The organism is Pseudomonas sp. P1_F1_2, from assembly GCF_056405815.1.
This window is the reverse complement of the sequence record NZ_JBFUBK010000027.1, coordinates 1-56,916: the sequence shown is the minus strand read 5'-3', so window position 1 is coordinate 56,916 and position 56,916 is coordinate 1. Positions and strand designations below refer to the sequence as shown.

Annotated in this window: 54 protein-coding genes and 1 pseudogene (1 of these 55 only partly in view); 26 read left to right on the top strand and 29 right to left on the bottom strand. The window is 59.4% G+C overall.

The genetic code is table 11. From position 1 onward, the window contains the following. The 4 genes in view from AC1D2P_RS10645 to AC1D2P_RS10630 are tightly spaced (at most 55 nt apart) and all read right to left on the bottom strand, a layout consistent with a single transcriptional unit that may run on beyond the window. On the bottom strand, positions 1–177 hold the beginning of the coding sequence (locus AC1D2P_RS10645) for a DeoR/GlpR family DNA-binding transcription regulator (protein WP_046031267.1). 597 nt of this gene lie to the left of the window's left edge; only the first 177 of its 774 coding nucleotides appear in the window; it begins with the start codon at positions 175–177; its stop codon lies beyond the left edge, outside the window. A 55-nt stretch (positions 178–232) separates the two neighbouring features. After that, positions 233–1,234: a 4-hydroxythreonine-4-phosphate dehydrogenase PdxA gene (pdxA, locus tag AC1D2P_RS10640; protein ID WP_046031370.1), complete on the bottom strand. Its 1,002-nt coding sequence runs from the start codon at positions 1,232–1,234 to the stop codon at positions 233–235. Positions 1,235–1,239: 5 nt separating this feature from the next. Beyond that, positions 1,240–2,520: a four-carbon acid sugar kinase family protein gene (locus AC1D2P_RS10635; protein WP_109785318.1), complete on the bottom strand. Its 1,281-nt coding sequence runs from the start codon at positions 2,518–2,520 to the stop codon at positions 1,240–1,242. Beyond that, the gene (locus tag AC1D2P_RS10630; protein WP_077432267.1) at positions 2,517–3,530 is read right to left on the bottom strand and encodes a 2-keto-3-deoxygluconate permease; all 1,014 of its coding nucleotides are present in this window, start codon (positions 3,528–3,530) and stop codon (positions 2,517–2,519) included. Before AC1D2P_RS10630 ends, AC1D2P_RS10635 begins: the two co-directional genes overlap by 4 nt. 1,274 nt (positions 3,531–4,804) lie before the next feature. Between AC1D2P_RS10630 and AC1D2P_RS10625 the strand changes: the two genes are divergently transcribed. Then, positions 4,805–5,731, top strand: coding sequence for a LysR family transcriptional regulator (locus AC1D2P_RS10625; protein ID WP_109785316.1), 927 nt, complete (start codon positions 4,805–4,807; stop codon positions 5,729–5,731). Here AC1D2P_RS10625 and AC1D2P_RS10620 read toward each other — a convergent pair. From AC1D2P_RS10620 to AC1D2P_RS10595, 6 genes are all read right to left on the bottom strand, one after another. After that, positions 5,648–5,965 carry an AzlD domain-containing protein gene (locus tag AC1D2P_RS10620; RefSeq protein ID WP_109785315.1) on the bottom strand — a complete coding sequence of 106 codons (318 nt, stop codon included), beginning with the start codon at positions 5,963–5,965 and terminating at the stop codon, positions 5,648–5,650. The two genes, AC1D2P_RS10625 and AC1D2P_RS10620, sit on opposite strands and share 84 nt — an antisense overlap. After that, positions 5,944–6,663, bottom strand: a complete 720-nt coding sequence (locus tag AC1D2P_RS10615; RefSeq protein WP_046031272.1) for an AzlC family ABC transporter permease — start codon at positions 6,661–6,663, stop codon at positions 5,944–5,946. Before AC1D2P_RS10615 ends, AC1D2P_RS10620 begins: the two co-directional genes overlap by 22 nt. Then, on the bottom strand, positions 6,660–7,073 hold the full coding sequence (locus AC1D2P_RS10610; protein WP_175649052.1) for a GNAT family N-acetyltransferase: 414 nt from the start codon (positions 7,071–7,073) through the stop codon (positions 6,660–6,662). The genes AC1D2P_RS10615 and AC1D2P_RS10610 overlap by 4 nt, the downstream gene beginning before the upstream one ends. Positions 7,074–7,119: 46 nt before the next feature. Next, on the bottom strand, positions 7,120–7,869 hold the full coding sequence (locus tag AC1D2P_RS10605; RefSeq protein WP_046031273.1) for a 2OG-Fe dioxygenase family protein: 750 nt from the start codon (positions 7,867–7,869) through the stop codon (positions 7,120–7,122). A gap of 229 nt (positions 7,870–8,098) precedes the next feature. After that, the gene (locus AC1D2P_RS10600) at positions 8,099–9,385 is read right to left on the bottom strand and encodes an OprD family porin (protein ID WP_109785314.1); all 1,287 of its coding nucleotides are present in this window, start codon (positions 9,383–9,385) and stop codon (positions 8,099–8,101) included. 229 nt (positions 9,386–9,614) lie between these two features. Then, positions 9,615–10,229 carry a DsbA family protein gene (locus tag AC1D2P_RS10595; protein WP_109785313.1) on the bottom strand — a complete coding sequence of 205 codons (615 nt, stop codon included), beginning with the start codon at positions 10,227–10,229 and terminating at the stop codon, positions 9,615–9,617. 256 nt (positions 10,230–10,485) lie between these two features. Between AC1D2P_RS10595 and AC1D2P_RS10590 the strand changes: the two genes are divergently transcribed. Then, positions 10,486–12,579, top strand: a complete 2,094-nt coding sequence (locus AC1D2P_RS10590; RefSeq protein WP_109785526.1) for a TonB-dependent receptor — start codon at positions 10,486–10,488, stop codon at positions 12,577–12,579. Between the two features lie 231 nt (positions 12,580–12,810). Here AC1D2P_RS10590 and AC1D2P_RS10585 read toward each other — a convergent pair whose 3' ends face one another. The 4 genes from AC1D2P_RS10585 to AC1D2P_RS10570 all read right to left on the bottom strand — a co-directional run bounded on the left by AC1D2P_RS10585 (position 12,811) and on the right by AC1D2P_RS10570 (position 18,383). Continuing rightward, positions 12,811–13,023, bottom strand: a complete 213-nt coding sequence (locus AC1D2P_RS10585) for a hypothetical protein (protein WP_046031276.1) — start codon at positions 13,021–13,023, stop codon at positions 12,811–12,813. A gap of 245 nt (positions 13,024–13,268) precedes the next feature. Then, a complete protein-coding gene (aguA, locus tag AC1D2P_RS10580; protein WP_109785312.1) occupies positions 13,269–14,375 on the bottom strand; it encodes an agmatine deiminase in 1,107 nt (368 codons plus the stop codon). Between the two features lie 5 nt (positions 14,376–14,380). Beyond that, positions 14,381–15,259: an N-carbamoylputrescine amidase gene (gene aguB / locus AC1D2P_RS10575; RefSeq protein ID WP_046031278.1), complete on the bottom strand. Its 879-nt coding sequence runs from the start codon at positions 15,257–15,259 to the stop codon at positions 14,381–14,383. 211 nt (positions 15,260–15,470) lie between these two features. After that, positions 15,471–18,383: an aminotransferase gene (locus tag AC1D2P_RS10570; protein WP_477811421.1), complete on the bottom strand. Its 2,913-nt coding sequence runs from the start codon at positions 18,381–18,383 to the stop codon at positions 15,471–15,473. Positions 18,384–18,581: 198 nt separating this feature from the next. Between AC1D2P_RS10570 and rfbC the strand changes: the two genes are divergently transcribed. The 4 genes from rfbC (at position 18,582) to AC1D2P_RS10550 (ending at position 22,908) form a co-directional block, all read left to right on the top strand. Further along, the gene (rfbC, locus tag AC1D2P_RS10565) at positions 18,582–19,127 is read left to right on the top strand and encodes a dTDP-4-dehydrorhamnose 3,5-epimerase (protein ID WP_109785310.1); all 546 of its coding nucleotides are present in this window, start codon (positions 18,582–18,584) and stop codon (positions 19,125–19,127) included. Between the two features lie 98 nt (positions 19,128–19,225). Continuing rightward, positions 19,226–21,034, top strand: coding sequence for a sensor histidine kinase (locus AC1D2P_RS10560; protein WP_109785525.1), 1,809 nt, complete (start codon positions 19,226–19,228; stop codon positions 21,032–21,034). Further along, positions 21,031–22,413, top strand: coding sequence for a sigma-54-dependent transcriptional regulator (locus AC1D2P_RS10555; protein WP_109785309.1), 1,383 nt, complete (start codon positions 21,031–21,033; stop codon positions 22,411–22,413). The genes AC1D2P_RS10560 and AC1D2P_RS10555 overlap by 4 nt, the downstream gene beginning before the upstream one ends. Before the next feature lie 39 nt (positions 22,414–22,452). Then, entirely contained in the window at positions 22,453–22,908 is a 456-nt protein-coding gene (locus AC1D2P_RS10550) for a thioesterase domain-containing protein (RefSeq protein ID WP_046031285.1), read from the top strand. Positions 22,909–23,003: 95 nt separating this feature from the next. On the opposite strand, the gene cysQ is transcribed toward AC1D2P_RS10550, so the two are convergent. Together cysQ and nudE are read right to left on the bottom strand one after the other, a co-directional pair. Continuing rightward, positions 23,004–23,837, bottom strand: a complete 834-nt coding sequence (gene cysQ, locus AC1D2P_RS10545) for a 3'(2'),5'-bisphosphate nucleotidase CysQ (protein ID WP_109785308.1) — start codon at positions 23,835–23,837, stop codon at positions 23,004–23,006. Continuing rightward, positions 23,834–24,400 (bottom strand): ADP compounds hydrolase NudE, encoded by a 567-nt coding sequence (nudE, locus tag AC1D2P_RS10540; protein ID WP_477811420.1) that lies wholly within the window; start codon positions 24,398–24,400, stop codon positions 23,834–23,836. The genes cysQ and nudE overlap by 4 nt, the downstream gene beginning before the upstream one ends. A gap of 89 nt (positions 24,401–24,489) precedes the next feature. On the opposite strand from nudE, the gene yrfG reads away from it, so the two are divergent. Then, the gene (gene yrfG, locus AC1D2P_RS10535; RefSeq protein WP_109785307.1) at positions 24,490–25,152 is read left to right on the top strand and encodes a GMP/IMP nucleotidase; all 663 of its coding nucleotides are present in this window, start codon (positions 24,490–24,492) and stop codon (positions 25,150–25,152) included. 95 nt (positions 25,153–25,247) lie between these two features. Here the strand turns inward: yrfG and lysM are convergent, their stop codons facing one another. Beyond that, complete coding sequence (lysM, locus tag AC1D2P_RS10530; RefSeq protein ID WP_109785306.1) at positions 25,248–25,688, bottom strand: peptidoglycan-binding protein LysM; 441 nt, start codon at positions 25,686–25,688, stop codon at positions 25,248–25,250. Between the two features lie 136 nt (positions 25,689–25,824). On the opposite strand from lysM, the gene AC1D2P_RS10525 reads away from it, so the two are divergent. The 4 genes from AC1D2P_RS10525 to AC1D2P_RS10510 all read left to right on the top strand — a co-directional run bounded on the left by AC1D2P_RS10525 (position 25,825) and on the right by AC1D2P_RS10510 (position 30,820). Next, positions 25,825–26,712 carry a LysR family transcriptional regulator gene (locus tag AC1D2P_RS10525; RefSeq protein WP_046031290.1) on the top strand — a complete coding sequence of 296 codons (888 nt, stop codon included), beginning with the start codon at positions 25,825–25,827 and terminating at the stop codon, positions 26,710–26,712. A 94-nt stretch (positions 26,713–26,806) separates the two neighbouring features. Then, the gene (fdhD, locus tag AC1D2P_RS10520; protein WP_046031291.1) at positions 26,807–27,646 is read left to right on the top strand and encodes a formate dehydrogenase accessory sulfurtransferase FdhD; all 840 of its coding nucleotides are present in this window, start codon (positions 26,807–26,809) and stop codon (positions 27,644–27,646) included. After that, complete coding sequence (locus AC1D2P_RS10515) at positions 27,643–29,991, top strand: FdhF/YdeP family oxidoreductase (RefSeq protein WP_109785305.1); 2,349 nt, start codon at positions 27,643–27,645, stop codon at positions 29,989–29,991. The genes fdhD and AC1D2P_RS10515 overlap by 4 nt, the downstream gene beginning before the upstream one ends. 340 nt (positions 29,992–30,331) lie before the next feature. Continuing rightward, positions 30,332–30,820: a glycine zipper domain-containing protein gene (locus AC1D2P_RS10510; protein ID WP_046031293.1), complete on the top strand. Its 489-nt coding sequence runs from the start codon at positions 30,332–30,334 to the stop codon at positions 30,818–30,820. A 71-nt stretch (positions 30,821–30,891) separates the two neighbouring features. Here AC1D2P_RS10510 and AC1D2P_RS10505 read toward each other — a convergent pair whose 3' ends face one another. From AC1D2P_RS10505 to AC1D2P_RS10495, 3 genes are all read right to left on the bottom strand, one after another. Beyond that, positions 30,892–31,311 (bottom strand): acyl-CoA thioesterase, encoded by a 420-nt coding sequence (locus AC1D2P_RS10505; protein ID WP_077432254.1) that lies wholly within the window; start codon positions 31,309–31,311, stop codon positions 30,892–30,894. A gap of 138 nt (positions 31,312–31,449) precedes the next feature. Then, positions 31,450–32,676, bottom strand: a complete 1,227-nt coding sequence (locus AC1D2P_RS10500) for a 3-hydroxyacyl-CoA dehydrogenase (RefSeq protein ID WP_109785304.1) — start codon at positions 32,674–32,676, stop codon at positions 31,450–31,452. A gap of 103 nt (positions 32,677–32,779) precedes the next feature. Continuing rightward, positions 32,780–34,714, bottom strand: coding sequence for a RecQ family ATP-dependent DNA helicase (locus tag AC1D2P_RS10495; protein ID WP_109785303.1), 1,935 nt, complete (start codon positions 34,712–34,714; stop codon positions 32,780–32,782). A gap of 326 nt (positions 34,715–35,040) precedes the next feature. Between AC1D2P_RS10495 and AC1D2P_RS10490 the strand changes: the two genes are divergently transcribed. From AC1D2P_RS10490 to AC1D2P_RS10470, 5 genes are all read left to right on the top strand, one after another. Further along, positions 35,041–35,316, top strand: a complete 276-nt coding sequence (locus AC1D2P_RS10490) for a hypothetical protein (protein WP_109785302.1) — start codon at positions 35,041–35,043, stop codon at positions 35,314–35,316. A gap of 281 nt (positions 35,317–35,597) precedes the next feature. Then, a complete protein-coding gene (locus AC1D2P_RS10485; RefSeq protein ID WP_109785301.1) occupies positions 35,598–35,894 on the top strand; it encodes a hypothetical protein in 297 nt (98 codons plus the stop codon). Positions 35,895–35,986: 92 nt separating this feature from the next. Continuing rightward, complete coding sequence (locus AC1D2P_RS10480) at positions 35,987–36,490, top strand: antitoxin PaaA2 family protein (protein ID WP_335739948.1); 504 nt, start codon at positions 35,987–35,989, stop codon at positions 36,488–36,490. Then, positions 36,490–36,762, top strand: coding sequence for a type II toxin-antitoxin system RelE/ParE family toxin (locus tag AC1D2P_RS10475; protein WP_109785300.1), 273 nt, complete (start codon positions 36,490–36,492; stop codon positions 36,760–36,762). Before AC1D2P_RS10480 ends, AC1D2P_RS10475 begins: the two co-directional genes overlap by 1 nt. Positions 36,763–36,881: 119 nt before the next feature. Next, entirely contained in the window at positions 36,882–37,247 is a 366-nt protein-coding gene (locus AC1D2P_RS10470) for a DUF1493 family protein (protein WP_109785523.1), read from the top strand. A gap of 129 nt (positions 37,248–37,376) precedes the next feature. Here the strand turns inward: AC1D2P_RS10470 and AC1D2P_RS10465 are convergent, their stop codons facing one another. The 3 genes from AC1D2P_RS10465 to AC1D2P_RS10455 form a co-directional block, all read right to left on the bottom strand. Next, positions 37,377–38,918, bottom strand: coding sequence for a phosphoenolpyruvate carboxykinase (locus AC1D2P_RS10465; RefSeq protein WP_046031304.1), 1,542 nt, complete (start codon positions 38,916–38,918; stop codon positions 37,377–37,379). Between the two features lie 180 nt (positions 38,919–39,098). Continuing rightward, positions 39,099–40,001: an Hsp33 family molecular chaperone HslO gene (gene hslO, locus AC1D2P_RS10460; protein WP_046031305.1), complete on the bottom strand. Its 903-nt coding sequence runs from the start codon at positions 39,999–40,001 to the stop codon at positions 39,099–39,101. A 204-nt stretch (positions 40,002–40,205) separates the two neighbouring features. Next, positions 40,206–40,613 (bottom strand): RNA-binding S4 domain-containing protein, encoded by a 408-nt coding sequence (locus AC1D2P_RS10455; protein WP_046031306.1) that lies wholly within the window; start codon positions 40,611–40,613, stop codon positions 40,206–40,208. A 216-nt stretch (positions 40,614–40,829) separates the two neighbouring features. Here AC1D2P_RS10455 and rimB point away from each other — a divergent pair, with 216 nt between their 5' ends. Both rimB and rimK read left to right on the top strand, forming a co-directional pair. Beyond that, positions 40,830–41,309 (top strand): retropepsin-like aspartic endopeptidase RimB, encoded by a 480-nt coding sequence (gene rimB / locus AC1D2P_RS10450; protein WP_477757242.1) that lies wholly within the window; start codon positions 40,830–40,832, stop codon positions 41,307–41,309. After that, a complete protein-coding gene (rimK, locus tag AC1D2P_RS10445; RefSeq protein ID WP_007949201.1) occupies positions 41,306–42,211 on the top strand; it encodes a 30S ribosomal protein S6--L-glutamate ligase in 906 nt (301 codons plus the stop codon). The genes rimB and rimK overlap by 4 nt, the downstream gene beginning before the upstream one ends. 38 nt (positions 42,212–42,249) lie before the next feature. On the opposite strand, the gene AC1D2P_RS10440 is transcribed toward rimK, so the two are convergent. Both AC1D2P_RS10440 and ompR read right to left on the bottom strand, forming a co-directional pair. After that, positions 42,250–43,563 (bottom strand): ATP-binding protein, encoded by a 1,314-nt coding sequence (locus AC1D2P_RS10440; protein WP_046031307.1) that lies wholly within the window; start codon positions 43,561–43,563, stop codon positions 42,250–42,252. 103 nt (positions 43,564–43,666) lie between these two features. Continuing rightward, positions 43,667–44,407 carry an osmolarity response regulator transcription factor OmpR gene (ompR, locus tag AC1D2P_RS10435; RefSeq protein WP_477811419.1) on the bottom strand — a complete coding sequence of 247 codons (741 nt, stop codon included), beginning with the start codon at positions 44,405–44,407 and terminating at the stop codon, positions 43,667–43,669. 361 nt (positions 44,408–44,768) lie between these two features. Between ompR and AC1D2P_RS10430 the strand changes: the two genes are divergently transcribed. From AC1D2P_RS10430 to tauD, 7 genes and pseudogenes are all read left to right on the top strand, one after another. Next, positions 44,769–47,093: a Tex family protein gene (locus tag AC1D2P_RS10430; RefSeq protein ID WP_109785298.1), complete on the top strand. Its 2,325-nt coding sequence runs from the start codon at positions 44,769–44,771 to the stop codon at positions 47,091–47,093. Continuing rightward, positions 47,093–47,476: a PaaI family thioesterase gene (locus tag AC1D2P_RS10425; RefSeq protein ID WP_046031310.1), complete on the top strand. Its 384-nt coding sequence runs from the start codon at positions 47,093–47,095 to the stop codon at positions 47,474–47,476. The genes AC1D2P_RS10430 and AC1D2P_RS10425 overlap by 1 nt, the downstream gene beginning before the upstream one ends. Positions 47,477–47,794: 318 nt before the next feature. After that, positions 47,795–49,378 (top strand): glutamate--cysteine ligase, encoded by a 1,584-nt coding sequence (gshA, locus tag AC1D2P_RS10420; protein ID WP_109785297.1) that lies wholly within the window; start codon positions 47,795–47,797, stop codon positions 49,376–49,378. Positions 49,379–49,559: 181 nt separating this feature from the next. After that, the gene (gene tauA, locus AC1D2P_RS10415) at positions 49,560–50,537 is read left to right on the top strand and encodes a taurine ABC transporter substrate-binding protein (RefSeq protein WP_109785296.1); all 978 of its coding nucleotides are present in this window, start codon (positions 49,560–49,562) and stop codon (positions 50,535–50,537) included. Between the two features lie 16 nt (positions 50,538–50,553). Continuing rightward, complete coding sequence (gene tauB / locus AC1D2P_RS10410) at positions 50,554–51,348, top strand: taurine ABC transporter ATP-binding subunit (protein WP_109785295.1); 795 nt, start codon at positions 50,554–50,556, stop codon at positions 51,346–51,348. After that, positions 51,345–52,100: pseudogene (locus AC1D2P_RS10405) on the top strand (ABC transporter permease subunit); the annotation flags it as partial. The gene tauB and the pseudogene AC1D2P_RS10405, both read left to right, overlap by 4 nt. 92 nt (positions 52,101–52,192) lie before the next feature. Then, positions 52,193–53,035: a taurine dioxygenase gene (gene tauD / locus AC1D2P_RS10400; protein WP_109785294.1), complete on the top strand. Its 843-nt coding sequence runs from the start codon at positions 52,193–52,195 to the stop codon at positions 53,033–53,035. Positions 53,036–53,167: 132 nt separating this feature from the next. Here the strand turns inward: tauD and mgrA are convergent, their stop codons facing one another. From mgrA to AC1D2P_RS10380, 4 genes are all read right to left on the bottom strand, one after another. Next, positions 53,168–54,205, bottom strand: coding sequence for an L-glyceraldehyde 3-phosphate reductase (gene mgrA / locus AC1D2P_RS10395; protein WP_109785293.1), 1,038 nt, complete (start codon positions 54,203–54,205; stop codon positions 53,168–53,170). Positions 54,206–54,340: 135 nt separating this feature from the next. After that, positions 54,341–54,805, bottom strand: a complete 465-nt coding sequence (locus AC1D2P_RS10390) for a type II toxin-antitoxin system HicB family antitoxin (protein ID WP_177412223.1) — start codon at positions 54,803–54,805, stop codon at positions 54,341–54,343. Continuing rightward, positions 54,802–54,984 (bottom strand): type II toxin-antitoxin system HicA family toxin, encoded by a 183-nt coding sequence (locus tag AC1D2P_RS10385; protein ID WP_046031318.1) that lies wholly within the window; start codon positions 54,982–54,984, stop codon positions 54,802–54,804. The genes AC1D2P_RS10390 and AC1D2P_RS10385 overlap by 4 nt, the downstream gene beginning before the upstream one ends. A 128-nt stretch (positions 54,985–55,112) precedes the next feature. Next, positions 55,113–56,003 carry a LysR family transcriptional regulator gene (locus tag AC1D2P_RS10380; protein ID WP_109785292.1) on the bottom strand — a complete coding sequence of 297 codons (891 nt, stop codon included), beginning with the start codon at positions 56,001–56,003 and terminating at the stop codon, positions 55,113–55,115. A 122-nt stretch (positions 56,004–56,125) separates the two neighbouring features. Here AC1D2P_RS10380 and AC1D2P_RS10375 point away from each other — a divergent pair, with 122 nt between their 5' ends. Next, entirely contained in the window at positions 56,126–56,860 is a 735-nt protein-coding gene (locus tag AC1D2P_RS10375; RefSeq protein ID WP_046031320.1) for an SDR family oxidoreductase, read from the top strand. The last annotated feature ends 56 nt before the right edge of the window (positions 56,861–56,916 follow it).

Genomic DNA, 56,916 nt, shown 5'->3' with positions numbered 1-56,916 from the left:
AACCACCGAAGTCGCGCCGCCGTAGGTGCGCACCAGATGCCGCTGTTTGGCGAGCATGGTCAGGTCACGTCGCACGGTCGCTTCCGAGACCCCGAGCGCCGCGCTCAATTGCTCGACGTTGGCATCGCCAATGCGTACGAGATCGAGGATGGCGCGGTGGCGTTCGGAGGCTTTCATGGCGGGTCTCGTTGTGTGGACGGTGGTCGATCTTACACGACAGCGCCCGTGCGCCTCATCCCCGTCGCGTGGCAAGCTCCGCACCCTGGCGCAGCGCTTCGAGCAGGCTGCGTTCATCGGCGATGCCCTTGCCGGCGATATCGAAAGCAGTGCCGTGGTCGACCGAAGTGCGGATCACGTCCAGGCCCACGGTCACGTTCACACCGGCTTCAAGCCCCAGCACTTTGACCGGGCCGTGGCCCTGGTCGTGATACATCGCCACCACCAGGTCGAAGTCGCCGCGTCCGGCGCGGAAGAACAGCGTATCGGCGGGCAGCGGGCCGGTCACGTCGAGGCCGCGTTCCTGCAACAGCTTCACCGCAGGGATGATCTTTTCTTCCTCTTCGCCATAACCGAACAGACCGTTTTCACCGGCATGCGGGTTGATCCCGCACACGCCGATTCGTGGCTTGGCAATGCCGGCCTTGATCAGCGTCGCGTTGCCGCGCTCGATGGTGCGCTGGACCAGGCCCGGTTCGATCTTGCGGATCGCGTCGATGATCCCGATGTGGGTGGTGACGTGAATCACCCGCAGCTGCGGCGCCACCAGCATCATCGATACTTCGTCGACGTTGGTCAGGTGCGCGAGCATTTCGGTGTGGCCCGGGTATTTGTGGCCGCCGGCGTGCAGCGCTTCCTTGTTCAATGGCGCGGTGCAAATGGCATCAATCTGGCTGGCCTCGGCGAGTTGCACAGCGCGGGCGATGTATTGATAAGCGGCGTCACCGGCGATGGGCGACAGTTCACCGAACGGCAGGTCGTCGGGGATCAGGTCGAGGTCGATGCAGTCAATGGTGCCGGCCTCGTACAACGCTTGGGAGGCATCTTCGATGCGGCGCACTTTGGCGCTGCCGCCGACGATGACGTTGGCCTGCTCCAGGCGACGGGCATCGCCGATCACCAGTGGTCGGCATTGCTGGTAGACGATGTCATGAGTCAGGCTCTTGACGATGATTTCCGGGCCGACGCCCGTGGCGTCGCCCATGGTGATGCCGATGATGGGGAGGTAGTTGTTCATAGTGTTCATTGGAGTCCTTGGATTCGTGTGCGTTTGGACGGGGAGCGATCGGCGTTGTCGCTCAAGTGTTGCCATGCCGCATACAAGGCGTGATCGGTGCCGAACGCGCCTGCCTTGGTAACGATGCCGGGACGATGGCCCTGCCGGGAATCGGTCGGGCGGGCGAAGGCGACGCCGGCTTCGATTTCCGTCAGCAGTTGCAGGCTGTCGATGCCGACGGTGGTCAATATGGCCCGCGCCGTCTCGCCACCCGTGGCGATCAAGCCGCCAACCTTGGCGAAGTGGGGTTCTACCAGCACGGCCAGCAGGTTCGAGAGTTGCGCGCCCTCCTGGGGATCGAACGCTTCATCGCGGCCGATGCGCAGCAGCAGGTCACTCCAGCCGTCCAGTTGCTCGCCGATGCGCGCCTGCCACGTCGCCCAATCGACATGCGTTGTGCCCTGGCGAAGGACCTCGGGCGGTACGACCAATTCGCTGACGCCGCCACGCTCCTTGAGCCGTGCGCATTGCCGGTCGCAGACTCCGGAAAGGCTACCGACGAGTATCAGGATAGGCGCCTGACTTTTTTCGACTGCATCCGGTTCGATGGCCGTGAAACCTGTTTCGCTGAAGTCAGGAAGACCGGCTATTTCCCGAGCGAGACCACCCGAACCGATCCAGAACAGCGGCTGTTCCATCGACGCGGTCAGGCGAGCGAGGGTCAGCAGGTCATCTTCGGTTTGTGCGTCGACGATCAACGCCTGCGTGCCGCTGCGGGCGACTTCGATAATGTGCTGTGCGAGCGCATTTTCGTTGCCGCGCAAGGTGTCGAGGTCCAGCTTCGCGGTGCTCAGGCCCGCGGCGATGAGCATCACTTCGACGTCAGCCGGGCGGTCGGCGTTTTCGAGTTTCCAGGTGTCGGTGGTTTCCAGTGGCTGGCCGTTCACGAACACCCGACCGCCACGCAACGTACGCCCGGTGGCGGGAAACGCCGGGGCGACGATGGCCAGGCCTGCCAACGGTTGCAGGGCAGCGACTTCGGCCGCCCAGTTGCCGCGCAAGGTTGAATCGATTTTTTTATACAGTCGCTGCCCGGGTTGATGCAGCGCTTTAAATGCAGCGACGGTGCGCTCGGCGGCCCGCTCCGGAGAGAGGCGTCGAGTGTCCGTATCGGCCGCAATCACCTGAGCGTCAGCCTTGTCATTCAAAGGGTCGAGCGTGACCACCGTTTGTAGCCCCGCGCTCGCAAAACCGATGGCGCAATCTGCCGCGCCCGACAAATCGTCCGCGATGATCAGAATCCTCATCGCAAGGCCTCCTGCTTTTGAGGCTCTATCTCCGGTTCAGGGATAACGACGGGATTGCGCTGTTGCACGCGCTTGGCAACGGCTGCGGTGAGCAACGGCGCGAGAATCGCTGTGACCACGACACAAGCGGCGACCAATATGGTCGCACTCTTGGCCGCTTCTGCGTACACCGGATTGGCCGCCGCGATCAGTGCTGGCACGGCGGCGGCGTTCCCGGCGGTGGTGGCCGCAGCGACGCCGGCGACGCCAGTGCCACCGGTCAAACGGTCAGCGAAGAACAGCGGGATACCGGTCAACACGACAACCGCAACACCCATTCCCAGACCGAGCAAACCGGCCTGCCAGACGTTATGCAAATCCAGGCTGGCGCCGAGTGCCAGGGCGAAGAACGGGATCATCACCGGAACGGCTTTGGCCAGAAAATCGCGCATGTCACGGTCAAGATTGCCCAACAACATGCCCAGGGCCAGCGGCAGAATGCTGCCCACCAGCGTCGGCCACGGGAAGGCCGACAGGCCGGCGATACCCAAGGTGACCATCGTCAGAAAAGGCCCGGACTCCAGGGACATGACCGAGTAGGCACCGACGTCTTCGGATCGACCGTATTGCCCCATCAGCGCCATGTACAACCCGCCGTTGGTGTCGTTCATCGCAGCAACGATCGCCAGCGTGGAAATACCGGCGAACAGCCCTGACGAAACCGGCTGCTCACCCAGGAAGTGCCCAAGCACAATGCCGATCAGGACAGCGATGCCGACTTTGGTGATGAGCAGCGTGCCGCCCTTCTTCAGCAGGTAAGGCGTGGCCTTGATGTTGATGCTCGCGCCCATGCAAACGTAGAACACCGCGAGGATGGGTAATGCCCCGGTGAACAGCGCATTGGTGAAAGAGCCGAAAAACTTCGGTGTATCGGGAAGAAAGGTAGCCACCAGCGAACCGATCAGCAGCGGGACAATCATCATGCCGCCAGGGATGCGTTCTATGGTGCGCTTGATAGGAATTTGGGCCACGAGGGTCTCCTTTTATAATTGTTTGGCAAGACGTTTATCACCTCGAAACTGACTGAATCGATCACGCAGTGATTAATTCAGTCAAATTTATCTTAGGCTTTCGTCATGAACTGCGCAAATCAATCATTCAAATGATCGTTTTGATCATTTGTGGTGGAGGAGCCTGCTGTAACAGGTGAATTTATGCCCTCGTTGAAAAGAGGTAACAAGGTGTAAACCTTAATCGGGACGAGCCACCGCGCACTTAAAAGCCCCGAATTACTCGAGGCTTTTAAGCTTGAGGACATCGTTAGTAATTTCGGCCCTCTGCATAAAAATGAGTTTTCGTGCATAAAAACGATCATAAAACTGCCTGTTTGCATAAAAACGTTTCGAAATCGTCAAATGTATCCGGATGGTCGACTCAAGATCCTCAAATTGACACCGACGTCGCAAGTTGCAGAGAATCGGTCCAAGAGCGCGAAACCGACTGCCATCAGGTGGCGATAGTCGGCGTTAGGAACCCCGTTGATGACCTGGAGATTAGCGCTCGGGTGAGACCTCTTCTCCCCTGCTTGAGGGAGCACAATATCAAGCAACCTCTTCAAGAAAAGCAGCCTAATCAGGCTGCTTTTTTTGTTTGTGGGGAAGACATCGTTGATAAACCAACATCCCATGCCGATGCTTGTTTAGTACCTGGTCCAAGGCGTGATTGAGATCGACTGCACTTGGTTGTTCCCGAGCGTCGCTCGCCAGTATCGATAGCGGTATATCCCGGATATCTGGCAAACCAATGTCTTTCCAGTTTTGTTGACCGAGAACTTCCTTTATCCCTGGTACATCCATCGGTATCTACTCGCTCGCGTCGTGGATGCTGGCAAATGCCTTGATATCCAATGGGCTCAAATTCGGAGAAAAATCTCGAATTGATGAGTCGATATTTCAGCGAAACAAGTCAGGGATGGAAATCAGGCGGGTCCTCTTTTTGACTGGGAGACGTCMGATAGCCGTGCAGGTAGCGGCTTTCTTATACGTACGAAATGGCGCGCCCATATGAAAACAAACGACAAAAAAATGCCCAAACCTCCCGGTCCGAGCATTCTTTGACCCCCATCACCCACCCTCCCCCAGAAACCCTCGATCCTGCGCAACCCTCCAACCATCGGACGCCAGCATCAATTCGCTACTAAACTCGGGACAAGCGGGTTCAGGTGCAGGATTATAGCCAGCACGTATCGCCCAACCGACGGCCAGGTACACAACAATAGCCAGCCCACTTCAGAGGGCATTACCCAATGGATAGCAGAACCCTACGCAACCTGATGCGCATTGTGCAGACTGGCTCATTGTCAGCGGCGGCAGAGCATTCCTGTTTGACCGTGCAGGCATTGGCTGCACAGTTGAACAAAGTCGAAGAGCAGTTTGGTTTTCGGTTGTTTCGTCGCTCCAACAAGGGGTTGACCCTGACCACGCAGGGCTCGGAACTCACGCCTTTCATGGACAAGGTGTTGGTGGCCACGCGGCAACTGGAAGAAAAAGTGGCTGCGCTGAAAGAGCCTGGGCAGCGCACGCTCAAAGTGGCGCTGAACACAACGCTTTCGGCTGACTTCAATCGACGAATGATCGGACGCCTGATTGAGGTGTTTCCCGACTATCAGCTGGAATTCAGCTACGCCGAGTCGATGGAAAACCTCAGCAAGCTCAAAAACGAAGACTTTGACCTGGCCGTGTTGATCGGCCCGCAGCTGCCAGGGATGCCCAGCATTATCCTGCCCGAGGTTCAGGTGCAGGTGGTCGGTGCCCATTGCGGTCAGGAACATGATCCGCTGGTGATGCTTGGCAACAAATTTCAGGTGCGTCCGGCCGACGATTGTCCGTATTCCCACAGTTTCTTGCGCTTTCTCGACGCCGGCCTTGGCAATTACGAGTCGAACAAACGGATGGTTTACTCCTGCAGTGAGACGCTGACGCTCTCCTTGATCACGCAAATGGACGGCCTGGGCATGGTGTCCCGTGACGCCGCCCAACGTAACGGCTTGACCATTTTCCCTGGCTTCGAGGATGCCCTCGAAGTTCGGTTGGCGGTCAATAACCCAGAGTTGTCGGGCCAGGCTTTGCACGATGTGGTCGACCTGGCGCTACATGAACGAACTGAGCGCAATATACGCAGCCGTTCCCACCGCAACGGAGAGAAAGAGGTTTTTGCTGAAGTACGCACATAACAACGTCGGAATCGCGGCATAAAATTCCGGGCGATCGAGCTGCACGTGTTGATCCTTGATCAACAGCGGTGTGACGCTGATGGCAGCGACGATCGCCACCGGCAGGAATTCCAGCGCCCGGGCGACGAAGGGCGGCCAATGGTCGGTGTTCACTTGCAGCGGCAGCGCACGCGGCAAGAACGTCACAGCCATCATCAGGACGACGACCAGAATCAGGAACGTTTGGTCAGGCATACACCCACCCCGCAGCCCACAAAGGTGGCGATGAATACGTTGAACGGCGAGCTGCCGACCAGGCTCAGTGCGCCCATACAGGCGACGGCGGCCAGTGCAGCGATGAGTTTGTTACGCGTATTGCACAGCGAAACCAGCACGTAGAGCATCATCGCCGTCAGCGCGTAGTCGAGCTGATACTTGATCAAGTGCGCCGCGTACTGCGCGCAAATCGCCCCGAGCAATCCGCCGAGCACCCACGAGGTGTGGCAAAACAGATTGAAGCCGATCAGGTAGCGCACATTGACCGGCGCACCCTTGCCCAGTTTGACGCTGTGGAAGGCGAACGACTCATCGGTCAACCCACCCGCATAACACCAACGCTCAAGTCGACTGAGCCCCATCGCCTGCAACGCCTTGGCCATGTAAACGGACATCAGCATGTGCCGCGCGTTGATCAGAAACGTGGTGAGGACGATGGTGGTCAGTGACGCGCCGCTGGTAATCAGCGCCAGCGCAGCGAACTGCGAAGCACCGGCGTAGACAAACAGGCACATCGCGACCGGTAACCACACCGGCATCCCGGCATTGACCGCCATCAGGCCGAACACGAACGACACCGTGAAATAGCCCGCCACTACCGGGCTGGCTTCTGCAAAGGTGCGCGAGCGTTGTTGTGGCCCGACCATCAGCGGACGGCTGCTGGACGTCTCATTCATAGATCCCTCTCAAATGTTCTTTCGCCACGCGGTTCGCAAAAACCCTGGGCACTCCAAAAACGTTTGCCGGCGAGGTTGGCATCGTCGACAAACAGGAACATGCGCAGCACGCCCACGCGTTTCATGTCCGCCGATGCCGCTTCAACCAAGCGTTGACCGACACCCTGGCTGCGATACATCGGGCTCACGGCCAAATGGTTGATCGTGCCGCGACTGCCGAGCATGCCGCCCAGTACCGCGCCGACGATTTCGCCACTGGCGTCCAGCGCAATGAATGCGGTGGTGGTCTTTTGCACCAATACACCACGCAGGCATTTGGCGTCCTGCCATTCGCAGAAAGACACCTCTTCGAATTGCCGGAAGAAGCGCTCCAGGCGCTGGGCATCCTTGGCTGTCGTACGCCTCAGCATTACCGGTGCAGGGCACTCGGCGAGGCTGATCGCGGCGTTGTACTGTTCAGCGAACAATGTCGAAAGCGGTCCCGGGCCGCGAGAAGGAAATCGCCAGAATTTGCCGATAAGCCATGGCGTGGGAATGGGTGTTGCGCGCCGGCGTGACGTAGTGGCGCATGTCCCGATCCAGGAAGTAAGTGGTGTCGAGAATGTCGGTGTAAGTCGTCGACGCCAGATGTTCTTGTTCATGGGCGCTGTACAAGCGGCTTTCCGCCCCCTCCACGTTATTGCGCCCCCAGAAATGCACGCCGCTGAACGGGTAACCGTCGCAGTGAATGCCTTCCGGGGTGATCTCCAGTTGCTTGCCTGGTTTGATCTCGATGCGGATCTGGTGAATCTGGCATTGCCAGATTTCATCGTGCAGTTCCGGCGGCAGAACGTTTTTGTACACCTCGAAATCCGTGTCGATCAGGCTGCGCATCACCGGCGAATGAATGATTTCATCGGAGAAGTCCTGGAAGTGCCGAACCATTCCGCCCACGTAGGCGTTGTTAGCCTTGGACTGGACGTAGGCGCGGTGTTCCAGCTGCGTCAGTTCACGGGTCACCGGGTTGTATTCGAAATCACTGTAGCGACGGTATCGATTGCCCGCGTCAGCCTGACCGTAGTAACTGTCGGGCTCCATGTTTTCCCAACTTCGGGTCAATCTGACGAAGTCGGAGAAGTGACCGAATAGATTGAAGTCACTACTTTTGACGTTGACGTATTTGTCGCGCCGTAGCGATTCGCCCACTTCTTTATTCAAAACGAGCATTTTCAAAATCTCCGTGCATTTAGCTACCTAATCTAGAGAGCACAGGATTTGCGTCCATGAGAAAGAATTTCAGGCATATCAAGCACTGCTTGAAACGGAGTATGAAGTCGCTTCAATTCCACTTTTCAAGACTGAAAACAGCGGCTTTTAGTGCGTTTTTGCAGTCACAAGGCAAAAAAAACCCCGAATCAATCGGGGTTTTTTTCGAGTTTTAACGCTCAGTCGATCATCAGAAGATGCTGATTGGGTAATCCACGAACACACGCACTTCGTTACCGCTGACGTTGTACTCGCTGGATTTTTGCGACACACGCAGAACCGAACTGCGCAACTTCACACTCAGGTCTTTGACCGGGCCACTTTGCACGACGTACTTGAACTGGTTGAAGATTTCGCGCTCGGTACCGCCTTCGCTAGTGGACGTGGTGATGTTGTCACCGCGCACATAAGCGAAGTTGTAGGTCAGGCCCGGAACGCCGAATGTGCTGAAGTCCAAACCGTAGCCCAACTGCCAGCTGCGCTCGTCTTCAGCGTTGAAGTCGGACCAGTAGGAGTTTGCCAGGTAGATGGTGTTGCCGCCGTCGCCGATACGCCCCTGGTCTTTCTGATAACCACCGTAGGCGTAGCCCAGGTTGCTGTCACCGGTGCTGCGTTGGTGCGCGAGGGTGAACGAGTGCGGGCCGGTGACGAATGTTGCGGCCAGGCTCCAGATCTTGTTGTCGTCGCCGGTGATCCCGTTTTCGCGGACGTAAGCATCGTCCAGCTTGGTGCGGTAACCGTTGAAGTCCAAGGTCAGGGACTGATCCTTGTCGATCGGGAACAGGTAGTTGGCGTTCACGTATTGCTTCTTCAGCACGTCTTCGACATCGGAAGCGTACAGCGCGCCTTTGAATTGTTCGGTGAACTGGTAGCTGCCGCCCAATACGTTGATCGACTTCAAGCCACCGCTGTCACGGCCTTCAGCGCTTTTACGCGACTCGGCGGTGAAGCGGCCGGCGTCCAGTTGCAGGCCTTTGATCTCTTTGGAGGTGATCAGGGTGCCGGTGTAGCTTTCTGGCAGTAGACGCGAGTTGTCGTAGTTCAACACCGGCAGGGCCGGCATCTGGTCGCCGTAAGTCAGCGTGGTGCTGGACAGACGGAATTTGACGGCCGCGCCGCCCTTGGACAGATCATCAGCAGGCTGGCTGCTGGCGCCCTTCTTGAAGAAGTCGATGCCTTGCGCGCCGCTACGGTCTTCGCTGCGCTCCAGATTAAGGGCGTACAGACCGAAAGCGTCCACACCCACACCCACGGTGCCTTGGGTGAAGCCGGACGAGAACGTGCCGATGGCCGCCTGGCCCCACTCGGATTTATCCGGGTTGCCGTCTTTGTAGTCACGGTTCATGTAGGCGTTGCGCAGCAGCACGTTGAGGCTGCTGTCTTCTACGAAACCCTTGGATTGGACCTGGTCGTTAGCCATGGCCGGTGTTGCACTCAATATCCCCAGAGCGATCAGGCTGATTCGCTTGTTCAACATCTTGTTTTCCTTATTTCGGGTTGAAACGCGCTGTGTCGAACGGCTGAAACGGCGCTATCGCACTCTTTTTTCACCCCAAAACAAAAAGGCCCGCACACGAAAAAATCGTGGCGGACCTTTTATTATTTTTTGAGTCGTGGCGGTTAGCCACAGGCGTTGGGCGCGATCCTAGTAGGGCCCACAACTGCCTGTCAATTTGACGAATTGACTATGGATAGACGAAAAACGCCTAAGCGCTTTGCGCAAGCCAGGTCGCAAATGCCTCCGGCTTGCCGAGCCATTGGCTGACATCGACCAGGGAGAATTGGCCATCTTGCTCAAGCGCCAGCGTTGGAAAACCCTGACCGCCGACGCGGGCCAATAAGGCGCGAGTGTCTTTGATGTGCTGATCGGTATTGACACTTTTCAAGGTGGCCGCAAATGCCACGGGCTCCAAATCGATGCCTATTGCCAATTCAAGCAGCACCGATTCGTCCGCAATGCGCCGACCTTCCACATAGTGAGAGGTCTGCAAACGCCCCAACAACTCGACACCGCGCCCGGCTATCTGCTCAGCGGCCAGCACCGCAGCGATCGGTGGAGCGGAATCGAACACCGCCGTTTCATCACGCAGCAGGCCTTCAAAATAGGCTTCACCAAAGGGCTGGCCCGTGAACTCGGCGATGCGCCGGTCGTGTGGCATCACGTAGTTGCGCAGTTGTGGCGAAACTGCCTGGCGGTTGGCGCCGGTCATCATTCCGCCGCCGTGGGCGATCACGGGCAACACGCCTTGGGCAGCCTGTACCAACGGTTTGGCGCCGTAACACCAGCCGCACAATGGGTCGTAAATATAATGAAGGATCATCGCAAGGCTCCGGCAATACGTCAGGAAGATTCAATGGCCGGCAGACTAATCCTCAGGTGGTTTCGGAAAAACGCTGGAATGGCTTTCAGTCTGTTTCATGAATCGGTCGAATGACGCCGCGTGGCCGTTGTAGCAACTTCGACACAACTCGACACAATCAAACAGCCACCATTTTCAAGAACAATTAACGAAAGTAAATAACAAGCATTACCATTCGCACCCTGAAATTTCCCACCCCTTTCGGATGCGCTTCTTGATGCCTGCCCCGTTCCGTCTAACGCCCGCTACGCTTGGGCTGTCTGCCTTTTTGTCCACCGGTTTTGCCTGCGCTTCCACCACTGTTTTACCCGAGACCGCGATCAGCGCCGATGTGGAGGCTGATGACCCTCGCGTAAAAGAAACCAACACCGCGACCCGAACAGAGACCCCGGTGCGTTACGTGCCACAGGCCATCGACTCGATCAAAACCTCGAACGTCATGGATTACGGCACCAACGACCTGGGCACAGCGCTCAGTGGCCTCCCCAACGTCAGCAGTGGCGCCGATACCCGCTTCGACAGCCTGCGCATCCGTGGCTTCGACGCGAGCAACGACTTCTACCTCGACGGCATCCGCGATGACAGCCAATACGTGCGCGACTTGCACAACATCGAACGCATCGACGTCCTCAAAGGCCCGGCGGCAGTGTTGTATGGCCGTGGCAGCCAGGGCGGCATCGTCAACCGGGTCAGCAAGGTGCCGGAGTTCGGTCGCCGCTCGACCCTCGAAGCCCAGGGTGGCAGCGATGACCTGCGCAGCTTGTATGCCGACCTCAGCACCGACCCGAGCGAGAACATCAGCCTGCGTTTGAACATGGGCAACATGGATCAGAACAGCTTTCGCGATGGCGTCAGCGGTAATCGGCAATTGTTCGCGCCGTCGATGAGTTGGCAACTGACGCCGGACCTGAACTGGCTGGTGCAATACGAATACAGTCGCTACAACCGTACGCCGGATCGGGGTGTTCCCGGTGTGAATGGGCGTCCGGCGGATGTAGGACGCGATACGACCTACGGCAGCGAGCACGATTTCATCGACGACAAGTCGCAATCCCTACGCTCCAGGCTCAGCTATGAACTCAGCGACAACTGGCAACTGCGCCACACCCTGGGCGTGTTCAAGCTCGACAGCGATTTCGACAACACTTACCTGACCGGTTACACCCCGGCAACCAACAAGGTGACGCGCCAGCACTGGCAGCAAGATCTGACCACCCGCAACGTGTACAACAACGTTGAGCTGGAAGGCGGTTTCCACACGTTTGGACTGGAGCATCGTCTGCTGACCGGCCTCGAAACGGGCAGCCAGCGCCGCGATCCGACCTTGTACAACGCCGCCACCTCCGGACGCGGCAGTTCACCCGTGCCGGCCCTGGACCTGTACAACCCCAATCGCGATTTGCGCCATACCGGACGCATGCAGGTGTCCAGCAGCAGCCACACCGAAGTCGAGAGCCGCGCGGTGTACGTACAGGATCAACTGCGCCTGAACGATCAATGGCAACTGCTGGCCGGTCTGCGTTACGACACATTCGACATCGAGTCGACCAACAAGCTGAAGGACATTTCCGAAGACCGTGACAGCCACAGCACCAGCCCGCGTGTCGGGGTGGTCTGGACGCCGCTGCAGAATCATTCCTTCTACGCGTCCTGGACCAAAACCTTTTCGCCGGTGGGCGGCGGTTTGATCGGCATCACACCGGGTGCGCCCGGTAACGCCAATGACTTGAGCCCGGAGCTGACCAAGCAAAAAGAAATCGGGGTGAAGAGCGATTGGCTCGATGATCGCCTGAGCACCACACTGGCGATCTACGAACTGGAACTCTACAACCGTCGCACCAGCGACCCGAATGACCCCACCGTGACCTTGATGAGCGGCCTGCAACGCTCGCGCGGAATCGAGCTGACCGGCACCGGCAAAATCACTGGCAACTGGTATGTACGCGGTGGTGTGGGCGTGCAGGACGCCACCGTCGAGAAGGATAACAACGGCTTTGAAGGCAAACGCATCAGCAATGTGGCCAAGCACAATGGCAGCCTGTTCCTGACGTGGAAACCGGAAATGGGTTGGTACGCCGAAACCGGTCTGACCCTGGTCGGCCAGCGTTATGCCGACAACCTCAATACGGTTGTGCTGCCCGGTTATGGCCGTTGGGATGCACTGGCCGGGTTCCGCCAGAAGGACTGGGACTTGCGCGCGGCGCTGAACAACATCAGCGATAAAACCTACTACGCCTCCGCCACGAGTGCCGCGCAGATCCAGCCGGGCGAACCGCGCAGCGTGGTGGTGACCGGAACCTACAGCTTCTAAGGAGGCAGTAAAACCTGAAGCAGCTGCCGAAGGCTGCGTTCGAGGACGAAGTCCTCGTAAACCGGACACCGCAGTTTTTCTGAAAAAACGCGCTGTTCGGTTTGACGACTGCTGCGCAGCCGGACGCAGGCTCCGCCAGCTGCTACACGTTCGGTGTACGTCCCATAAGATTCACGCAAAAAAAAGCGCCGCCATCCCGGCAGCGCTTTATCAATCCTTTGTTTATTCTTCTTATCCTTCCATCACATCCCACAACGCTTCCAGTTCCGCTTCGCTGAATAAACCAGCGGGGTAGCGCTCGATCATCATCCGGCGCGGATCAGGTTCCCCGATCTGACGCGTTCCATTGGACTTGAACCAGTGCGCAAGGACCTGGAGCGATTCGCTATTAATTGCCAGGGGATGCGACGCCCGCTCGCTCACTACGTTCACTTCGGCGTTCATTTCAGCGCTCTCTCCTGGTTTGTGAGCGGCTAACTTATCCAAGGTTTATGACAGAACATCGCAGTTCTCCCCCTCCCTGTTTCACCCCTGACAGATACAAGAGCTGTGCCAATGTTTCGCATCTGTCGACAAGCGGATACAAAGAAGCCCGCAGTCCATACGGATTGCGGGCTCTTCGTCGAGCAGCATAGGGGGTTGCTTTTTTTGATCGATTTCGCAATCGACTCAGGCTGTTACGACCTCACTCACTCCTTGTGCGGAGCGGGTTGTTGTTGGGTAAGGCAGTGGATGTTACCGCCCCCCAGTAACAGTTCACGGCCCGGCACCATCACCACTTCATGTTGCGGGAACAGCGTCTGCAAAATTTCTTTTGCCGGGCCGTCCATCGGGTCATCGAAGCTCGGCGCAATGATGCCGCCGTTGACGATCAGGAAGTTCACGTAGGAACCGGCCAGACGAACGGAAGGATTTCGTTCCTGAGTGCCGTCCACCGGGTCGACACCCGCGCACTCTTCTTCGGTCGCGTACAGCGGCCCCGGAATCGGCATCTTGTGCACCGTGAATGGGCGACCCTTGGCGTCGGTGCTGCTTTGCAGCACGTTCATTGCTGCCTGGCAGCGCGGGTAGTTCGGGTCTTGCGGGTCATCGGTCCAGGCCAGCAAGACTTCGCCCGGGCGCACGTAGCAGCAGAAGTTATCCACATGGCCGTCGGTTTCGTCGTTGAACAAACCGTCCGGCAGCCAGATGATTTTATCCACAGCCAGGTTGGCGCTGAGCACCGCTTCGATTTCGGCACGCCCAAGGTGCGGATTGCGATTGCGGTTGAGCAGGCATTCTTCGGTGGTGATCAGGGTGCCTTCGCCATCGACGTGAATCGAACCGCCTTCGAGCACGAAACCCTCGGTGCGATAACGCGGGCTGCGCTCGATCTCGAGGATCTTGCCGCCCACTTGCGAATCACGGTTCCACGGCGAATACAGGCCACCGTCGAAACCACCCCACGAGTTGAAATCCCAGTTCACACCACGGACTTCGCCACGGTTATTGATGACAAATGTCGGACCGGTGTCGCGTACCCATGCGTCATCGCTGGACATTTCCACCACACGAATATTCGGCACGTCGAGACGGGCGTGAGCGTTTTCGTACTGGCCTGCGGAAACCGCCACGGTCACCGGTTCGAAACGCGCGATGGCTTTCGCCACCGCCACGTGCGCGGCTTGCGCCGGTTTGCCACCCAGGCGCCAGTTGTCCGGACGCTCGGGCCAAATCATCCAGGTCTGGGTTTGTGGCGCCCATTCGGCCGGCATGTAGAAACCGTCGGCGCGAGGCGTGGTGTGCAAAGTGGTCATGACAATCAGGACTCCAGGGAACCGTCGAGAGTTTTCAGTGCGCCGTAAAGGTTAGGACGGCGATCACGGAACGAACCCCACGCGCTGCGAATGTGTTCCAGCTCGTCGAGGTCGAAAGTGTGCACCAGAATACCTTCTTCGGTTTTGTTGAGCTCCTGAACTTTTTCGCCGAACTGGTTGGCGATGAACGATGAGCCATAGAAGGTAATGTCGTAGCCGTCCTGCTCTTCGTTGCCGATTCGGTTGCTGGCGATCAGCGGCATCAGGTTGGCGCCGGCATGGCCCTGCTGCACGCGCTGCCAGTGATCACGCGAGGAGATGGTCTTGTCGTGCGGCTCGCTGCCGATGGCGGTCGGGTAGAACAGGATTTCCGCGCCCTGCAACGCCATGCTGCGGGCGGCCTCAGGGAACCACTGGTCCCAGCAGATGCCCACGCCGATTTTCGCGTAACGGGTGTTCCACACTTTGAAACCGGTATCGCCCGGGTTGAAGTAGTACTTCTCGTGGTAGCCAGGGCCGTCCGGGATATGGCTTTTACGATAAATCCCGAGGTTGGAGCCGTCGGCATCGATGATCGCGATGCTGTTGAAACGCGCACGGCCGGCCAATTCGTAGAAGCTGATCGGCAGCACCACTTGCAGCTCTTTGGCGACTTTCTGGAAGTGCTTGATGGCGACGTTGTCTTCAACGGTCGTGGCCAGTTGCAGGTAATCCGGGTTCGGCTTCTGGCAGAAGTACGGGCTCTCGAACAGTTCCTGAATCAGGATGATCTGCGCGCCTTTGCCCGCAGCCTCACGGACCAGCTTCTCAGCGGTTTCGATGTTGGCTTCAAGGTCCCAGGAACAGGCCATCTGGGTAGCGGCGACGGTAACGATACGGCTCATGAATCGGCTCCTGAGCAAAGGCGTGGGGTCGAGTGTGGCCTCGACCCATGACAGAAATGGGAAGCATCGGGCGTGGTTCGTCCACACCGAGGCTGCGGTGACTTTATATCCGATAAATATCGGCTTTAAAAGCCACCAATAAGCCATACGTCATATTTTTTTGCTTAAAAGCCGATATCTATCGAATTATCACTCCTACAGAGGTATGTGTTTACAGGCCCTCTGCGAGCACCTTCGAGAGGATGTCGACGAAGAAATCCACACTCTGGCGCGAGGTCACCATCGGCGGTTTGATCTTCAGGACGTTGAGGAAGTCGCCGGTCGGCTGCATGAAAATCCCCAGTTCGCGCAGGCGATCACACAGCGCCGTGGTTTCTTCGGTTGCCGGTTCCAGGGTCTCGCGATTGCGGATCAGCTCGACGCCCAGGTAGAAACCGGAACCATGCACCGCGCCCACCAGCGGATGGATATCGATCAGTGCCTCCAGTCGCTCTTTGAAGTACCCGCCCACCACCTGGGCGTTTTCCCAGAGCTTTTCTTCTTCCATCACATCCAGCACCGCCATGCCGATCTGGCAACTGACCGGGCTGCCACCTGCCGAGGAGAAGAAATACCCTTCGGCTTCCAGCGCCTCGGCGATTTCCCGACGCGTGATCACCGCGCCCAACGGCTGCCCATTGCCCATGCCTTTGGCCATGGTGATGATGTCCGGCACCACGCCCTGTTCCTCAAAGCCCCAGAAGAAGTGCCCCATACGCCCGTAGCCGACCTGCACTTCGTCGGCGATGCACACGCCGCCCTGGGCTCGAACCAGTCCATAAACCTGTTTCAGATAGCCGGGTGGCAAGGAGATTCCGCCTGCATTTCCGTACACCGGCTCGCAAATGAAACCGGCCAATGGGCGACCTTGCGCGGCGATTTTCGCCAGGTTGTGTTCGACGCTGCGTACGTAGTCCGGCGCACTGTCCGGGCCTCGGAACTCTCCGCGATACGTATTTGGCGCAATGACTGGATGCACCCAATCCGGGCGGCTGCTCAAGGCCTTGGGGTTATCGGCGATCGACGTCGAGACGGCATCCGCGCCCACCGTCCAGCCGTGGTAGGCCTCCAGCACGCTGAGCATGTCGCGACCTCCGCTGTAGGCCCACGCCAGACGAATCGCCAGGTCGTTGGCTTCGCTGCCGCTGTTGACCAGGAACACGCGGTCCATGGAGTCCGGCGACAATTTCAGCAAGCGCTCGGAGAACTCGGCGACCGCGGCGTAGTTGAAGCGCGAATTGGTGTTGAGCAGCGACCACTGACGAGCGGCGACCGCCGCCATGCGCGGATGGCCATGGCCGAGCACCGCGACGTTATTGAGCATGTCGAGGTAGGAACGGCCCTGCATGTCGATCAGGTGGTTGCGCCAGCCGCGTTCGATGCGCGGCGGGTCAACGTAGTAGTGCTTCTGGGTACGGGCGAAACTGGCGTCGCGGCGTGCCAGCAGTGTCTGCGAGTCCAGCTCCTCTTCAGCATCACAGGCCAGCCCCAGCAGCGCTGCGGGCGACGGGCACAAGGCTTTCCAGGCCCGGGCGCGCGACGGTGTGCAAAACAGCGGCGCATTGAACGCCGTGCCTCGGCACAACTGCACGATCAGTGGCCCGCTGACCGAACCCAACACCTGGCCTTTGACCAGTGCTGCGCCGGTGTGCAGCGATGGGGTCACGCCCCACAGCCGCACGCTGAGTTGCGGCCCGTCGAGTTGCAGCACACCCGCCGACGGCTGATGAACCACCCCGGCAAACGGCGACTCGACGGCCGTGCCGTGGGGCACTCGCAACTCGACGTGCAATGGGCAGGTGTCCGGCTCGTCCGCCGTGTCTRGCCGGGTTCGCGACAACCGGTATTGCCCATAACGACTGGCCGCCAGGCCGTGGGTCGCGGCGGCTTCCGTCAGCAGCCGCTGATCGATGCCTTCCTGTTCCCAGTTGCCCGCCTCGAAATGCGGGCTGAGGACGCCCAGATCAATCAGCGCAAACTCGCGCCCCACCAGGCTCGGCAACAATGGCGCGAATCCTTCGCTGCCAATGCTCGGCAGGCTCTGGCCAACACAAGCCAGGATCGCCGCCTCCATCAGTTCCAGCGGCACCGAAGTGGCGACGCGGAAAATTTCCCATTCATGAATGAGGTTGTCGCGGCTGTATTGATTGCCCGGATCAATGCTGACCTGCTGCTCGCCACTGAGCACCAGCACCGCCGCCCGCGCGACGATCAACGGCCAAAGCGCCAGCAGTTCTTCGCGCTGCAACGGGTTGATTGCGTGATAGGCCTGAATCGCCGGCAAAATGTAAAACGGATCGCTATTGGCGTGATGCAGCAACGCCGCGCAGGTCACCGAAAGATCGGTGATACGCCAGGTGCGGACCAGGTCGCCGAAATCGATCACGCCCTGCAATTGCCACTGGCGCTGAGCATCGCGCTGCCAGACCACGTTGTCGTCAGTGATGTCCATGTGAATGGCCTGCACCGGCAACTTATCTACCAGCGGTTGCAAATGACGCTCGGCGCGTTCGGCGGCCTCGGCGATCAACCGGCGTTGCGCGTCATCCTTGATCACCGGCAGCAAATGGCCGATCAATGCGTTGGCGTGACGAGCGTCCCACTGCAACGTGCGTTCAAGTCCCGGATGGTCGAAAGCGGCCAGGGCCAGGTCCATTTCGCCGCAGAGTTGACCGAAACCGGCGACCACGGCACCCGGCAAATGATCGAGGTGGGTGAGCGACTGGCCCTCGATGTAGTCGAGCAGGCGCACGTGCACCGATTGGCCTGCGACGTCCAGCGTGAGCAAATCCACACCGTTTTTCGCCGCAATCACACGCGGCACCTTGACGCCGGACTGTTCGCCCAAATGCTTGAGCCCTGCGTGCTGGGCTTGCAGTTCCAGCGCTGAATAGTCGCCACGGCAGATTTTCAGGACGAAACGCCCCTGGTCGCTGTCGACGCGGAAATTGAGATCTTGCTGGCTGCCCAGGGCCTGCAACCTCCCGCTAAGCCCGTAATGCCCCTCCAGCAGCTCAAGCGCTTGCTGCGCAGACACTTGCGGGCTGGGCAAACTGGCGCGGTGAATCAACGTGGCGAGCGGCATACAACGACCTCTGAAATTTTATTAGGCGCTTATATCGCCACTGCTTGCGGCGATACGCAACCCCCATTCGACTGCCTGACCAGCGCCGGGCGCTCGACACAACGAGCACACGAATCGGGAAAATTCACGCCGCACTCGCCTCGCTCGACACTTTGCGCAAGAATGTGCCCCGTCAACGCCTATTGCTGGAGAAGTACCATGAATGTAGTCACCACCGACTTGCCCGGTGTTCTGATCATCGAACCCAGGGTTTTTGGTGACGAGCGTGGCTTCTTCTATGAAAGCTTCAATGCCAAGGCATTCAAAGAAGCGACTGGCCTGGATGCACAATTTGTTCAGGACAACCATTCCCGCTCGCAAAAAGGCGTACTGCGCGGCCTGCATTACCAATTGGAAAACACTCAAGGAAAACTGGTCCGTGTGACGGCCGGTGAAGTGCTTGATGTGGTGGTGGATATTCGTCGTAGCTCGCCGCATTTCGGTAAATGGCTGGCGGTGCGCCTGTCAGCCGGCAACCATCGTCAACTCTGGATCCCGGAGGGTTTCGCCCACGGCTTCGTGGTGCTGAGCGAGTTCGCTGAATTCCTCTACAAAACCACCGATTACTACACCCCATCCGCCGAGCGCAGCATTCGCTGGGACGACCCGGACCTGGCCATCGACTGGCAACTTGAAGAAGCACCGCAACTGTCCGGAAAAGATCAAGCCGCCGAGTTTTTCAAAGACGCTGAAGTTTTCGCCTGAGTCTGAATTTTCGCCTCAAGAAGGACTTGGCAACGGTGCGCAGACTGCGCCACCAAGCCTAGGCATAATGCGCCTGTACCCCCAGGCGCCCGATGCTCATGACTCCGACCCTCCCTCGCAGACCCCGCTGGCGCAGCCTCGCCCTGGTGGCGCTATGCCTGGCGCCGTTACTGTGGCCGCTGGAGCACTTGGCCGAGCGCTATTACCGCAGCGAACTGGCCGGGCAAAATCGCCAAACCCTCGACCTGTACGTCGCCAACCTGCTGGGCACGCTGCATCGTTATGAAGTGTTGCCGCAAATCCTCGGCGACTTGCCGGCCCTGCGCGCGGTACTCGGCGCGCCGGACGATGGCGTCACCCAAGGCAATGCCAACCGCTTGCTGAAAAACATCAGCACCCAGACCGGTGCCGAAGTCATGTACTTGATGGACACCCGCGGCAAAACGCTGGCGGCGTCCAATTGGGACAAACACGACAGCTTTGTCGGCCGTAATTTTTCCTTCCGGCCCTATTTCAGCGAAGCCATGGCCGGGCGGCTCGGACGGTTTTTCGGCCTGGGCACGACCTCCGCCAAACGCGGCTACTTCTTCGCCGCCGCAGTACGCGATGGCGAAAAAGTCATCGGCGTGCTGGTGGTCAAGGTTGATCTGGACCACACCGAAAGTCTCTGGGGCAAAACCCCGGAACAGCTGTTGCTGACCGACCATAACGGCGTGGTCATTCTCACGTCACGGCCAGAGTGGCGCTTCCGCTCGACCCGTCCGTTGAGCGACGAAGAAAGCAAAGCGATAACCGCGATCCAGCCCTACCCGACCCGTGACCCCAAACCGCTGAAGCTCAACCCCAACGCCTGGCTGACTCAGACCCAGCAGATCGCCGAAACCGGCTGGAACGTCAGCATCCTCGCCCCGCGCACCTTGATCGACCGACCGGTGCGTACGGTGGTCGCCATCGGAGGCGCCACGCTGTTGGTGTTGATGCTGCTGCTTGGGCTGATGATGCAGCGCCGCCGCCATTACCTCGAACGGATCGCCTTCGAAGCCAAGGCCCGTCGCGAACTGGAAGGCCGGGTCGCCGAACGCACCAGCGACCTCGAAGGTCTCAACCGGCGTTTGAAACAGGAAGTGCTGGAGCGCGAACACGCCCAGCAGGAACTGGTGCGCGCGCAGGATGATCTGGTCCAGGCCGGTAAATTGTCGGCATTGGGAACGATGTCGGCGAGCATCAGCCACGAACTCAATCAGCCACTGGCGGCGATTCGCAGCTACGCGGAAAACGCCGAAGTGCTGCTCGATCATCAACGCACCGACGATGCGCGCGGCAATCTCAAACTGATCAGCGAACTGACCGGGCGCATGGCCTCGATCATCGCTCACCTGCGCGCCTTTGCCCGGCGTGATCGTCACGCGCCGGAAAGTGTCGCTCTGCAACCGGCGCTGGATGATGCGCTGGCGTTGCTGGCCAAGCGTCGACGCAGCATGGAGGTCGAGCTGATCCGCGATTTACCGGCCGCCACGCTGTGGGTCGAGGCCGGGGAAACCCGTCTGCGCCAGGTGCTCGGTAACCTGTTGGCCAACGCTCTGGACGCGCTGACCGAAAAAGGTCCACCGCGTAAACTCTGGTTGAGTGCCCAATCCACCGCCGACGGCGTCCATCTGTACATTCGCGACAACGGCCCCGGCTTTTGCATGGAAGCCCTGGGTCGCGCCAGCGAGCCTTTCTACACCACCAAGACTCGCACACAAGGGCTTGGGCTGGGGCTGGCGATTTGTGAAACTCTGATGCGTGCCTTCGGGGGTGAACTGTCGTTCGCCAACCACAAGGAAGGCGGCGCCCTGATTACTTTGAAGCTACGCGCTGGCGCACCGGGTGTGAGCCTGCAACCGTCCGAGGACCGAAGTGCATGACCATCGACAACCGCATCCAGGTCGTGTTGATCGACGACGATCCCCACCTGCGTCAGGCCCTGAGCCAGACCCTGGACCTCGCCGGCCTGAAAATCCTGCCGCTGGCCGAGGCCAAGGGCCTGGCCGTGCAATTGGAGCGCGACTGGCCGGGCGTGGTGGTCAGTGACATTCGTATGCCGGGCATGGACGGTCTCGAACTGCTGACCGAACTGCATGCCCAGGACCCGGAGCTGCCCGTGCTGCTCATCACCGGCCACGGCGATGTACCGCTGGCGGTGCAAGCCATGCGCGCCGGGGCTTATGACTTCCTGGAAAAACCCTTCGCCAGCGATGCCTTGCTCGACAGTGTGCGTCGCGCACTGGCTTTGCGTCGGCTGGTGCTGGATAACCGCAGCCTGCGTCTGGCCCTGAGTGATCGCAATGAATTGAGCACCCGGCTGGTCGGGCAATCGGCGCCGATGTTGCGTCTGCGCGAGCAGATTGGCGCGCTGGCCGCGACCAAGGCTGATGTGTTGATTCTGGGTGAAACCGGTGCCGGCAAAGAAGTCGTGGCGCGGGCGCTGCACGATTTGTCGAACCGTCGTAATGGCCCGTTCGTGGCGATCAATGCCGGTGCGCTGGCCGAGTCGGTGGTGGAAAGCGAGTTGTTCGGCCACGAGCCCGGAGCGTTCACCGGCGCGCARAARCGYCGCATCGGCAAGTTCGARTTCGCCAACGGCGGCACSCTGTTCCTCGATGARATCGAAAGCATGAGCCTGGATGTGCAGGTSAARYTGCTGCGMYTGCTACAGGAGCGSGTSGTSGAGCGCYTGGGTGGCAATCAATTGATCCCGCTGGACATCCGCATCATCGCCGCGACCAAGGAAGACCTGCGCCAATCCGCCGATCAAGGACGCTTTCGCGCCGACTTGTATTACCGCCTGAACGTCGCACCGCTGCGCATTCCGCCGCTGCGCGAACGTGGCGAAGACGCGTTGACGTTGTTCCAGCATTTCGCCGATGAAGCCAGCGCCCGCCACGGTTTGCCCTCCCATGAATTGCAACCGGGGCATCGCGCCCTGTTGCTGCGCCACACCTGGCCCGGCAACGTTCGCGAGCTACAAAATGCCGCCGAACGCTTTGCCTTGGGCCTCGAACTGGCGCTGGACAACAACACGCCCGGCGGCGGCCCCAACACAATGGTTGAAGTGGTCAGCGGCGGCTTGAGCGAGCAAGTGGAAAACTTCGAAAAGAGCCTGATCGCCGCCGAACTGGCGCGCTCACACAGCTCCGTACGCAGCCTTGCCGAAGCGCTGGGCATCCCGCGTAAAACCTTGCACGACAAGCTGCGCAAACATGGGCTGATCTTCGCCAGCGGCCCGACCGACGATCTCGATTGAGCGACCGTTAATCAACACCTTCAGACAAGAGGCCCATGCATGAACCGCGACAGTCGTCACCTGGAATCCATTCTCCATCACGACATCCCCTTGACGCAGGCCATGGGTATCAAAGTGCTCGACTGGCACGACCAGCAATTGCGCCTGTACTTGCCGCTGGAAGCCAACGTCAACCACAAAAGCACCATGTTCGGCGGCAGTCTCTATTGCGGGGCGGTGCTGGCGGGTTGGGGCTGGCTGCATTTGCGCTTGCGTGAAGAGGGGATAAAAGACGGGCACATCGTGATTCACGAAGGGCAGATCAGCTATCCACTGCCGGTGACCATGGATGCGACGGCGATTTGTCAGGCACCGAGTGCGGCGGTGTGGAAGAAGTTTTTGGTGATGTATCAGCGCTATGGGCGAGCGCGGTTGACGTTGCATTCGCGGATTGTGAATGTCGACAGTGATGACGATGCGGTGACGTTTACCGGGCAGTACGTGCTTCACCGTTGACGCAAAAATTCGCAGCCTCGTTTCACTCGACAGCTCCTACAGGGGGTTTCTCTGTAGGAGCTGTCGAGTGAAACGAGGCTGCGTTTTTTTGATCTTTATGCCCGCGCCAACGCCAGCAGTTTTTCGCGCCAGGCAGCCTTCGCCGGCAGCGCCAAAAAGAACTCATTCAACAACGACTCGCGCGCCGGATAGCAAAACGGCGCACCGCTCAAATCCAGCACCTCGCCGCCCGCGCCTTCCAACACGCCTTGCGCAGCTGCCGTGTCCCACTGCGACGTCGGCGCCAGACGCGGATAACAATCTGCCGCCCCTTCCGCCAACAGGCAGAACTTCAACGAACTGCCGATGTTGGCCAATTGCAACTCACCCAGGCTATCGCTCAACCCGGCCAGCAAGCGCTCCTGCTCCGGGCTCGAATGTCGACGGCTGGCGACCACGGTAAACGCCTCTCCCGCAGCAGGCACTTCGCGGACCTGGATCGGTAATGGCTGGCTGCCCCTATCGCCACGCCAAGCGCCCAAGCCTGCACCACCGACGTAGAAGCGCCCGTTGGTCGGCATCGACACCACACCAAACACCACCCGCCCCTGCTCGATCAACGCAATGTTGACGGTGAACTCTTCGCTGCCGCTAATGAATTCCTTGGTTCCGTCCAGCGGATCTACCAGCCACCAACGCTGCCACCCGGCGCGCACGCTTTGGGGGATGTTGGCGTCTTCTTCGGACAGCACAGGAATACTGGGGTCCAGCGCGGTCAACCCGGCCAGAATCAAATGATGAGCCGCCAGATCGGCAGCGGTCACTGGCGAATCGTCAGCCTTGGCCGTCACGGCCGTGCCGGTGCGCCAGAACGGCAAAATCGCTTCGCCAGCCTTCAACGCCAGTTCAACCACCGGCGCCATCAACGGATGGGGGAAATTCAACTTCATGGCAAAAACACCCCACGTTGGGTCAATAAGTCACGGGCCAAGTACAACGCCGCCAAGGCTCGGCCCTCAGTGAAGCGTGGGTTCTGCGCCAGGGCAGACAGCTCATGCAGATTGATCTTGTCCACGCCCATCGGCTCGGGTTCGTCGCCCTCCAGGCTTTCTTCGTACAGATCGGTGGCCAGCACCACCTGAATCTTCTGGCTCATGTAACCGGGCGACAACRACAACTCGGTCAGGTGCTCCAACTGCCGCGCGCCATACCCGGCTTCTTCCTTGAGCTCCCGCTCGGCCGCCGCCAGCACATCTTCGCCCGGCTCGATCAGGCCTTTGGGCAGGGACAGCTCGTATTCATCCGTACCGCCGCAGTATTCCTCGACCAGTACCGCGTGATCGGCATCGAGCATGGCCACGATCATCACGGCGCCATAACCAGCGCCCTTACCGACCAAACGCTCGTACGTGCGCTCCACGCCATTGGAAAAGCGCAGTTTCAGCTCTTCGACACAGAACAAACGGCTGGTGGCGACGATCTCGCGGGCGAGTACGGTGGGTTTCTGGCGCATGAAAAGCTCCTTGGCGTGAACGCGTTACTATACCCGGCCTATCCTGATTGTTGACCTCGGATATCCTTTTTACCGCTGGAGATTTTTTAATGCCCCCGCTGCCCTGGCTCGACATCGATACCGTTCTGCTGGACATGGACGGTACGCTGCTGGACCTGCACTACGACAACCATTTCTGGATGGAGCACTTGCCCCAGCGCTACGCAGAATTGCACGGAGTGAGCCGAGCGATGGCCGAGTTAGAGTTGCAGCCGCTGTTCGAGCGCAATGCCGGTCAGTTGCAGTGGTATTGCCTGGATTTCTGGAGCGCCGAACTGAAGTTGCCAGTGCGCGAACTGAAACTGGAAACCGCCCACCTGATCGCCCTGCGCCCCGACGCGGATACCTTCCTGGCTGCGATCAAACAGGCCGGCAAGCGCGTGGTGATGATCACCAATGCGCACCGGGACTCGCTGTCATTGAAGCTGGAAAGGATTGAACTGGCGCCGTACTTCGAGCGTTTGATCAGTTCTCACGATTACGGTTTTCCCAAGGAAAATCCACAGTTCTGGGAGGCGTTACAGGCCGACATCGGCTTTGATCCGGCGCGCAGTCTGTTTATCGATGACACGCTGCCTATTCTGCGCAGCGCGCGCCATTTTGGCGTGGCACATCTGTTGGCGGTGAGTGAGCCGGACAGTCGAAAAGGGCCCAAGGACACGGCGGAGTTTGCGGCGCTGGGGGATTATCGGGATTTGATTGCAGGGCTCTAGACCGCGCCGCCTGCATCGCGGGCAAGCCATGCTCCTACAGGTTTTGCGTCGTTGATCGTTCCCACGCTCTGCGTGGGAACGATCGGCGCAGAGGCTTACTCAGGAATTCGCAACGACTGCCCCGGATAGATCTTGTCCGGGTGCGACAGCATCGGTTTGTTGGCGTCGAAGATTTTGTTGTACTTGTTGGCGTCGCCATACACGCGCTTGGAAATCGCGCTGAGGGTGTCGCCCTTCACAACCGTGACAAATACCGCCGCGGCCACCACCGGCCCGGTCACCGTGATCTGGTCATCCACACTGCCGACACCGGCAATATTGCCCACCGCCAACAGAATCTTCTCCTTCTCTTCCTGACTGGCGACTTCCCCGGTGACGGTCACTTTGTCGCCATCCACCGTCGCCTGCACATTCGGGTTACCCAGGCCGACCTTGCTGATGTGTTCCTTCAACTGCTCGCTGGCATTGGCATTGCCGGGGGTCAGCAGATCCAGCAGTTTTTCGCCGGCTTCCTTCACAAAGCTCAAAAGACTCATGGTGCACTCTCCTTGGGTTTAAAGTTCCAGACGCAAAAGACTAGACCAGGCCTGTCATCCCCGGTTCCAACCCGACCAATGACGTCGATCCGGCGCAAGCGCTAGAATCGCGCCTTCACCGCGCCCTGGAGCGAAGATGGACATCAAGCAGCTGAAATTCCTCATCGCCCTCGACGAAACCCGGCACTTCGGCCAGGCCGCCGCGCGTTGTCACATCACCCAGCCAACCTTGTCCATGCGCCTGCGCAGCCTCGAAGAAGAGCTTGAATTGCCGCTGGTCAATCGCGGTCAGCGTTTCGAAGGGTTTACCGCCCCCGGCGAGCGCGTGCTGGCCTGGGCGCGCACAGTGCTGGCGGCTTACGACGGCTTGCAGGCTGAAGCCGCGGCCTGCCGTGGCAACCTGGTCGGCACATTGCGGTTGGGCGTGGTGCCGTTGTCGAGTTTCGATCCGTTGCCCTTGATGCAACGCTTGCACACCGAACACCCGAACCTGCGCTTCGAACTCTCGGCGTTGAGTTCCGAGCAAATCCTCGAACAGCTGGCGAACAACCGCCTCGACCTCGGCGTGTCCTATCTGGAGCGTCTGGACAACGAGCGCTTCGATTCGCTGGCCTTCAGCGAAACCCGCATGGGTCTGCTCTACGACCAGCGCTTCTTCAATTTCGGCGAGGCGCCGTTGAGCTGGGAATCGTTGATCGAACTGCCGCTGGGCATGCTCACCAGCGGCATGCACTTTCGCCAATCCATCGACCACAACTTCCACAGCCGTGGCCTGACGCCCCAGCCGTTGCTGCAAACCGATGCAGTCCATCAATTGCTGCAAGCGGTACACGGTGGCATGTGCTGCGCGGTGATGCCGCTGGACGGCGGGCTGGAGAACCTCACCGATCACCTTCGCCTGCAACCGATCGAAAACGCGCAGACCCTCGCCCGGCTGGGGCTGATCATGCGTCGAAGTGCGCCGCGTTCGGCGTTGGCGGAAGCCTGTTTCGCGCTCTATCAGAAATCACCAATAGCTTCTTGATCGACGGCATCTATCGGCAGATCAGTAATAGCGATTAGACGCGACAAGTTGACACGCCTAGGCTTAAAGCTGACTAAAACGTCGGTGATACCTCATGAACGCCAAGCGCCCTACTTGCGCGGCGCCTGCCCTCGACACGCCCGCGCCAGACGCTAGCCAGAAGTACAGTTTTTGCGACCTTCAATACACCGAATCGGCCAGCACCGCGCTGGCTGAAGAAGTCGCGTTGGCGATCGCCTACAACGGCATCAGCCAAGCCGTAATGCTGGTGACACCGACGGACCTTGAAGACTTTATTGTCGGCTTCAGCCTCGGCAGCGGCATCATCGAAGACGCCAACGACATTTACGACCTGCAACTCAGCGGCTCGGGCTCGGCGCAGTACGCGCAAGTGACCATTGCCAACCGCGCCTTCTGGAACCTCAAGCAACAGCGTCGGCAATTGGCCGGCACCAGCGGTTGCGGGCTCTGCGGCGTGGAAGCCGTGGAACAGGCGTTGCCGGATCTCAAGGTGTTACCCGGCGCACCGCTGCCGCCTGCTGAATGGCTCGATGGCCTGCGCCAACGCATCGGCGCCTTCCAGCCGTTGGGCCAGCATTGTGGCGCAGTGCACGCGGCGGTGTTCATGAACGGTCAGGGCGAATTGCTGATGGGCCGTGAAGACATCGGTCGGCACAATGCCCTCGACAAACTGATTGGCGGGTTGATCCGCCAGAAGATCCCGACCACCGGCGGCCTGGCGATCGTCACCAGCCGGTGCAGCCTCGAACTGATCCAGAAAGTATTGCGCGCCGGTATCCAGACCCTCGTCAGCCTGTCGTCGCCCACGGGCCTCGCCGTGCAATGGGCCCGTCGTCACCACCTCAATCTCATCCACCTGCCGCAAAAAAGTGCGCCGCGGGTTTACAGCCCTGCGATGGAGAACCAAGCGTGAGTCAACACCGTCAAGCCGATCAGACACCCGTCCCTCGCTACAAGCCCTACAAAGGACCGGCCGGCGGCTGGGGTGCACTGATCAGCGTGGCCCAGGCCTGGTTGACCAGCGACAACGCGTTGAAAAACCTGCGCATCATGCTCAAGACCAACCAGAACGGTGGCTTCGACTGCCCGGGTTGCGCTTGGGGCGATTCTCCGGAAAAGGGCATGGTGATGTTCTGCGAGAACGGCGCCAAAGCGGTGAACTGGGAAGCGACCAAACGCCGGGTGGACGGCGCGTTCTTCGCCAAGCACAGCGTTACGTCCTTGCTGGAGCAGAGCGACTATTGGCTCGAATATCAGGGTCGTCTGACTGAGCCTATGGTTTATGACGCCGAGACCGATCGCTACAAACCGATCAGCTGGGAGGGCGCCTTTGCGCTGATCGCCAAACATTTGAAGGGCCTGTCGAGCCCGGATCAGGCCGAGTTTTACACCTCGGGGCGGGCCAGCAACGAAGCGGCTTACTTGTATCAGCTGTTCGTGCGCGCTTACGGAACCAACAACTTTCCGGACTGCTCGAACATGTGCCACGAGGCCAGCGGCGTGGCGTTGGCGCAAAGTGTCGGCGTCGGCAAAGGCACCGTGACCTTCGACGACTTCGAGCACGCCGACGCGATTTTCGTCTGGGGCCAGAACCCCGGCACCAACCATCCACGGATGCTCGAGCCACTGCGTGAAGCGGTGAAACGCGGCGCTCAAGTGGTGTGCATCAACCCGCTCAAAGAGCGTGGCCTGGAACGCTTCCAGCATCCACAGCACCCCATCGAAATGCTCACCAACGGCGACAAGCCCACCAACACCGCCTACTTGCGCCCGGCGCTTGGCGGCGACATGGCGCTGATGCGCGGCATGGCGAAGTTCCTGCTGCAATGGGAGCGCGACGCACAGAAGGCCGGTGAGCCGGCCGTATTCGACCATGACTTCCTCAATGAACACAGCGCCAACGTGCTGGAGTACCTGGGCATCGTCGACGATACGTCATGGGAGCAGATCGTCGAGCAGTCCGGCTTGACCCTGGTGGAGATCGAACAAGCGGCGCGCATGTACGCCAAAGGCAAGAACGTGATCATGTGCTGGGCGATGGGCATCACCCAGCACCGCCATTCGGTGGCGACCATCCAGGAAATCGCCAACCTGATGCTGCTGCGCGGCAACATCGGCCGACCGGGCGCCGGCCTGTGCCCGGTGCGCGGCCACAGTAACGTGCAGGGCGACCGGACCATGGGCATCAACGAACGTCCGCCAGTGGCGTTCCTTGACTCGCTGGAACGCCGCTTCCAGTTCAAAGTGCCACGCGACAACGGCCACAACGTGGTCGAAGCGATTCACGCCATGGCTGAAAGCCGCTCCAAAGTATTCATCGGCCTGGGCGGCAACTTCGCCCAAGCCACCCCGGACAGCCCACGCACCTTCAAGGCCCTGAGCAATTGCGACCTGACCGTGCAAATCAGCACCAAGCTCAACCGCAGCCATTTGGCCCACGGCAAAGACGCGCTGATCCTGCCGTGCCTGGGCCGTACCGACATCGACATCCAGACTGAAGGCCCGCAAGCGGTGACCGTGGAAGACTCGTTCAGCATGGTCCACGCCTCCAACGGCCAGTTGCAGCGACTGTCCGATCAGATGCGTTCGGAGCCGTCGATTATCGCCGGTATCGCCGCCGCGACCCTGGGCAGCAAACCGGTGGACTGGAACTGGCTGGTGGCTGATTACGGGCGCATTCGCGACCTGATCGCCGACACCATTCCGGGCTTTCGCGATTTCAATGAGAAGGTCAAGAACCCGGGTGGTTTCTACCTTGGCAACAGCGCCGGCGCGCGCAAGTGGAATACCCCGTCGGGCCGGGCCAATTTCCGTCCCAATACGCTGCCCAAAGACCTGGTGCACGAACGTACGCGTGCGACGGGCGTGTTGCCTGACTTGATCATGCAATCGATGCGTTCACATGATCAGTACAACACCACGATTTATGGTCTCAACGACCGTTACCGTGGAGTGAAAGGTCAGCGCGATGTGCTGTTTGTGAACGAAGCCGACATCATTCGCCTGGGTTTCAAACCGGGGCAGAAGGCCGATATCGTTTCGATCTGGGATGACGGACGTGAGCGCCGCGTCAAGGGCTTCACCCTGCTGGCGTTTGATATCCCGGCGGGGCAAGCGGCGGCTTACTACCCGGAAGTGAATCCGCTGGTGCCACTGGAAAGCACCGGGGATGGCAGCCATACGCCGACGTCGAAGTTTGTGGCGATCCGTTTGGAAGCAGCGAGTGAAACCGGATTGATCATGGCCAGGTCGGCCTGACGTCCCACCCCTGATCGTTCCCACGCTCTGCGTGGGGATGCAGCCCGGGACGCTCCGCGTCCCAAAGCGGCCGCAAAGCGTCCATTGAGGCGTTCCCACGCAGAGCGTGGGAACGATCACTCTTCGCGACGAACAACTTTCCAATCGCCCACAAAAAAGGCCGTTTCTGTATAGAAACGGCCTGTCCGAAGTAACTAAAGACCGGCGAAAAACCGTTAAGTTCCGTCTATAAAACAGTAACTTATCAAAATGTGCTGAAGTCGTGTTACTCGTCGGATTTCGATTGTCACACCTCTGACACAGCCTCAGGATCGCGCCGTCATCCCCTTGAGGTTCCCCCATGAAGTTCTCCTCGATTCTCTTGTTGTCCCTTGGCTTGGTCAGTGGCATTGCTTCTGCTGGCGGCACCACCGAAGCAGGTGTGGGCGGCGCATTGGGCGGGGTTCTTGGCTCGGTCGTCGGTCAGTCGTTAGGCGGCAATACAGGTTCCACCATCGGCGCGGCCCTGGGCGGCGCGGGTGGTAGCGCAGTTGGCGCAAACAAACACAGCCGTGGCGAAGCCGCTATCGGCGGCGCACTGGGCGCAGCAGGCGGTAACGTGGTCGGCCGCAGCATGGGCGGCACCACCGGCAGCCTGATCGGCTCCGCAGCAGGCGGCGGCGCTGGTGGCGCGCTGGGTAACTACATGGGCAACAAATACGATGATGAGGGCGACAACGATAATCGCTCTTATCGTGGTGATCGTGGCTACTACCGTGACGGTCACCACGATCGTGGCCACCACTACGGTCATCGCAAGCACCACAAGTACTACCGCGACCGCGATTGAGACTTCAGTCGCCTCGCTAGCCGGTACGTCAAAAAATCGCAGCCCTCGGGCTGCGATTTTTTTTGCCCGGTCTAAACCACCAAACGCTCCAGCGCCCCACGCAATCCGGCCGGAATCGACACAGGCTGATTCGACAGGCGATCTACAAACACATGCACGAAGCGCCCGGCCGCGCAGGCTTCCTCTTCCCCTTGCTTGAACACGGCCAATTCATATTGCACCGAACTGTTGCCCAACTTGCCGACTCGCAGGCCGATCTCGATCCGGTCCGGAAACGCGATGGAAGCAAAGTAGTCGCAAGCCGAACTTACGACAAAACCCACCACCTCGCCGTCATGGATATCCAGGCCGCCGACTTCGATCAGGTAAGTGTTCACCGCCGTGTCGAAGAAGCTGTAGTAGGTGACGTTGTTGACATGACCGTAGGCGTCATTGTCGTGCCAGCGGGTGGTGATGGGCTGGAAGTGTGGGTAGTCGGTGCGTTGGCTCATGGGAGGCTCTCGTCTTGAAAGATCGTTCCCACGCTCTGCGTGGGAATCCAGCCCGTGACGCTTGGCGTCACAGTGGACGCAGAGCGTCCAAGGAGGCGTTCCCATGCAAAGCATGGGAACGATCACCGGTATTGAAGTCTACCGATCCGCGAATCCTTTACCCACCGCCGCCAACTCGCCAATCAGCCGTGCTGGCTGCCAGTGATCGCCTTGCCGGGTTTCCAATGCCATCAAGCGTTGGTGGATGTCCGCCAATCCTTGCTGATCCGCCCAGGCCATCGGCCCGCCCTTGTCCGCCGGGAAACCATAGCCGTTGAGGTACACCAGATCGATGTCGTGTGCCGACCCGGCAATGCCTTCCTCAAGGATCTTCGCGCCTTCGTTGACCAGTGCCAGCAAGCAACGCTCCAGAACCTCTTCAGGGCTGATTTCGCGGCGCTGGAAGCCCAAGCCTTCGCTGACCTTCAAGACCAGCGCATCAACCTCGACATCGTGCTCAGCCTGGCGACTGCCCGGTTCGTAGTGGTAATAGCCGTTGCCACTTTTCTGACCGAAACGCCCGAGTTCACACAGCCGGTTATCCACTTGAACCTCTGGCGCATCCTGCCCGGTGCCGGCCAATTCCCGCGCACGCCACCCCAGGTCGACCCCGACCACGTCGTACATGCGGAACGGTCCCATGGCAAAACCGAAACCTTGCAGCGCCGCATCCACCTGGTAGGGATAGGCCCCCTCCAGCAGCATCTTGCGCGCTTCGAGCACGTAGGTATTGAGCATGCGGTTGCCAATGAATCCGTCACAATTGCCTGCCACCACGCTGACCTTGCCCATGCGCTTGCCCAGCGCCAGCGCGGCATCGAGTACCGCCGGCGCAGTCTGGGCGCCACGGACGATTTCCAGCAGTTTCATGATGTGCGCCGGGCTGAAGAAGTGCAGCCCCAGGACCTGTTGCGGACGGCGAGTGGCGGCGGCAATGGCGTCGATGTCCAGGGCCGAGGTGTTGCTGGCCAGGATCGCTTCGGGTTTGAGCAGGCCATCCAGTTCCCGGAAAATTTTCTGCTTCAGTTCCAGGTTTTCGTAGACCGCTTCAATCACCAGATCAACATCGCGGATCGATGCGTAATCGGCAGCCGCCGTTACCCGTGCGAGGCGCGCATCCGCCTCCGCCTGATCGATGCGGCCCTGACGCACGTTATGGGCGTAGGTGTCCGCGACGGTGGCCAGCGCCTGTTCAAGCATCTGCGGATTGTTATCCACCCACTGCACCGGCACCCCGGCATTGGCCAGACACATGACAATGCCACGGCCCATGGTGCCTGCACCGATGACGGCGGCACGCTGAATATTGAATGGCGTCTGGCTCATGATTTGCTCTCTTGTTGGCGATCCAAAGACAGCCCTCACCATAGTCAGACGCCCTGCATTTTTGAAATTTATTCCTGTGATGAGCAACATTCAGCGGATGGATCTACCCCGGGAGATGCGCCTCGGCCCACTCCCGCACGTCGGCATAGGGATAATTCTCCAGCGCCGCGAACCCCGCAATTGCCCGCACCTTGAGCTTGGTAAACAGCGGTACGCTGATGCCGCACAGAAACCGCGTGACGCGCTCGGCCGACGGTGCATTGCCGGTGTGCTGCTCGTGCCTGTGGATAAAATCACCGCACAGTGCTTCGAAACTTTTATCCACAAGTGCCGGCAACTCCGGCGGTGCTGGCAGCCGGGCTACGTGCCCGTGACAGACCGAACAATGCCCGCACTGCCGAGGCGCGTTTTCATCACCGAAATACTCGGCCAGGCGATAACCCAGGCACTGGTCAGTGGCAAACAGATCAAGCATGGCGTGAATCCGAGCGATCTCGGTTCGCTCGTGTTGAGTGAAGTAGGCATGTAACTCGACACTCAAGGCCTGAGAATCAACTTCCGATTGCAGCAGGCTGTAGACCTCGGTCATCTGCTTGCTTTCGAGTTCGACCCAACCCTTTTCCTGGAAGTAATCCAGTGCCTTGACCACCCGATTGCGCTCGGCCTGGTGCTGCTCGTACAGCGCATCGAAATTCACCGTCGCCCAAGTCCGTGCGCGACTGGAGGTCTGGATGATTGCCGCGACAAAGTCCCTTCGCTCACCCTCAAAACGGGCTAACAGGGCCTCGGGTTCCTGCAAGTATTTGAAGCGGTATTCGGCGTAATAGGCGTAACGCGGGGCAATCAATCCGCGCAGTTCCAGTTGCACCAGCAAGGTCTTGAGCGGTAATTGCCGGATGTTGCTCTGGTCCGCCAGCGGGCCGATTAAAAACTCCCATTGACCTTCGGGGGCGGACGCTTGCAACTCGTCGAGTACGCAGCGAATGCCGTCCAGTTCCGGCGTATCGCCGTAGACGAAGTTTTCCAGCACGTTGAGGCTGTCGCGGTTGGCTAGCACCAGACAATCGGACGGCTGCCCGTCACGTCCGGCACGGCCGATTTCCTGGCTGTAGTTTTCGATGGATTTGGGCAGGTCGAAATGCACCACATTGCGGATGTCACTCTTGTCGATGCCCATGCCAAACGCGATGGTGGCGACGATGCAATTGGACTGCCCGCCCATGAAGCGCTTTTGAATGGCTTCGCGTTGTTCGTGGGGCAAACCGGCGTGATACGCCTCGGCCTGAATGCCGTTGCGGCTCAAATGTTCAGCAATATGCTCAGCGGTTTTTTGCAGGGTGACGTAGACGATGCTTGGCTGATTGGGGCGCTCGTTCATCCATTCGACCAGCCGTCGGCGTTTGTCCTGACCACGCACGGGCTCTACCAATAAGTTGAGGTTGGGTCGATAGAAACCCGTGGTCACTACGTCTTCCGGTGCGATGGCAAACTTGGCCTCCATGTCGGCGATGACCTTGGGCGTCGCGGTCGCGGTCAGCAGCAGCGCCTGTGGAATATTGAACTGGCGCTGGTAGTCCGGGAGCTTGAGGTAGTCGGGGCGGAAGTTGTGGCCCCACTCGGAAATACAATGCGCCTCGTCCACCACCAGTAGCGAGATAGGCACTTGCTGCAAAAAGTTACGGAAGCGCTCGTTCTTCAGCCGCTCCACTGAAATCATCAAGATCTTCAGCTCGCCAGACTTGGCCCGCGCCATCACATCACTGGCGTCATCACGGCTCTGCGCCGAATCGATGCTGCCCGCCGCAATACCGTGGCGTTGCAGGAACGCCAGTTGATCCTGCATCAGCGCCAGCAATGGCGAGACCACCAGCGTCAGGTGTGGCAGCAGCACGGCGGGTAATTGGTAGCAAAGGGATTTGCCCGAACCTGTCGGGAAAATCGCCGCCGCCGAGCGCCCGGCCAAGACCGCGCTGACTGCCGCCTCCTGGCCAGGACGAAACTGTGGATAACCGAAAACCTGTTCCAGGGTGTTGTGCATAAGCTGTCACTCCGTTGACCGCTGCGAAGCCCAAAGCCTAGCCGGCAAACGCAGCGAGTCGAGAAAAGGTCGGGGGCCAAAACGATACGGGATGATACAGCTTCAAAGGGTCACCAGCAGGCGAAGGGGCTAAGGCATCGCATGCCTGACTCGCTTTAAGCGAAACGCAGGCGTTTTCGAATCGTCCTACGGATTCTGGCGCGCGCGTAGGCAAAAGACGACATCGACGGTAAACCCCCTACAAAACCTGTCCATTTGCGCGGTATTGCGACCCCTTGATGCGCGCCCCTATAGTTTGCCGCGCCGCTGAAAACAGGACGGACCTCATGCAAGACCGCTATCGCCCACTCAAATCCAGCTACAGCGAAACACCGGTGCTGGTCATCGACACCGACGCAGATCCTCACGAAATTCTCGACGCCGCCCGACAACGCATCCGCGCCGCCACCGGCCTGCTCGAAACCCTCTATTGCCTGTGCTTCAAACACGCCGATACAGCCGACATCCCCAACATCGTCAACGCGTTGTACCTGCTGACTCAGGACGGCAACGAACTGTTGGACATCGCCCACCAGCGCCTACCGAGAATTAGCGCTGGTTGATGCCCGGATGAAAATCCCTGTAGGAGCCGGGCTTGCCCGCAATGGACGATAACGCGGAAGGCCTGATGGCTCTAAACGATAGATATTTCGGCTGGGGATAAGTCTGTAGGCAGCGCCCTATCAAAGCTTCATCCCGGTCCTACAACGACAGATCCCTTGTCGCCTTTCGCTGCCTGGCGGCTCACACCTATAGTCGTGACCGTCGCTGCCAAATCAGCGGCTCGGGCTTGGTCACCCGACAAAGAGAGTTCACATTTCCAATTAAATACAGGTGTTCATCAGTGACAACGTTAAATCCTCTTTTTGATCGCTACCGCCCGCTGCAAACCAATCTCACCGACTCCCCGCCCCTGATCATCGACACACAGGCCAACCCCCAGGACATCCTCGAAGCTGCCATGCAGCGCATCCGAGCCTCCAGTGATCTCCTCAAAACCCTGCACTGCATCTGCTTCAAACACGGCGACGTCGAAGACATCCCGCACATCACTCACGCGCTCTACCTGCTGACTCAGGACGGTTGCGACCTGATGCAAGTCGCCCAACAACGCATGATGGGCTGGAAAGCACCAACCTAAGACACCCTTTTCACCGGGAAGCCAACTTCACTGTGAGCTGGCTGCCCACGAAAAAGGATACTAATTCCTACATCCCTAATGGAGGCAAAAGATTGCAAACTATTATTGATTGCGTAGCATGTGAGCCACTGATCAGCCACGGGCTCCTTTTTATGACAACCGAAACGATTGATCACAGCACGCTTGTCAAACTGGTTGAAAACGGCGCCGTTAACGCCGCTCACATCTCAGCCAAACAGGGTGGGTGGACGGTACAGATTGAACATGGATCACAAGCACATTCCCTGGCAGCGCAACGCAGCCAACAAATTCGCCTATTTAAAAAACTTGAAACGCTAGTGATTTATTTGCAAGGAATAGGCATCAATCATTTCGATGTCGATGCTTCGGGCTATGACCCCCTACAAGTAAAAACCTATTCGCGCCCGGACCGTTCCGACGCAATGAAGCAAGCTCATGAAGCCGCTGCTTATGAGGAGTGGTTCAGGAAGCAGGTTCAGGCCAGCATTGATGATCCCCGACCAAGCGTGAGTGACGAAGAGGCACGCCGAATCTTTGCTGCAAAACGTGATGCCATACGTCGACGGACGCGCTAATGCGGGTTGTTTGGCGCCCCTCGGCGCTGACTGACCGGGACAACATCATGAATTACATTTGCCAGGACAACCCTTACGCGGCAATTGCTTTAGACGAAGTCTTCGAATTCAAAGCAGAGCAAGCACGCCAGCAACCAAAGCTATATAAAAAGGGCAGAATCCATGGCACTCATGAAATAGTCGCCACACCAAATTACGTTATGGTCTATGCGGTCTTGCCACAAACGATAGAAGCAATACGGGTACTGCATGCTAGACAACAATGGCCGTGATTAGGCCCACCACCAGGTTTCGAATGCTACAAAAGCTCTCCGACGCCGACCCAACCGCTCGTTATTTGAAAGAAGGCACTGAGCGTATCAACGCCACTTTTCTCCAACTGGAGGCCATCATGAACCTCGCCCCCAACTTCCCCGACGACCACACCATGCACCTGCTCATGCAGTTGTTGCACGAGGAACTCGGCCTGCCTGAACGCAAATCCATCAGCCTCACCACCTCGATCAACTTCGACCTGAGTTGTGACGGCACCGATGCGCGGCACTTGATGGAAGCGCTGGAAGAGCAGTTTGGGATCGACTTGATAGATTACGACGCCTATCGCTACTTTCAGCCGGAAGGGTTTGATGTGTTCCTCAAGCGCCGAGCCAAAGGTCGCGGTGACAAAGTCCCACTGACCATTGGCATGCTGTACAAAGCAATCAAAGCTCAACGGTGGGATACGCTCGAATTGGAAGGCTCCAAATCGAACGCATAAGTGCCATTATCCTGGTCGTTTTACGCAGTTTCAGCTGGAATATTGGCAGTTTCGTGAATCTGACGAGCTGAATAGCGCCCACAAAAAAGCCGCCCCGAAGGGCGGCTTTTTCATTCGCCAGAACCAGTCTTACAACTTCGGCCCGGCAGCCTTGATCGCATCGCTCACTTCGAACTTCTTGAAGTTCTCAACAAACAGACCCGCCAGTGCTTTGGCAGCTTCATCGTAAGCAGCCTTTTCAGCCCAGGTGTTACGTGGGTTCAACAGGCCAGTCTCAACGCCCGGCACGGCCAATGGCACGTCGAGGTTGATGGTGTCGAGGTGTTCGGTTTCAGCACCGATCAACGCGCCGCTCTGGATCGCTGCGATCACCGCACGAGTGGTCGGGATGTTGAAGCGTTTGCCGACGCCGTAGCCACCGCCGGTCCAGCCGGTGTTGACCAGGTAAACCTTGGAGCCGAAGCCGCGGATGCGCTTGATCAGCAGTTCTGCGTATTCGCCAGCCGGACGCGGGAAGAACGGTGCGCCGAAGCAGGTGGAGAAGGTCGACTTGATGCCGCTGCCCGAACCCATTTCAGTCGAGCCCACCAGAGCGGTGTAGCCGGACAGGAAGTGRTAGGCCGCTTGTTCTTCGCTGAGGATCGACACTGGCGGCAGCACGCCGGTCAGGTCGCAGGTCAGGAAGATTACAGCGTTTGGCTCGCCACCGAGGTTCTTCTCGGAACGCTTGGCAACGTGCTCCAGCGGATAGGCCGCGCGGCTGTTCTGGGTCAGGCTGACGTCGGCATAGTCGGCGTGCTTGGCGTCATCGATAACGACGTTTTCCAGGACTGCGCCGTGCTTGATGGCTTTCCAGATGACCGGCTCGTTCTTCTCGGACAGGTCGATGCACTTGGCATAGCAACCGCCTTCGATGTTGAACACTACGCCCTCGCCCCAACCGTGTTCGTCGTCACCGATCAGGTAACGGCTTTCGTCGGCGGACAGAGTGGTTTTACCGGTGCCGGACAAACCGAAGAACAGGGTCACGTCACCTTCTTCGCCGATGTTGGCAGCACAGTGCATTGGCAGCACGTCGGCGGCCGGCAGCAGGAAGTTCTGCACCGAGAACATCGCTTTCTTCATTTCACCGGCGTAGCGCATGCCAGCGATCAACACTTTTTTCTGTGCGAAGTTGAGGATCACGCAACCATCGGAGTTGGTGCCGTCACGCTCTGGATCGCATTCGAAGTTGGCAACGTTCAGAACCTGCCACTCTTCACGACCAGCCGGGTTGTACTGGGCCGGGTTGATGAACAGGCAACGACCGAACAGATTCTGCCAGGCAGTCTGGGTGGTCATTTTCACGGCCAGGTAGTGATCGGCAGCCGCACCTACATGAACGTGGGAAACGAAATGCTCTTGTGCATTGTTGAACGCCTCAACGCGGTCCCACAGGGCATCGAACTTGTCGGCCGGGAACTTGCGGTTGATCGGGCCCCAGGCGATGGCAGCCTGAGTGGTTGGCTCTTCAACAATGAAACGGTCGACTGGCGAGCGGCCGGTACGGTGACCGGTGCGAACAACCAGCGCGCCGGTATCGGCAAGCTCGCCTTCACCGCGATTCAGGGCTTCTTTAACCAGATCATCAACACTCAGATCGGTGTACACGGCGTTATTGGCTTGCGTCATGAGGTTCCCCGTCGGCCAGTGGCCGAGTGCTCCAAACGTTTTTGTAGTAGAAAGTCGTGCACTACTACCGCGAAAAAAGTGGGCCGGATTATGCCAGAAAAGCCCAAAAAGAGTAGGCCCCTCCTGTCGTAACGGCGTTATTCCGGCACTTACCAGTGAATTTACCTGCGCTGAACCGTTTTAGTGACGGGTATCTGACGGCGTCTCGACCCCTGCGCCCGCGAACAATTGAGTGACGTCAGCGGCATCGAACAGGTAGCGCTGGTTGCAGAATTGGCAGTCGATTTCGATGTTGCCACCGTGTTCAACCACCAGATTTTGCGCATCGTCCATCCCCAGACTGACCAGGGCATTGGCCGAACGTTCGCGCGAGCAGCTGCAACGGAAGCGCAGTTTCTGCACGTCGAAGAGGCGCACTTGCTCTTCGTGGTAAAGACGATGGAGCACGGTTTCGTTGTCCAGGCTCAGCAATTCATCGGCGGTCAGGGTGGTGGCCAGCGCAGTGAGGTGCTGCCAGTTGGCGGCGCGTTCTTCTTCGTCTTTCAAGCGATCGGCAGGCAGTTGTTGCAACAGCAGGCCACGGGCGCGGCGGCCATCGGCGTACAGCCAGAAACGGGTGCCGACCTGTTGGGACATGACGAAATAGTTGGTGAAGCACTCGGACAGGGTCTCGCCGTCGAGGTCGACGATGCCCTGGTAACGCTGACCCTGGGTCGGGTCGACTGTCAGCGCCAACACGCCGTTTGGCATCAAATCGGCGAGTGTCGCATCGGGGGCAATCTGATCGGCCTCGTAACGGGCCAGGCCGCGGATATCGCGCTCGCTGGAGCACTCGATCATCAGCAGCGGGATCGGGCCATCGGAACGGGCCTGGAGAATCAGCAAGCCATCGAACTTCAGCGCGCCGACCAGCAGCGATGCAGCCGCCATCAGTTCGCCGAGCAATTGTGCGACCGGTTCCGGATAGGCGTGTTTGGCCAGGACTTCGGCGTAGCTGAGCTCCAACGAGACCAGCTCGCCACGGGTGTCGCTGTCATCGAAGATGAAGCGTTGGGTGAAGTCGTTATCCGGTAGGTCGGTCATAAGTCTGGGTATCTGAATTGATCAAAATGAAGTTTCAACGCCTCTGACGCCATAGGCCCTCTTTATGGCCCATGGGGTCGGATGCGGTAGTGATTTTCGACGAGTGGCTATTTATCAGCTCGTAGTACCGTCAGGGAATGACCCGATATGGTTACTCATCCCGCCAATTGCAAGTCCGCCGCGGTCAAAGGGCCGGATTTCAGGCTAGTCGCCGCTGCTACTGCCACGAAACTTGAACAAATCCCGTCGCTGTTTCTTGCTCGGTTTGCCATCGGTGCTCACACCCAGCGCGCCAGCCTTACGCTGGGCGGCGGCGTTTTCGCGCTTGGCGATGCTGGCTTCGGTTTCGGCATACAGCGTCTGGGCCTCCGGCGCGCCCCGACGAACGATCGACAGCGCCTGAACCACCACCGTGCGCTCGTCGAAACCGGCTCGAATCACAAACTCATCGCCGACTCTCGGTTCCTTGCCTGGCTTGCAACGCTCGCCCCGGCAATGCACCTTGCCGCTTTCAATGGCAGCCTTGGCCAAGGCACGGGTTTTGTAAAAACGCGCGGCCCACAACCATTTATCGAGACGGACTTTATCGTCCTCTTCGTTTTTTTGTGCCATGGGATTTCCTCATTCTGAAATATTGCTGAACTGTACTACCGTTTCAGTCGTACCAAGAATTCCACCGGCTCGGATTACAATGCACGCATTCCAGAACCTCTCGCAGGGGCTGGAAATCCGGGCCGTAGATATCTGTCGCCTTTTAACCATTATTCTGCGTGAATACCGCGAATTCGGCCGCTTGCCGGGCCGTGCGGTTTCTACCGGTTGAGCACTTTGAAGACATTTGACCATTTGACCGTTGTCGGTCTGCGCGAGTGGGTGGCGCTCCCGGATTTGGGAGTCGCGGGCCTGCGGGCAAAAATCGACACCGGTGCCAGTACCTCCAGCCTGCATGCCACCGACATCGAGCCGTTCGAGCGCGATGGCGAGCAGTGGGTTCGCTTCACCGCGCACTTGGGCACGGTGGTGCAGTTGCGCCATCGACGCTGCGAAGCGCCGCTGGTGACGATGAAAACCATTAAAAGCTCCAACGGTCACGCGCAGAAGCGATACGTGGTCAGCACCACCCTGGCCCTCGGTGATCGGGTCTGGCAGGTCGAGTTCACGCTCGCCTGCCGCAAATCCATGCGTTATCGCCTGTTGCTCGGTTCCAAAGCCCTGATTCACGGTCAGCTGGTGGTCAATCCGGGCATCAAGTACGTACAAGACAAGCCGGTGTTCCCGGTATCTACCTCCTCCACAGGTGTTGCATGAAGATCGCTGTGCTGTCGCGGAACCCGCGTCTGTATTCCACTCGTCGTCTGGTTGAAGCCGGTACCGAGCGTGGCCATGAAATGGTGGTGATCGACACCCTGCGCGCCTACATGAACATTGCCAGCCACAAGCCGCAGATCCACTACCGCGGCAAGCCGCTGGAAGGGTTCGACGCGGTGATCCCCCGGATCGGTGCGTCGGTCACGTTTTATGGCTGCGCGGTGTTGCGCCAGTTTGAAATGATGGGCGTGTTTCCGCTCAATGAATCGGTGGCCATTGCCCGTTCGCGGGACAAGCTGCGTTCGTTGCAATTGCTGTCACGTCGCGGCATCGGCCTGCCGGTGACCGGGTTCGCTCACTCGCCGGATGACATTCCCGACCTGATCGACATGGTCAACGGCGCCCCGCTCGTGATCAAGGTGCTGGAAGGGACCCAGGGCATTGGTGTGGTGTTGTGTGAAACGGCGACGGCGGCGGAGTCGGTGATTGAAGCGTTCATGGGCCTGAAGCAGAACATCATGGTTCAGGAATACATCAAGGAAGCCGGCGGGGCCGACATTCGTTGCTTCGTGGTCGGCGACAAGGTGATCGCAGCAATGAAGCGTCAGGCCAAGCCCGGGGAGTTCCGCTCCAACCTGCATCGAGGTGGCAGCGCCAGCCTGATCAAGATCACACCCGAAGAACGCATGACCGCGTTGCGTGCAGCGAAGGTGATGGGCCTGGCGGTGGCGGGCGTGGACATCCTGCGCTCCAATCACGGGCCGCTGGTGATGGAAGTCAATTCGTCGCCGGGACTGGAAGGGATCGAAACCACCACCGGGAAAAACGTGGCGGGGATCATCATCGAGCATCTGGAAAAGAATGGCGGGCCGAACATGACCCGAACCAAAGGAAAGGGCTGAGGCTGATCGTTCCCACGCTCCGCGTGGGAACGATCAGGTCAGACAGCATCCCGCGGCAACATCAACCCCAGCGGCAACCGTACCCGAGCTTCCAGCCCGCCACCGGAACGGTTACGCAACTCAACATTCCCACCGTGCATCGACGCAATCCGCTTCACGATCGCCAGGCCCAGGCCGGTCCCTTTGCCACCCCGGGCACGATCCCCCCGAGTGAACGGATTGAAGATCGCCTCCAGCTCCGACGGATCAATCCCCGCCCCACGGTCCATGACACTCAGCACCACATACGGCGCGGCAGTATCGCCAGACACATAGGCCGCCACCTCAACGCCGCTGCCGGCGTGATGCAAGGCATTGCCGATCAGGTTGTTCAACAGGCGTTTCATCGACACCCGGCGCAATGGAAACGGCTGGATCGGCTCCAGGCGCAAACGCACTCTTTCTTCGTTCTGGTTGTACGGTGCCGCGACTTCGCGAACCAGGTCGCTGAGGTCCACTTCCTCCACCGACTCGTCACGACCATCGCGGATAAACGCCAGGAACTGATCGAGGATTGCGTCCATGTCTTCGATGTCGCGCACCATGTCGTCGGTCAGATCGGTGCGATCACCCATCAGCTCCAGGGACAAGCGCAATCGGGTCAACGGCGTACGCAAGTCATGGGACACACCGGCCAGCATCAGCTCGCGTTCCCGGCCGGCCTGCTCGACGTCTTCCGCCATCTGATTGAAGGCGCGATACACCTCGGTCATTTCGCTGGGCGTGTCGCTGATGGGCAATCGCACGCTGCGCCCCTGGCCGAGTTGCCTTGCGGCATACACCAGACGTTTCAATGGTTGGTTGAGCTGACTGACGAAGATCCATGCCGACGCCGTGGACAACAAGCCAATGGCGAGGAACCAGCCGAGCACGTTCCAGATTTTCTGCCCCCGCAATGGATGCGGATACAGCGGCACTTTCAGCCAGCCATCACCCAGGCTCGGCGCCCGGACCCACAGCGCCGGCGGCGAGTGCATGCGTAACCGGACTTCGGTATCGGCGCCCAGTTCAGCCTGCATCTGCCGCTGGTAGATCTCGCTGTATGGCCAGTGCTGCTCACCCTCAGGCACACCGGCACCCACCACCCGAATCAGGGTGGCGGCATCGGCGATCTTCGCGCGGTTTTCTTCATCGGCGGCCCAATAGGCGCGCAGCGTCAGGGCGACACCGTGGCTGTATTGCCGGTCCACCAGCACGTCTTCGTTCATCAACAGATAAACCAGGGTCAGCGCCTTGGAAAACAGAACGACGATCAGCACCAGCCAAAGGGTGCGGGAGAAGAAACTCTGGGGGAACCAAACGGGGGTTTTCATGGATAACCGCTACACACTTGCAGGAGCGAGCGATGCTCGCATATTGCGGATCGCGAGTCTGYGGACAATGTCGTCCGCAGGACCCGCTCCTACAAATCGCCGATCACTTGGTGGYGGCGCCATCCGGAACGAACACGTAGCCCACGCCCCAGACTGTCTGGATGTAACGCGGCTTGGACGGATCGGGTTCGATCATCCGGCGCAGACGGGAGATCTGCACGTCGATGGAACGCTCCAGGGCATCCCACTCGCGGCCACGGGCCAGGTTCATCAACTTGTCGCGGGTCAGTGGCTGACGCGCGTTCATCACCAATGCCTTGAGGACCGCAAACTCACCGGTGGTGAGCATGTGTACTTCGTCGCCACGCTTGAGTTCGCGGGTCGCCAGCGACAGTACGTAATCACCGAAGGTCACGCTTTCGTCTTCGCTGCCCGGTGCTCCCGGCACAGGTGTCGACTGACGACGCAGGACCGCTTTGACGCGGGCCATCAGCTCATCCGGGTTGAACGGCTTGGCCAGGTAATCGTCGGCGCCCAGTTCCAGGCCCTTGATACGGCTCAGCTCATCGCCCTTGGCGGTCAGCATGATGATCGGAATCTGATTGTTCGCGGCGCGCAGGCGGCGGCAGGCGGTCAAGCCGTCTTCGCCGGGCAGCATCAGGTCGAGGACGACCAGGTTGAACACTTCACGCGACAGCAGACGATCCATCTGCTCGGTGTTGGGTACGGCGCGGGCGCGGTAGCCCTTGCTGACGAAAAAACGCTCCAGCAGGCTGCTGAGGCCCGGATCGTCGTCAACAATAAGAATTTTTTCGCCTTCAGCAGTGTTTGCAGTGCTGCTCATTAGATGCTCCTTTGATCTCGGCGCGCATTATGGCGTAGCTGCCGTTATACGCACCGTGTGCATTGTTAGCAGATTTTTCCTCCACCGCCAGTAAACCGGCCATTCCCCTTCCCGCCAGCGATGCCCCGGAATGCGCGAACGCTGGTTATAATGCGCGGCGTTTTGTGTCAGGCAACATCAGACAGGTACTACAGGCAGGCGCTATTTATTTTCCTGCCGCCCGCAGTAATTGTTCGATTTCACGGGTCAATGGGGTGCCCTTTGATCCAGGCAGCGGCGCAGGCCAGGCCGCTCAACCAGACTCGCAGAGCCTCTATCTCTGCGCCTGCGAGCCTGCTTTCACAATTTGTCAGGTGGTTTTATGGACAGCATCAACAGCCGCATCGCCGAGGAACTCGGTGTACGCCCACAACAGGTCGAAGCGGCCGTCGCGCTACTCGATGAAGGCTCTACCGTTCCCTTCATCGCCCGTTACCGGAAAGAAGTGACCGGCAGCCTCGATGACATCCAGTTGCGTCATCTGGAAGAGCGTCTGCGCTACCTGCGAGAACTCGACGAACGGCGCATCAGCATCCTCGCCAGCATCGAAGAGCAAGGCAAGCTGACCCCGGCACTTGAGCGCGATATCAAACTCGCCGACACCAAGACCCGCCTCGAAGACTTGTACCTGCCGTACAAGCAAAAGCGCCGCACCAAGGGCCAGATTGCCCTGGAAGCCGGCCTCGGCGAACTGGCTGACGGCCTGTTCAACGATCCATCCCTGACGCCCGACGCTGAAGCCGCACGCTTCGTGAATGCAGAAAAAGGCGTGGCCGATGTGAAGGCCGCCCTCGAAGGCGCCAAGTACATCCTCATGGAGCGCTTCGCCGAAGACGCCGGTTTGCTGGACAAACTGCGCAGCTACCTAAAGCAGGAGGCTACCCTCAGTGCCCGCGTTATCGCTGGCAAGGAAGAGGAAGGCGCCAAGTTCCGCGACTACTTCGAACACGACGAACCGCTGAAAAGCATGCCGTCGCACCGCGCGCTGGCAATTTTCCGTGGCCGCAACGAAGGCATTTTGAGTTCGGCCCTGAAAGTCGGTGACGAACTGCCGGGCACCATGCACCCGTGCGAGGGCATGATCGGCCAGCAATTCGGTATCCAGAACCAGAACCGCGCCGCCGACAAATGGCTGGGCGAAGTGGTGCGCTGGACCTGGAAGGTCAAGCTCTACACCCACCTTGAAACCGACCTGCTGGGTGAGCTGCGCGACGGTGCGGAAACCGAAGCGATCAACGTGTTCGCGCACAACCTGCATGACTTGCTGCTGTCGGCTCCAGCCGGCCCGCGCGCGACACTGGGCCTCGACCCGGGCCTGCGTACCGGCTGCAAGGTCGCCGTGGTCGATGCCACCGGCAAGCTGCTGGACCACGCCACCGTTTACCCGCACGTGCCGCATAACAAGTGGGATCAGACCCTCGCGATTCTCGCCGCCCTGTGCGCCAAGCACTCGGTCGACCTGATCGCCATCGGCAACGGCACCGCCAGCCGTGAAACCGACAAGCTGGCCGCCGAGCTGATCAAGAAATACCCAGCGATGAAGATGACCAAAGTCATGGTCTCCGAGGCCGGTGCATCGGTTTACTCGGCGTCGGAACTGGCTTCCAAAGAATTCCCGGACCTGGACGTATCGATCCGTGGTGCGGTGTCGATTGCCCGTCGCTTGCAGGATCCACTGGCTGAGCTGGTGAAGATCGATCCGAAATCCATCGGTGTCGGCCAGTACCAGCACGATGTGTCGCAGCTGAAACTGGCGCGTGGCCTGGACGCGGTTGTCGAAGACTGCGTGAACGCCGTGGGCGTCGACGTCAACACCGCCTCCGTGGCGCTGCTGGCGCGCATCTCCGGCCTCAACGCGACCCTGGCACAGAACATCGTCAGCCATCGCGATGAACACGGCGCGTTCAAAACCCGTGCGGCATTGAAGAAAGTCGCGCGTCTGGGCGAGAAAACCTTCGAACAGGCCGCCGGTTTCTTGCGCGTGATGAACGGTGACAACCCGCTGGATTCCTCGGCCGTTCACCCGGAAGCCTATCCGTTGGTGCAGCGCATTGCCGCTGAAACCGACCGTGACATCCGTTCGCTGATTGGCGACGCCAGCTTCCTCAAGCGTCTCGATCCGAAGAAGTACACCGACGAAACCTTCGGTCTGCCAACGGTCACCGACATCCTGCAAGAGCTGGAAAAACCCGGTCGCGACCCGCGTCCCGAGTTCAAGACCGCCGAGTTCCAGGAAGGCGTCGAAGACCTCAAGGACCTGCAACTGGGGATGATCCTCGAAGGCGTCGTCACCAACGTGACCAACTTCGGTGCGTTCGTCGACATCGGCGTGCATCAGGACGGCTTGGTGCACATCTCCGCGCTTTCGGAGAAGTTCATCAAGGACCCACGCGAAGCGGTGAAGGCCGGTGACGTGGTGAAGGTGAAAGTCATGGAAATCGACATCCCGCGCAAACGCGTGGGCCTGTCGATGCGCATGAGCGACACCCCGGGCGAGAAAATCGACGGCGCTCGCGGTGCACGTCCGGGGTCGGCGCCACGCCAGTCCCAGAACACCGCACCGCGTAAGGAAACCACAGCTGCCGCACCGAGCAACAACGCCATGGCGTCGCTGTTCGCCAACGCCAAGCAGTTGAAGAAACGCTGATGGACATCCCCGCCGGGTACACCGAAAGTGCCTTTTTCAAGCTGCTGGGCTGTCGCTTGCACAGCCTGGAAACCGGGGTGGCGCACGTCGCCCTGGTGCTTGAGCCCGAGTTGCGCAATCGCGCTGGCAAGCTGCACGGCGGGGCCTTGTTCAGTCTGGTGGACATTGCCATGGGGCTGGCCTGTTCCAGCGCCCACGGCTTTGACCAGCAGAGCGCGACCATCGAGTGCAAGATCAACTACATCCGCGCGGTATCCGACGGCGAAGTGATGTGCACGGCACGGGTGATTCACCCGGGCCGACGCACATTGGTGGTCGAAGCCGATGTGATGCAGGGCGACAAACTGGTCGCAAAAGCGCAAGGCACGTTCGCTGTCCTGTAGCTAGTCGTCATCAATTTGAGTTAATTTCAGCGCTGTGACAGCAGCGTCGGAGTTTCCTGTGGGAGCGGGCTTGCCCGCGAAAAGGGAGTGTCAGTCAACATCAAGTCGTCTGACACACCGCCTTCGCGGGCAAGCCCGCTCCCACAGGGATTGCGTTTCCTTCGCGTGCATCTGCCAGATTCAAGGATTGAAGCCGGTGGCTCCACAGGGGCTTTGAGAGCCCGAAAAACCAGGCGAAAACGCCAGTTTTAACTTCACCCTTGTAGACCGTCCTGCCCACCCCCATATTGGGGCGACTGACGCGTGAAGGAATCCAACTTGAGCGAACTTCTCAACCGCCGCCTGGCCCTGCTTGGCGAGCGCGCTAACCTCTCTCTGCTCGAACAGTGCCTTCACGGCATCGAACGTGAATGCCTGCGCGTGACCGGCGAAGGTCGCCTGGCGCAAACGCCGCACCCGGAAGAATTGGGTTCCGCGCTGACCAACGAACAGATCACCACCGACTATTCCGAGTCGCTGCTGGAGTTCATCACTCCGGCCCTGCCCGACCCGGCGGACACGTTGGCGAGCCTGGACAAGATTCACCGTTTTGCCTACAGCAAGCTCGGCAACGAGTACCTGTGGAGCCCCTCGATGCCGTGCCCGTTGCCGGCCGAGGAAGACATCCCGATTGCCTACTACGGCACGTCCAACATCGGGCAGCTCAAGTACGTGTATCGCAAGGGCCTGGCCCTGCGTTACGGCAAGACCATGCAGTGCATCGCCGGGATCCACTACAACTTTTCCCTGCCGGAAAAGCTCTGGCCGCTGCTCAAGCAAGTTGAAGATTTTGTTGGCGACGATCGCGACTATCAGTCAACGGCCTACATCGCCCTGATCCGCAACTTCCGCCGCTACAGCTGGCTGCTGATGTACCTGTTTGGCGCCTCGCCCGCACTGGACGCCGGCTTCCTGCGTGGTCGCTCGCACCAGTTGGAACAACTGGACCCGGACACCTTGTACCTGCCGTACGCCACCAGCCTGCGCATGAGCGACCTGGGTTACCAGAGCAACGCCCAGGCCGGCTTGACGCCGTGCTACAACGATCTGTCGAGCTACACCGATAGCCTGCGCAAAGCGGTCGCCACACCGTATGCACCGTATGTCGAGATCGGCACGCATCAGGACGGTGAGTGGGTTCAGCTCAACACCAACATTCTGCAGATCGAAAACGAGTACTACTCCAACATCCGCCCGAAGCGCGTGACCTACACCGGCGAACGGCCGATTCAGGCGCTGGTGGCCCGTGGCATTCAGTACGTTGAAGTGCGCTGCCTGGACATCAACCCGTTCCTGCCAATGGGCATCGATCTCACCGAGTCGCGTTTCCTCGATGCGTTCCTGCTGTATTGCGCGCTGAACGACAGCCCGCTGCTGACCAACACCAGTTGCGGCAACGCGACGTCGAACTTCCTCAGCGTGGTCAAGGAAGGTCGTCGTCCGGGCCTGCAACTGCAACGGGATGGCCAGCCGGTTGACCTGAAAGAGTGGGCGGGCGAGCTGCTGGAAAAAATCGCTCCGCTGGCCGCACTGCTCGATCAGAGCCATGGCGGAGATGCGCACAGCAAGGCGCTGGATACGCAAATGGCCAAGGTCCAGGATCCGTCCCTGACACCGTCGGCCCAGGTGTTGGCATCGATGGCTGAGCACAAGGAAAGTTTCGCGCAGTTCTCCTTGCGTCAAAGCCAGGCCCATGCCGAGTTCTTCCGCAGCGAGCCATTGGCGGCGGATGAGCAGGCCAAGTTTGAAGAACTGGCGCGTTCGTCGCTGGCCCAGCAGGTTGAGCTGGAACAGAACGAAGTCGGTGATTTCGACGTGTTTGTCGGCGCGTATCAGGCGAGCATTTTGGCAATCAGTAACTAAACGCTGACTTCTGCCTGATCGTTCCCACGCGGAAGCGTGGGAACGATCAAGCGATTTGCAGCGACGCCCTTAACGTTTTCCTCTCATAAGCTAATTCGAAAAAGTTATTTATTTTTGAATTCTTAGATCATTTAGTCTCTTTATCACGCCGACACTCGGTCGCCGGATAAGGAGCTTCGCAATGAAACTGACCTTCCCACTTCGCTTGCTGGCGGCCGCCACTCTGGCTGCAGCGAGTCTGTTTGCCCAAGCCGCTGACGTTACCGTTGCCTACCAGACCACCGTGGACCCGGCAAAAGTTGCCCTGGCCGACGGCGCCTACGAAAAAGCCACCAAAGCCGATATCAGCTGGCGAAAATTCGACAACGGTGCCGACATCATTGCCGCCATCGCCTCGGGTGACGTGCAGATCGGCTACCTCGGTTCCAGCCCCCTGACGGCGGCGATCACCCGCAAAGTGCCGGTGGAAACCTTCCTCATCGCCACCCAGATCGGCGCTGCCGAAGCGCTCGTCGCGCGTGACGGCTCCGGGATCAAGACACCGCAGGATCTGATCGGCAAGAAAATCGCCGTGCCATTCGTTTCCACCGGTCACTACAGCCTGCTGGCTGCGTTGAAGCACTGGAACATCGACCCGTCGAAAGTCACCGTCCTCAATCTGGCTCCACCCGCGATCATTGCTGCGTGGAAACGCGGTGACATTGACGCCACCTACGTCTGGGATCCAGCCCTGGGTGTCGCCAAGGAAAACGGCAAAGTACTGATCACCTCCGGCGAACTGGCCAAGTTCGGCGCACCAACCTTCGATGCCTGGATCGTGCGCAAAGACTTCGCCGAGAAGCACCCGGAAATCGTCACTGCGTTCGCCAAAGTGACCCTGGACGCCTACGCCGACTACCGCAAAGACCCGAAAGCCTGGCTCGCCAACCAAAGCAACGTCGACAAACTGGTGAAGCTCTCCGGCGCCAAGGCCAGCGACATTCCATTGCTGCTGCAAGGCAACGTCTACCCGCTGGCGGCTGACCAGGTGATCACCCTCGGCGCACCGACCACCAAAGCCATCACCGACACCGCCGCGTTCCTCAAGGAACAAGGCAAGGTCGAAGCCGTGCTGCCGGACTACGCACCGTACGTCAACGCCAAGTTCATCACCAACTGATCGGGAGTTAACCGCAATGGCCTTGCTACAGCTGGAGCGCATCAGCGCACAGTACCCCGGTAGTCCGGAACCGGTACTGGCGGATATTTCCCTGAGCCTGGGGCCCCAGCAGTTGCTGGTTGCCCTCGGCCCGTCCGGCAGTGGCAAGACTTCGCTGTTGAACCTGATCGCCGGTTTTGTCGAGCCCAGTGCCGGGCGCATTGCCCTCGACGGCGTGCCGGTCAAGGGCCCGAGTGCCGAACGCGGCGTGGTGTTTCAGGACGACGCGTTACTGCCTTGGCAGGACGTATTGGCCAACGTCGGTTTCGGTCTGGAGCTGGCGGGCGTTCCTCGGGACAAACGTGAAACCCGCGCGAAGGAAATGCTCGCGCTGGTCGACCTTACCGGTTTCGAAAACCGTCGCATCTGGCAGCTCTCGGGCGGCCAGAAGCAGCGTGTCGGCCTTGCCCGCGCATTAGCCGCCGACCCTCGCGTCTTGCTCATGGACGAGCCCTTCGGCGCTCTCGACGCCTTCACCCGCGAACAGATGCAGGAGCTGTTGCTGCAAGTCTGGCGACGTACCGCCAAGCCGGTGTTCCTGATTACCCACGACATTGAAGAAGCAGTCTTCCTCGCGACAGACCTGATTCTGCTGGCGCCCAATCCTGGGCAAATCGTCGAGCGCCTGAGCCTGGATTTCGGCCAACGTTATGCGGCCGGCGAGTCGGCGCGGGCGATCAAATCCGACCCGCGCTTTATCGAAACCCGCGAACACGTGCTCGCCAAAGTATTCTCCCAACGCAGCGCCGCCCAGCGGCAGGAGCGCGCATGAGCAGCTATGAAATTCCGGCCGTGACGGTGAAACCGAGTTCGACGGTGATTCCGGTTCGTCGCAGTTTGAGCACCCGCTGGATCAGCGTGCTGACACTGGTGGCGCTCGTGATCCTCTGGTGGGCCGTCACGGCCACGGGGATGATCGAACCGTTGTTCCTGCCGCCACCATCCGCCGTGCTGCAAAAGGGTTGGCTGCTGGCGACTTCCGGCTACATGGATTCGACGTTGTGGCAGCATTTGGGCGCGAGCCTGAGCCGTATCGGCCTGGGCCTCGGCTTTGCCGTGCTGACCGCTGTGCCGGTGGGGATCGCCATCGGCCACAACCGCATCGCTCGCGGCATTCTCGATCCGCTGATCGAGTTCTACCGCCCGATTCCACCGTTGGCGTATCTGCCGCTGATCGTGATCTGGTGCGGCATCGGTGAGTTGTCGAAAGTCTTGCTGATCTACCTGGCGATTTTCGCCCCGATTGCCATCGCTACCGCGACCGGTGTGCGCACTGTCGACCCAGCCAAGTTGCGTGCAGCGCAGTCGCTGGGTGCAACCCGCGCGCAGTTGATTCGTCATGTGATTCTGCCGAGTGCCTTGCCGGATATTCTGACCGGCGTGCGCATTGGCCTGGGCGTGGGTTGGTCGACCCTGGTCGCCGCCGAATTGATCGCCGCCACTAGCGGTTTGGGCTTCATGGTGCAGTCGGCCGCGCAGTTCCTGGTCACCGATGTGGTGGTGCTGGGGATTCTGGTGATTGCGTGTCAGACAACGATGTTGTGAATGACACACCGCTATCGCGAGCAGGCTCACTCCTACAAATGCTCGACACCACGAATTTGAAGAGAACCACCATGAGCTACCTGACCATCGTCCCCCTCAGTTCTGCCCTCGGTGCGCAAATCAGCGGCGTCGATACCAGCCAGCCACTGAACCTGGAACAGCGCGATGCCATTGAGCAAGCGCTGCTCAAGCATCAAGTGCTGTTCTTCCGCGACCAGCCGATCACGCCGCAGCAGCAGGCACGATTCGCCGCCCATTTCGGCGACCTGCACATTCACCCGATCTACCCCAACGTACCGGAACAACCGGAAGTGTTGATCCTCGACACTGCCGTCACCGACGTGCGCGACAACGCGATCTGGCACACCGATGTGACCTTCCTGCCGACCCCGGCCATGGGCGCAGTACTCAGCGCCAAGTTGCTGCCGGAGTTTGGCGGTGACACGTTGTGGGCCAGTGGGATTGCGGCGTATGAAGCATTGTCCGCGCCGATGAAGTCCTTGCTCGAAGGGCTGACCGCCACCCACGATTTCACCCGTTCGTTCCCGCTTGAGCGTTATGGCAATACGCCCGAAGCGCTGGCCCAGTGGGAAGAGGCACGACGCAAGAATCCGCCCTTGTCGCACCCGGTCATTCGTACACACCCGGTGAGCGGGCGGCGCTCGCTGTTCGTCAATGAAGGATTCACGTCGAAGATCAACGAACTGTCGGACACCGAGAGCGAAGCGGTTCTGAAGTTCTTGTTCGCCCATGCCACACGGCCGGAATTTACCATTCGCTGGCGCTGGCAGAAGGATGATGTGGCGTTCTGGGATAACCGCGTGACCCAGCATTACGCGGTGGATGACTACCGCCCGGCGCGGCGGGTGATGCAGCGGGCGACGGTGTTGGGGGATGTGCCGTTTTTTCGGTAACCCCTGAAACCCGATCATTCCCACGCTCTGCGTGGGAATGCAGCCCGGGACGCTCCGCGTCCCCTCCAAAGCCGAACGCGGAGCGTCCGCTGAGACATTCCCAMGCGGAGCGTGGGAACGATCAGTGCTCGCTCACTCAGCAGTTGAAGGCTTCTCCCAAAGATTGATCCCACCCTCTTGGGCGAACCGATCAATCTCCGCCAGTTCTTCCGCGCTGAAGCTCAAATTTTTCAACGCCCCGACGTTCTCGATAATCTGCTCCGGCCGGCTAGCACCGATCAACGCCGAGGTCACCCGAGGGTCGCGCAATGTCCAGGCCAACGCCAATTGCGCCAGACTTTGCCCACGACGCCTGGCGATTTCATTGAGCCCACGCACATGGGCGATGTTGGCTTCGGACAGGTGCGACGACTGCAACGAACCACCCCCCGGACGATTGACCCGCGCATCCTTCGGAATGCCGTTGAGGTATTTGTCGGTCAACAGGCCCTGCGCCAATGGGGTGAAAGCAATCACGCCGGTGCCGAGTTCGTCGGTGACTTCCAGCAGGTCCTTTTCCACCCAACGGTTGAGCAGGTTGTACGCCGGCTGATGAATCAGCAGCGGCACTTTCCACTCTTTCAACAGCGCCGCCATCTCACGGGTTTTCACCCCGGAATAGGACGAGATGCCGATGTACAACGCCTTGCCTTGTTGTACAGCGGTCGCCAGTGCACTGGCGGTTTCTTCCAGTGGTGTGTCCGGGTCAAAGCGGTGCGAGTAGAAAATGTCCACATAGTCCAGGCCCAGCCGTTGCAGGCTCTGATCCAGGCTGGCCAGCACGTATTTGCGCGAACCACCGCCCTGCCCGTAAGGACCGGGCCACATGTCCCAGCCAGCCTTGCTGGAGATGATCAGCTCATCGCGATACTGCTTGAAGTCTTCACGCAGCAATCGGCCGAAATTGATCTCGGCACTGCCGTACGGCGGGCCGTAGTTATTGGCCAGGTCAAAGTGATTGATGCCCAGGTCGAACGCCGTGCGCAACAACGAACGCTGGGTGTCGATCGGCGTGCTGTCGCCGAAGTTGTGCCACAGGCCCAGCGACAACGCCGGCAATACCAGACCGCTGCGCCCCACGCGGCGGTAAGGGATGGAGTCGTATCGGTTTTCGGCAGCGGTGTAGGTCATCGAATCCTCTCTTGTCGGTCTTGAATGTGGTATCGACTGCTTCGCAAGCGGCCAAGCATACGCCCGGACAAGCGCCGATAAACCTCGGACTCGAGAAAATGCTGAAACGTTTCACATATTTCGATTCATAAACGTTTACGCCGACAATTCTCTCAGCGCAGCAGCCGCCAAAAATCCCGATCTTGAGCTATATCGCCGGTCGCGGCTGACTGTCTGGTCGATACGCTCAAGCAACTGTTCAGGCAACGTGGCATTGAAGCGCACTGATTTGCCGAAATAAGGCGTGATATCAAACTCGACCACTCCCCACACACCGCCCGCGTAATCCGGGTTATCGAGGTGAGCATCGATTTCACGCACCTGCGGCAGCGGATCACCATCGGCCACCAGACCTTCATAGTGCAAAGACAACGCTTCTTTTACGTTTTCAAATGCCTGCGCCACAGTACCGCCTGCGGAGAAGCAGCCCGGTACGTCCGGGATAATCACTCCGTATTCTGAGTCGGCATCCTTATGCAGAACGACCGGGAATTTCATTTCGGTAAGTCCTTCCTGTGATGTGGCCTCATCGAGGCTCGCGTTTCCGACGTCGGGCCTCATTTCAGACCCGCCTGTTTCAATATGCTGTTGATCGTCCCTTTTGGAAGATCCGAATCAGGGTGCTTGATCGTTACCCTGCCTGACTTATACAAATGCTTGTACTGATGGTGGCTGCCTTTTACGGCCACCAGATACCAACCATCCTCCTCGATCATCCTGATCATTTCCCGACTTCGCATCACCTTCGTCCTTGTGGGCAGCATCTGCCGAGCACATTACGCGATGACCGCAAGACTTATACACACGATACACACTCTGATAAATATTAGCGGAATGCAAGCCGGTCAGAGTGACCGTAGACCACCGGCTACCCCGCCCCCGCAAACACCTCCCCCAACCAATCCACAAACACCCGGACCCGTGGCGACATGTGTCGGTTGTGCGGATACAACACGGAGACCGGCATCGCCGGTGGCGGTATATCTGTGAGGACTTCCTGCACCAGTCCTTGGGCAATCTGCGTTTCCATCCGGTAATGCGGGCACTGGATCAGCCCCAATCCGGCAATCGCCGAGGCGGCGTAGATTTCCGCGCCGAACACTGAAAGCGCGCCGTCAATGGCGACTTCCTTGATCTCGCCGTCCACTCTGAATTCAAACGGAAACAGCTTGCCCGTGGTGCGCGAAACGTAGTTCACCGCACGGTGATGCTTGAGGTCTTCGAGGGTTTTCGGTTCGCCGTATTTGCGTAAGTACGCGGGGCTGGCGCAGGTGATCTGGCGCAGGTTGGCGATGCGTTTACCGACCAGTGCCGAATCCGTCAGCGTACCCGCGCGCAGCACGCAGTCGACGCCTTCGGCGATCAAGTCGACAAAGCGGTCGGATTCGCTGATGGACAGGTCGATCTCCGGGTAGCGCTCCATGAATTGCGGCAACGCGGGGATCACAAAATTTTTAGCCAGCGTGCCGTGCAGGTCGACCCGTAATCGGCCTTTCGGCGCGCAACCGCGAAACGCCAGCTCGGCCTCTTCCAGCTCCGCCAACAGTTGCACGCAGCGCAAGTAGTACGCCTCGCCGTCCAGGGTCGCACGCACCTTGCGCGTACTGCGCTCCAGCAACCGTGTGCCTAGCCAGGCTTCGAACTGGTTCAGGGTGTGAGTCAACGTTGCGCGGGGCAGGTTCAAGTCTTCGGCCGCCAGGGTGAAGCTGCTGCGCTCGTAGATCCGCACGAACACCTTCATCGCTTTGACTTGATCCACGTGAGCCTCCGATTGTTGGCGATTATTGAACAGTCAAGGCAACTCTCGTGCATTTATCGGCCTGAGTAAACATGTGAAATTGGCCTCACACCCAGCAACCCACCTCATCAGGATTCAACGCCATGACTCACCAAAAAGTTGCCATCGTCACCGGCGCCTCGCGCGGCATCGGCGCAGTGATCGCCAAACAACTGGCCAGCGACGGTTTTGCCGTCGCCATCAATTACGCCAGCAGCGCCACTGAAGCCTCAAGGCTGGTTGTGGAATTGCGTCAGGCCGGTCATCAAGCCATAGCGATCAAGGCTGATGTAGCCAGCGCCGACGACGTGCGCCGGATGTTCGACGAGACTGAGGCGCAATTGGGCAAGGTCGATGTGCTGATCAACAACGCTGGCATCCTCAAGGTCATGCCCTTGGCGCAGCACACGGATGAACTGTTCGAGCAGACCTTCAACATCCACGCGCGCGGCACGTTCAACACGTTGCGCGAAGCGGCGACGCGCTTGAACGGTGGCGGACGGATCATCAATTTTTCCAGCAGCACCGTCGGCCTTAACTTGCCGGGTTATGCGGTGTACATCGCCAGCAAAGCGGCGGTGGAGTCGCTGACCCAAGTGTTCGCCAAGGAAATGCGCGGGCGCAGCATCACCGTCAATGCCGTGGCACCTGGGCCGGTGGCCACCGAGTTGTTTTTGCAGGGCAAGAGTGAGGAGCAGATTCAGAACTTCGCCAAGATGCCGCCGCTGGAGCGCTTGGGTCAGCCTGAAGACATTGCTCGTGTTGTGTCGTTTCTGGCGGGGCCGGATTCGGGCTGGGTCAACGGGCAGATTTTGCGGGCCAATGGTGGGTTGGTTTAACTAAGCTCACACTGACACTGCAGCGACGCTAATCGCGAGCAGGCTCGCTCCTACAG

Bases quoted from the DNA above. Each gene is read 5' to 3' on its own strand.
- AC1D2P_RS10475 (WP_109785300.1), top strand. From the start codon at position 36,490: ATGCGGGTTGTTTGGCGCCCCTCGGCGCTGACTGACCGGGACAACATC.
- pdxA (WP_046031370.1), bottom strand. From the start codon at position 1,234: ATGAACAACTACCTCCCCATCATCGGCATCACCATGGGCGACGCCACG.
- tauB (WP_109785295.1), top strand. From the start codon at position 50,554: ATGGCCTTGCTACAGCTGGAGCGCATCAGCGCACAGTACCCCGGTAGT.
- AC1D2P_RS10470 (WP_109785523.1), top strand. From the start codon at position 36,882: ATGAACCTCGCCCCCAACTTCCCCGACGACCACACCATGCACCTGCTC.
- AC1D2P_RS10525 (WP_046031290.1), top strand. From the start codon at position 25,825: ATGGACATCAAGCAGCTGAAATTCCTCATCGCCCTCGACGAAACCCGG.
- AC1D2P_RS10385 (WP_046031318.1), bottom strand. From the start codon at position 54,984: ATGCGAAGTCGGGAAATGATCAGGATGATCGAGGAGGATGGTTGGTAT.
- AC1D2P_RS10615 (WP_046031272.1), bottom strand. From the start codon at position 6,663: ATGAATGAGACGTCCAGCAGCCGTCCGCTGATGGTCGGGCCACAACAA.
- AC1D2P_RS10390 (WP_177412223.1), bottom strand. From the start codon at position 54,805: ATGAGGCCCGACGTCGGAAACGCGAGCCTCGATGAGGCCACATCACAG.
- AC1D2P_RS10425 (WP_046031310.1), top strand. From the start codon at position 47,093: ATGGACATCCCCGCCGGGTACACCGAAAGTGCCTTTTTCAAGCTGCTG.
- AC1D2P_RS10635 (WP_109785318.1), bottom strand. From the start codon at position 2,520: ATGAGGATTCTGATCATCGCGGACGATTTGTCGGGCGCGGCAGATTGC.
- AC1D2P_RS10610 (WP_175649052.1), bottom strand. From the start codon at position 7,073: ATGCTGAGGCGTACGACAGCCAAGGATGCCCAGCGCCTGGAGCGCTTC.
- AC1D2P_RS10600 (WP_109785314.1), bottom strand. From the start codon at position 9,385: ATGTTGAACAAGCGAATCAGCCTGATCGCTCTGGGGATATTGAGTGCA.
- AC1D2P_RS10490 (WP_109785302.1), top strand. From the start codon at position 35,041: ATGCAAGACCGCTATCGCCCACTCAAATCCAGCTACAGCGAAACACCG.
- cysQ (WP_109785308.1), bottom strand. From the start codon at position 23,837: ATGAAGTTGAATTTCCCCCATCCGTTGATGGCGCCGGTGGTTGAACTG.
- mgrA (WP_109785293.1), bottom strand. From the start codon at position 54,205: ATGACCTACACCGCTGCCGAAAACCGATACGACTCCATCCCTTACCGC.
- AC1D2P_RS10605 (WP_046031273.1), bottom strand. From the start codon at position 7,869: ATGCTCGTTTTGAATAAAGAAGTGGGCGAATCGCTACGGCGCGACAAA.
- lysM (WP_109785306.1), bottom strand. From the start codon at position 25,688: ATGAGTCTTTTGAGCTTTGTGAAGGAAGCCGGCGAAAAACTGCTGGAT.
- AC1D2P_RS10455 (WP_046031306.1), bottom strand. From the start codon at position 40,613: ATGGCACAAAAAAACGAAGAGGACGATAAAGTCCGTCTCGATAAATGG.
- aguB (WP_046031278.1), bottom strand. From the start codon at position 15,259: ATGAGCCGTATCGTTACCGTCGCCGCTACCCAGATGGCCTGTTCCTGG.
- AC1D2P_RS10550 (WP_046031285.1), top strand. From the start codon at position 22,453: ATGAACCGCGACAGTCGTCACCTGGAATCCATTCTCCATCACGACATC.
- AC1D2P_RS10620 (WP_109785315.1), bottom strand. From the start codon at position 5,965: ATGCCTGACCAAACGTTCCTGATTCTGGTCGTCGTCCTGATGATGGCT.
- tauA (WP_109785296.1), top strand. From the start codon at position 49,560: ATGAAACTGACCTTCCCACTTCGCTTGCTGGCGGCCGCCACTCTGGCT.
- fdhD (WP_046031291.1), top strand. From the start codon at position 26,807: ATGAACGCCAAGCGCCCTACTTGCGCGGCGCCTGCCCTCGACACGCCC.
- AC1D2P_RS10440 (WP_046031307.1), bottom strand. From the start codon at position 43,563: ATGAAAACCCCCGTTTGGTTCCCCCAGAGTTTCTTCTCCCGCACCCTT.
- AC1D2P_RS10375 (WP_046031320.1), top strand. From the start codon at position 56,126: ATGACTCACCAAAAAGTTGCCATCGTCACCGGCGCCTCGCGCGGCATC.
- aguA (WP_109785312.1), bottom strand. From the start codon at position 14,375: ATGACCACTTTGCACACCACGCCTCGCGCCGACGGTTTCTACATGCCG.
- AC1D2P_RS10495 (WP_109785303.1), bottom strand. From the start codon at position 34,714: ATGCACAACACCCTGGAACAGGTTTTCGGTTATCCACAGTTTCGTCCT.
- rimK (WP_007949201.1), top strand. From the start codon at position 41,306: ATGAAGATCGCTGTGCTGTCGCGGAACCCGCGTCTGTATTCCACTCGT.
- AC1D2P_RS10505 (WP_077432254.1), bottom strand. From the start codon at position 31,311: ATGAGCCAACGCACCGACTACCCACACTTCCAGCCCATCACCACCCGC.
- AC1D2P_RS10625 (WP_109785316.1), top strand. From the start codon at position 4,805: ATGGATAGCAGAACCCTACGCAACCTGATGCGCATTGTGCAGACTGGC.
- AC1D2P_RS10500 (WP_109785304.1), bottom strand. From the start codon at position 32,676: ATGAGCCAGACGCCATTCAATATTCAGCGTGCCGCCGTCATCGGTGCA.
- AC1D2P_RS10430 (WP_109785298.1), top strand. From the start codon at position 44,769: ATGGACAGCATCAACAGCCGCATCGCCGAGGAACTCGGTGTACGCCCA.
- hslO (WP_046031305.1), bottom strand. From the start codon at position 40,001: ATGACCGACCTACCGGATAACGACTTCACCCAACGCTTCATCTTCGAT.
- rfbC (WP_109785310.1), top strand. From the start codon at position 18,582: ATGAATGTAGTCACCACCGACTTGCCCGGTGTTCTGATCATCGAACCC.
- AC1D2P_RS10595 (WP_109785313.1), bottom strand. From the start codon at position 10,229: ATGATCCTTCATTATATTTACGACCCATTGTGCGGCTGGTGTTACGGC.
- tauD (WP_109785294.1), top strand. From the start codon at position 52,193: ATGAGCTACCTGACCATCGTCCCCCTCAGTTCTGCCCTCGGTGCGCAA.
- yrfG (WP_109785307.1), top strand. From the start codon at position 24,490: ATGCCCCCGCTGCCCTGGCTCGACATCGATACCGTTCTGCTGGACATG.
- AC1D2P_RS10585 (WP_046031276.1), bottom strand. From the start codon at position 13,023: ATGAACGCCGAAGTGAACGTAGTGAGCGAGCGGGCGTCGCATCCCCTG.
- AC1D2P_RS10590 (WP_109785526.1), top strand. From the start codon at position 10,486: ATGCCTGCCCCGTTCCGTCTAACGCCCGCTACGCTTGGGCTGTCTGCC.
- AC1D2P_RS10560 (WP_109785525.1), top strand. From the start codon at position 19,226: ATGACTCCGACCCTCCCTCGCAGACCCCGCTGGCGCAGCCTCGCCCTG.
- AC1D2P_RS10510 (WP_046031293.1), top strand. From the start codon at position 30,332: ATGAAGTTCTCCTCGATTCTCTTGTTGTCCCTTGGCTTGGTCAGTGGC.